Origin of the sequence: Methylobacterium sp. Leaf117 (genome assembly GCF_001422985.1) — a bacterium.
In the GTDB taxonomy this organism is placed as follows: Bacteria; Pseudomonadota; Alphaproteobacteria; order Rhizobiales; family Beijerinckiaceae; genus Methylobacterium.
In genome coordinates this window covers 115344-163319 of the sequence record NZ_LMNL01000037.1, presented here as the reverse complement: position 1 = coordinate 163319, position 47976 = coordinate 115344, and the positions used below count along the sequence as shown (strand labels likewise).

Annotated in this window: 51 protein-coding genes and 1 riboswitch (1 of these 52 cut by a window edge); of the genes, 26 read left to right on the top strand and 25 right to left on the bottom strand. The window is 69.7% G+C overall.

Going from position 1 to position 47976, the window contains the following annotated elements; genetic code table 11:
* The 6 genes from ASF57_RS27085 to ASF57_RS21015 form a co-directional block, all read left to right on the top strand.
* A partial coding sequence (locus ASF57_RS27085; RefSeq protein ID WP_280138770.1) for a DNA translocase FtsK occupies nucleotides 1-543 on the top strand: 543 nt, incomplete at its 5' end.
* Between the two features lie 360 nt (nucleotides 544-903).
* Nucleotides 904-1854 carry an outer-membrane lipoprotein carrier protein LolA gene (locus tag ASF57_RS21035; protein WP_056487019.1) on the top strand — a complete coding sequence of 317 codons (951 nt, stop codon included), beginning with the start codon at nucleotides 904-906 and terminating at the stop codon, nucleotides 1852-1854.
* A gap of 221 nt (nucleotides 1855-2075) precedes the next feature.
* A complete protein-coding gene (gene serS / locus ASF57_RS21030; protein ID WP_056487016.1) occupies nucleotides 2076-3359 on the top strand; it encodes a serine--tRNA ligase in 1284 nt (427 codons plus the stop codon).
* Nucleotides 3359-4138: a 5'/3'-nucleotidase SurE gene (surE, locus tag ASF57_RS21025; protein WP_056185331.1), complete on the top strand. Its 780-nt coding sequence runs from the start codon at nucleotides 3359-3361 to the stop codon at nucleotides 4136-4138. Before serS ends, surE begins: the two co-directional genes overlap by 1 nt.
* Before the next feature lie 33 nt (nucleotides 4139-4171).
* On the top strand, nucleotides 4172-4828 hold the full coding sequence (locus ASF57_RS21020; RefSeq protein WP_056487013.1) for a protein-L-isoaspartate O-methyltransferase: 657 nt from the start codon (nucleotides 4172-4174) through the stop codon (nucleotides 4826-4828).
* Between the two features lie 119 nt (nucleotides 4829-4947).
* Nucleotides 4948-6363, top strand: coding sequence for a M23 family metallopeptidase (locus tag ASF57_RS21015; protein WP_056487010.1), 1416 nt, complete (start codon nucleotides 4948-4950; stop codon nucleotides 6361-6363).
* A 71-nt stretch (nucleotides 6364-6434) separates the two neighbouring features.
* Here ASF57_RS21015 and ASF57_RS21010 read toward each other — a convergent pair whose 3' ends face one another.
* The gene (locus ASF57_RS21010; protein WP_056185321.1) at nucleotides 6435-7592 is read right to left on the bottom strand and encodes a polyamine ABC transporter substrate-binding protein; all 1158 of its coding nucleotides are present in this window, start codon (nucleotides 7590-7592) and stop codon (nucleotides 6435-6437) included.
* On the bottom strand, nucleotides 7589-7963 hold the full coding sequence (locus tag ASF57_RS21005; protein ID WP_056487008.1) for a RidA family protein: 375 nt from the start codon (nucleotides 7961-7963) through the stop codon (nucleotides 7589-7591). Before ASF57_RS21005 ends, ASF57_RS21010 begins: the two co-directional genes overlap by 4 nt.
* Before the next feature lie 270 nt (nucleotides 7964-8233).
* On the opposite strand from ASF57_RS21005, the gene ASF57_RS21000 reads away from it, so the two are divergent.
* The gene (locus tag ASF57_RS21000; RefSeq protein WP_056185315.1) at nucleotides 8234-8500 is read left to right on the top strand and encodes a GlsB/YeaQ/YmgE family stress response membrane protein; all 267 of its coding nucleotides are present in this window, start codon (nucleotides 8234-8236) and stop codon (nucleotides 8498-8500) included.
* Between the two features lie 124 nt (nucleotides 8501-8624).
* Here the strand turns inward: ASF57_RS21000 and ASF57_RS20995 are convergent, their stop codons facing one another.
* Both ASF57_RS20995 and ASF57_RS20990 read right to left on the bottom strand, forming a co-directional pair.
* A complete protein-coding gene (locus ASF57_RS20995; protein ID WP_056487005.1) occupies nucleotides 8625-8843 on the bottom strand; it encodes a DUF2892 domain-containing protein in 219 nt (72 codons plus the stop codon).
* A gap of 117 nt (nucleotides 8844-8960) precedes the next feature.
* Nucleotides 8961-9911: a DUF3108 domain-containing protein gene (locus ASF57_RS20990; RefSeq protein WP_244477052.1), complete on the bottom strand. Its 951-nt coding sequence runs from the start codon at nucleotides 9909-9911 to the stop codon at nucleotides 8961-8963.
* 65 nt (nucleotides 9912-9976) lie between these two features.
* Here ASF57_RS20990 and ASF57_RS20985 point away from each other — a divergent pair, with 65 nt between their 5' ends.
* From ASF57_RS20985 to phnE (ASF57_RS20960), 6 genes are all read left to right on the top strand, one after another.
* On the top strand, nucleotides 9977-10651 hold the full coding sequence (locus ASF57_RS20985; RefSeq protein WP_056487002.1) for a DUF1045 domain-containing protein: 675 nt from the start codon (nucleotides 9977-9979) through the stop codon (nucleotides 10649-10651).
* Between the two features lie 11 nt (nucleotides 10652-10662).
* Nucleotides 10663-11295 carry a DapH/DapD/GlmU-related protein gene (locus ASF57_RS20980; protein ID WP_056486999.1) on the top strand — a complete coding sequence of 211 codons (633 nt, stop codon included), beginning with the start codon at nucleotides 10663-10665 and terminating at the stop codon, nucleotides 11293-11295.
* Between the two features lie 89 nt (nucleotides 11296-11384).
* Nucleotides 11385-12185 (top strand): phosphonate ABC transporter ATP-binding protein, encoded by an 801-nt coding sequence (gene phnC, locus ASF57_RS20975; RefSeq protein WP_056486994.1) that lies wholly within the window; start codon nucleotides 11385-11387, stop codon nucleotides 12183-12185.
* Nucleotides 12186-12214: 29 nt separating this feature from the next.
* A complete protein-coding gene (phnD, locus tag ASF57_RS20970; RefSeq protein ID WP_056486991.1) occupies nucleotides 12215-13141 on the top strand; it encodes a phosphonate ABC transporter substrate-binding protein in 927 nt (308 codons plus the stop codon).
* Nucleotides 13142-13173: 32 nt separating this feature from the next.
* The gene (phnE, locus tag ASF57_RS20965) at nucleotides 13174-14052 is read left to right on the top strand and encodes a phosphonate ABC transporter, permease protein PhnE (protein WP_056486988.1); all 879 of its coding nucleotides are present in this window, start codon (nucleotides 13174-13176) and stop codon (nucleotides 14050-14052) included.
* On the top strand, nucleotides 14049-14900 hold the full coding sequence (phnE, locus tag ASF57_RS20960) for a phosphonate ABC transporter, permease protein PhnE (RefSeq protein WP_056486984.1): 852 nt from the start codon (nucleotides 14049-14051) through the stop codon (nucleotides 14898-14900). The genes phnE (ASF57_RS20965) and phnE (ASF57_RS20960) overlap by 4 nt, the downstream gene beginning before the upstream one ends.
* 43 nt (nucleotides 14901-14943) lie before the next feature.
* On the opposite strand, the gene ASF57_RS20955 is transcribed toward phnE (ASF57_RS20960), so the two are convergent.
* A complete protein-coding gene (locus ASF57_RS20955) occupies nucleotides 14944-15852 on the bottom strand; it encodes a LysR family transcriptional regulator (RefSeq protein WP_056486981.1) in 909 nt (302 codons plus the stop codon).
* 89 nt (nucleotides 15853-15941) lie between these two features.
* Here ASF57_RS20955 and ASF57_RS20950 point away from each other — a divergent pair, with 89 nt between their 5' ends.
* Entirely contained in the window at nucleotides 15942-16385 is a 444-nt protein-coding gene (locus ASF57_RS20950; protein WP_056486977.1) for a PACE efflux transporter, read from the top strand.
* Here ASF57_RS20950 and ASF57_RS20945 read toward each other — a convergent pair.
* A complete protein-coding gene (locus tag ASF57_RS20945; protein WP_244477051.1) occupies nucleotides 16325-17368 on the bottom strand; it encodes a hypothetical protein in 1044 nt (347 codons plus the stop codon). The two genes, ASF57_RS20950 and ASF57_RS20945, sit on opposite strands and share 61 nt — an antisense overlap.
* Before the next feature lie 390 nt (nucleotides 17369-17758).
* Nucleotides 17759-18505, bottom strand: coding sequence for a phosphonate metabolism transcriptional regulator PhnF (phnF, locus tag ASF57_RS20940; protein WP_056486974.1), 747 nt, complete (start codon nucleotides 18503-18505; stop codon nucleotides 17759-17761).
* Between the two features lie 133 nt (nucleotides 18506-18638).
* Between phnF and phnG the strand changes: the two genes are divergently transcribed.
* Genes phnG through phnN form a run of 8 tightly spaced genes read left to right on the top strand, consistent with a single transcriptional unit; the run spans nucleotide 18639 to nucleotide 24958 of the window.
* Nucleotides 18639-19082: a phosphonate C-P lyase system protein PhnG gene (phnG, locus tag ASF57_RS20935; RefSeq protein ID WP_082504250.1), complete on the top strand. Its 444-nt coding sequence runs from the start codon at nucleotides 18639-18641 to the stop codon at nucleotides 19080-19082.
* Nucleotides 19082-19750, top strand: a complete 669-nt coding sequence (phnH, locus tag ASF57_RS20930) for a phosphonate C-P lyase system protein PhnH (RefSeq protein WP_082504248.1) — start codon at nucleotides 19082-19084, stop codon at nucleotides 19748-19750. Before phnG ends, phnH begins: the two co-directional genes overlap by 1 nt.
* Nucleotides 19741-20862, top strand: coding sequence for a carbon-phosphorus lyase complex subunit PhnI (locus tag ASF57_RS20925; protein WP_056185280.1), 1122 nt, complete (start codon nucleotides 19741-19743; stop codon nucleotides 20860-20862). Before phnH ends, ASF57_RS20925 begins: the two co-directional genes overlap by 10 nt.
* Nucleotides 20859-21776: an alpha-D-ribose 1-methylphosphonate 5-phosphate C-P-lyase PhnJ gene (locus tag ASF57_RS20920; protein WP_056486967.1), complete on the top strand. Its 918-nt coding sequence runs from the start codon at nucleotides 20859-20861 to the stop codon at nucleotides 21774-21776. Before ASF57_RS20925 ends, ASF57_RS20920 begins: the two co-directional genes overlap by 4 nt.
* Nucleotides 21776-22546, top strand: coding sequence for a phosphonate C-P lyase system protein PhnK (gene phnK / locus ASF57_RS20915; protein ID WP_056185275.1), 771 nt, complete (start codon nucleotides 21776-21778; stop codon nucleotides 22544-22546). Before ASF57_RS20920 ends, phnK begins: the two co-directional genes overlap by 1 nt.
* The gene (gene phnL / locus ASF57_RS20910) at nucleotides 22543-23262 is read left to right on the top strand and encodes a phosphonate C-P lyase system protein PhnL (protein ID WP_056486963.1); all 720 of its coding nucleotides are present in this window, start codon (nucleotides 22543-22545) and stop codon (nucleotides 23260-23262) included. Before phnK ends, phnL begins: the two co-directional genes overlap by 4 nt.
* 17 nt (nucleotides 23263-23279) lie before the next feature.
* Nucleotides 23280-24422, top strand: coding sequence for an alpha-D-ribose 1-methylphosphonate 5-triphosphate diphosphatase (locus ASF57_RS20905; protein ID WP_056185348.1), 1143 nt, complete (start codon nucleotides 23280-23282; stop codon nucleotides 24420-24422).
* The gene (gene phnN / locus ASF57_RS20900; RefSeq protein ID WP_200935907.1) at nucleotides 24422-24958 is read left to right on the top strand and encodes a phosphonate metabolism protein/1,5-bisphosphokinase (PRPP-forming) PhnN; all 537 of its coding nucleotides are present in this window, start codon (nucleotides 24422-24424) and stop codon (nucleotides 24956-24958) included. The genes ASF57_RS20905 and phnN overlap by 1 nt, the downstream gene beginning before the upstream one ends.
* A gap of 124 nt (nucleotides 24959-25082) precedes the next feature.
* Here the strand turns inward: phnN and pnp are convergent, their stop codons facing one another.
* The 3 genes from pnp to ASF57_RS20885 all read right to left on the bottom strand — a co-directional run bounded on the left by pnp (nucleotide 25083) and on the right by ASF57_RS20885 (nucleotide 29019).
* Entirely contained in the window at nucleotides 25083-27254 is a 2172-nt protein-coding gene (gene pnp / locus ASF57_RS20895; RefSeq protein WP_056185267.1) for a polyribonucleotide nucleotidyltransferase, read from the bottom strand.
* Between the two features lie 206 nt (nucleotides 27255-27460).
* Complete coding sequence (gene rpsO, locus ASF57_RS20890) at nucleotides 27461-27730, bottom strand: 30S ribosomal protein S15 (RefSeq protein ID WP_055950756.1); 270 nt, start codon at nucleotides 27728-27730, stop codon at nucleotides 27461-27463.
* A gap of 218 nt (nucleotides 27731-27948) precedes the next feature.
* On the bottom strand, nucleotides 27949-29019 hold the full coding sequence (locus ASF57_RS20885; protein ID WP_056486960.1) for a low specificity L-threonine aldolase: 1071 nt from the start codon (nucleotides 29017-29019) through the stop codon (nucleotides 27949-27951).
* A gap of 64 nt (nucleotides 29020-29083) precedes the next feature.
* Nucleotides 29084-29196, bottom strand: a riboswitch (SAM-I-IV-variant riboswitch).
* A 114-nt stretch (nucleotides 29197-29310) separates the two neighbouring features.
* On the opposite strand from ASF57_RS20885, the gene ASF57_RS20880 reads away from it, so the two are divergent.
* Nucleotides 29311-30786 carry an amino acid permease gene (locus ASF57_RS20880; protein WP_056486958.1) on the top strand — a complete coding sequence of 492 codons (1476 nt, stop codon included), beginning with the start codon at nucleotides 29311-29313 and terminating at the stop codon, nucleotides 30784-30786.
* A gap of 191 nt (nucleotides 30787-30977) precedes the next feature.
* Here the strand turns inward: ASF57_RS20880 and ASF57_RS20875 are convergent, their stop codons facing one another.
* From ASF57_RS20875 to ASF57_RS20865, 3 genes are all read right to left on the bottom strand, one after another.
* On the bottom strand, nucleotides 30978-31685 hold the full coding sequence (locus ASF57_RS20875) for a class I SAM-dependent methyltransferase (RefSeq protein ID WP_056486955.1): 708 nt from the start codon (nucleotides 31683-31685) through the stop codon (nucleotides 30978-30980).
* Complete coding sequence (locus tag ASF57_RS20870) at nucleotides 31682-32929, bottom strand: DUF3419 family protein (RefSeq protein ID WP_056486953.1); 1248 nt, start codon at nucleotides 32927-32929, stop codon at nucleotides 31682-31684. Before ASF57_RS20870 ends, ASF57_RS20875 begins: the two co-directional genes overlap by 4 nt.
* 190 nt (nucleotides 32930-33119) lie before the next feature.
* A complete protein-coding gene (locus tag ASF57_RS20865; RefSeq protein ID WP_056486950.1) occupies nucleotides 33120-33929 on the bottom strand; it encodes an exodeoxyribonuclease III in 810 nt (269 codons plus the stop codon).
* Between the two features lie 164 nt (nucleotides 33930-34093).
* On the opposite strand from ASF57_RS20865, the gene ASF57_RS20860 reads away from it, so the two are divergent.
* A complete protein-coding gene (locus tag ASF57_RS20860; RefSeq protein WP_056185252.1) occupies nucleotides 34094-34846 on the top strand; it encodes a lysophospholipid acyltransferase family protein in 753 nt (250 codons plus the stop codon).
* 16 nt (nucleotides 34847-34862) lie between these two features.
* On the opposite strand, the gene tatC is transcribed toward ASF57_RS20860, so the two are convergent.
* The 6 genes from tatC to argS form a co-directional block, all read right to left on the bottom strand.
* Entirely contained in the window at nucleotides 34863-35663 is an 801-nt protein-coding gene (gene tatC, locus ASF57_RS20855) for a twin-arginine translocase subunit TatC (protein WP_056185248.1), read from the bottom strand.
* The gene (tatB, locus tag ASF57_RS20850) at nucleotides 35660-36250 is read right to left on the bottom strand and encodes a Sec-independent protein translocase protein TatB (RefSeq protein ID WP_056486947.1); all 591 of its coding nucleotides are present in this window, start codon (nucleotides 36248-36250) and stop codon (nucleotides 35660-35662) included. Before tatB ends, tatC begins: the two co-directional genes overlap by 4 nt.
* A gap of 115 nt (nucleotides 36251-36365) precedes the next feature.
* Nucleotides 36366-36623, bottom strand: a complete 258-nt coding sequence (locus tag ASF57_RS20845; RefSeq protein ID WP_056185242.1) for a twin-arginine translocase TatA/TatE family subunit — start codon at nucleotides 36621-36623, stop codon at nucleotides 36366-36368.
* A 196-nt stretch (nucleotides 36624-36819) separates the two neighbouring features.
* The gene (gene nagZ, locus ASF57_RS20840; protein ID WP_056486944.1) at nucleotides 36820-37827 is read right to left on the bottom strand and encodes a beta-N-acetylhexosaminidase; all 1008 of its coding nucleotides are present in this window, start codon (nucleotides 37825-37827) and stop codon (nucleotides 36820-36822) included.
* Nucleotides 37828-38061: 234 nt separating this feature from the next.
* Nucleotides 38062-39594 (bottom strand): SPOR domain-containing protein, encoded by a 1533-nt coding sequence (locus ASF57_RS20835; RefSeq protein WP_056486940.1) that lies wholly within the window; start codon nucleotides 39592-39594, stop codon nucleotides 38062-38064.
* 30 nt (nucleotides 39595-39624) lie between these two features.
* A complete protein-coding gene (gene argS, locus ASF57_RS20830; RefSeq protein ID WP_056486937.1) occupies nucleotides 39625-41373 on the bottom strand; it encodes an arginine--tRNA ligase in 1749 nt (582 codons plus the stop codon).
* Between the two features lie 355 nt (nucleotides 41374-41728).
* Here argS and ASF57_RS20825 point away from each other — a divergent pair, with 355 nt between their 5' ends.
* Both ASF57_RS20825 and ASF57_RS20820 read left to right on the top strand, forming a co-directional pair.
* The gene (locus ASF57_RS20825; protein ID WP_056486934.1) at nucleotides 41729-42355 is read left to right on the top strand and encodes a transglutaminase-like cysteine peptidase; all 627 of its coding nucleotides are present in this window, start codon (nucleotides 41729-41731) and stop codon (nucleotides 42353-42355) included.
* A gap of 252 nt (nucleotides 42356-42607) precedes the next feature.
* Nucleotides 42608-43294, top strand: coding sequence for a transglutaminase-like cysteine peptidase (locus ASF57_RS20820; protein WP_056185228.1), 687 nt, complete (start codon nucleotides 42608-42610; stop codon nucleotides 43292-43294).
* 127 nt (nucleotides 43295-43421) lie between these two features.
* Here the strand turns inward: ASF57_RS20820 and ASF57_RS20815 are convergent, their stop codons facing one another.
* The 6 genes from ASF57_RS20815 to ASF57_RS20790 all read right to left on the bottom strand — a co-directional run.
* Nucleotides 43422-43751: a hypothetical protein gene (locus tag ASF57_RS20815; protein ID WP_056185226.1), complete on the bottom strand. Its 330-nt coding sequence runs from the start codon at nucleotides 43749-43751 to the stop codon at nucleotides 43422-43424.
* 144 nt (nucleotides 43752-43895) lie between these two features.
* Nucleotides 43896-44108: a DUF3126 family protein gene (locus tag ASF57_RS20810; protein WP_055950709.1), complete on the bottom strand. Its 213-nt coding sequence runs from the start codon at nucleotides 44106-44108 to the stop codon at nucleotides 43896-43898.
* Nucleotides 44109-44268: 160 nt separating this feature from the next.
* Nucleotides 44269-45126, bottom strand: coding sequence for a serine O-acetyltransferase (gene cysE / locus ASF57_RS20805; protein WP_056487482.1), 858 nt, complete (start codon nucleotides 45124-45126; stop codon nucleotides 44269-44271).
* Between the two features lie 239 nt (nucleotides 45127-45365).
* Nucleotides 45366-46256 carry a helix-turn-helix transcriptional regulator gene (locus ASF57_RS20800; RefSeq protein ID WP_056486931.1) on the bottom strand — a complete coding sequence of 297 codons (891 nt, stop codon included), beginning with the start codon at nucleotides 46254-46256 and terminating at the stop codon, nucleotides 45366-45368.
* A gap of 457 nt (nucleotides 46257-46713) precedes the next feature.
* Nucleotides 46714-47616 (bottom strand): lytic transglycosylase domain-containing protein, encoded by a 903-nt coding sequence (locus ASF57_RS20795; protein WP_056486928.1) that lies wholly within the window; start codon nucleotides 47614-47616, stop codon nucleotides 46714-46716.
* 213 nt (nucleotides 47617-47829) lie between these two features.
* Nucleotides 47830-47976: the 3' portion of a Cof-type HAD-IIB family hydrolase gene (locus ASF57_RS20790; protein WP_056486925.1), read on the bottom strand. 699 nt of this gene lie beyond the right edge of the window; 147 of the gene's 846 nt are visible here — the last part of the coding sequence; its start codon lies beyond the right edge, outside the window; its stop codon occupies nucleotides 47830-47832.

The window sequence follows — 47976 nt, the reverse complement described above, 5'->3', positions numbered from 1 at the left end:
GAGATGGGCGCCGAGCAGCTGCTGGGCCAGGGCGACATGCTGTTCATGGCCGGCGGCGGGCGCACGACGCGCGTGCACGGTCCGTTCTGCTCGGATTCCGAAGTCGAGAGCGTGGTCGCCCACCTCAAGCGCCAGGGCCGGCCGTCCTACCTCGAGGCCGTCACCGCCGACGACGGCAGCGGCGACGAGAAGCCGACCAAGGGCGCGAAGGCGGACAAGGCCGACCGGGCCGAGAAGGCCCCGTCGAACGAGATCGAGGACACCGACGCCCCGATCTTCGACGCCGGCGCCTATGCGAGCAGCGGCGGCATCGATCCCGGCGCCGAACTCTACGACCAGGCGGTGCAGGTGGTGATGCGCGACCGCAAGGCCTCGACCAGCTACATCCAGCGCCGCCTCCAGATCGGCTACAACCGCGCCGCCTCGATCATGGAGCGGATGGAGATCGAGGGCATCGTCGGCCCGGCCAACCATGCCGGCAAGCGCGAGATCCTGATGGAGGGCGGCCACGCCGCTTCCGGCATGATGGATTACGACGATTGAGCCACAGACCTCGCGTACCGGACCCTGTCCGGCACGATCCGTCATCCCGGGGCCGCGTCGCGGAGCCCGGGATCCGGACACATGGGGTGCGCAAAATTTGACGCTGTCGGCGGTTCCGGATCGCGCGCCGCTGGCGCGCCCCTTCGGGGCCGGGCTCGCCTGCGGCGCCCCGGAATGACGGTGGGGCGCCATCGGCATCGCGCTTCCTGGACTGCGTGGGGGGCGTCGCTGGCTTCGGGATCGTCCGGTGTCCTGCCTTCGGTCGATGCCCGATCCCACCCGTCGCATATTCGCCACAGGGCCGGCTTCTAAGCGGGCGTCGCCCGCACAATCCGTGAATCGCCTCAAGGGAGCGTCCCGATGATCGGCCGCCGTCACCGCCTCGCCGCCGGTCCGCTGCTCGTCCTGGCGGCGGGTCTCGCCCTGCCGCAGCCGGCCTCCGCCCAGGTCTCCTCGTTCCTCGACGGCCTGTTCGGCCGCAAGGAGCAGCCGGCCCCCGCGCCGGAACCGGAGCCCGAGCCCGCCCCGGCGGCTCCCGCCGCCCCGCCGAAGAAGCCCGTGGCCCAGGCGCCGAAGGCCGCCAAGCCGTCGGACAAGGTGGCCGCCGACAAGGCCGCTGCGGCCAAGGCCAAGGCGGAGTCCAAGTCCGCTGATTCGAAGTCCACCGATCCGAAGGCCGGCGATCCGAAGGCTGGTGCCAAGGTCGCGGCCGTGGGCGCGCCCGCCGCCGCCATCGCGCCGGAGGCGGACGACGCCACCGTGATCGCGCAGGCCAACGCCTACTTCAACGGCATGACCACGCTCACCGGCAACTTCATTCAGATCGGCCCGGACGGGCGCCGCATCGGCGGCAAGCTGACCCTGGCCAAACCCGGCCGCCTGCGCTTCGACTACGACCAGCCCTCCCCCCTGGAGATCGTGGCCGACGGGACCTCGGTGGCGGTCAAGGACCGCAAGCTCGGGACCCAGGACCTCTACTTCATCTCGCAGACGCCCCTGAAATTCCTGCTGCGCGAAAAGATCGACCTCGCCCGCGACCTCTCCGTGATCGACGTGGCCAACGATCCGGGCGGCCTGCGCCTTTCCCTGGAGGACCGCTCCACGCTGGGCGGCACCTCGAAGATCCAGCTGTTCTTCGATGCCGAGGTGAAGACCCTGAGCCAGTGGCGGATCACCGATCCGCAGGGCTACCAGACCACGGTGCAGCTCTCGAACCTGCAGAAGGGGCGCGCCGTGGAGGGCAATCTGTTCTTCATCAATTACGGCCGCGCCGAGGACAAGGCGGCCGAGCGCCAGATCCGGGCGCAGTAGCGCGTCGGGATCCAAACCTCCCGTGGTGTCCCGGCCCGAATTCCAAGACGCCGGTTTTGCCGCCCGCGTCGTCTTTCCGGGCCCTGCTTCGCAGTCCCGGAAAGACGACGCCGTTCGTCTGAGATTCGGTCCCATGAGCGGGGCCGGCATGGCCCACCCGACCTTGTCGGGCCGGGGCCGATGCGGCTAAGCGTCGGGCTCGCATCGTACGAGCCGAGCCCATGCACGACATCCGCGCCATCCGCGAGAACCCGGACGCCTTCGATGACGCCCTGCGCCGGCGCGGGCTGGCGCCGCTCGCCGTCGAACTCATCGACCTGGACGACCAGCGCAAATCCGCGATCTCGGCCGCGCAGGCCAACCAGGAGCGCCGCAACGCCCTGGCCAAGGAGATCGGCGGCGCCAAGAAGGCCCGGGACGAGGCCCGGGCGCAGGACCTCATGGCCGAGGTCGCCCGCCTGAAGGACGCGGCACCGGCCCTGGAGACGGCCCAAGCGGAGGCCGCCAGGACGCTCGACGACCGCCTCGCCGCGATCCCGAATCGCCCGAACCCGGAGGTGCCCGAGGGCGCCGACGAGCACGGCAACGTCGAGTACCGCCGCTTCACGGCCCACCGGCCGCAGCTTGCCACCGGAAAGCAGCATTTCGAACTCGGCGAAGCCTCCGGCCTGATGGATTTCGAGGCCGCCGCGCGGATGTCCGGCGCCCGCTTCGTGGTGCTGAAAGGCCAGCTCGCCCGCCTGGAGCGGGCGCTGGGGCAGTTCATGCTCGACCTGCACACGGGCGAGCACGGCTACACCGAGGTGGCGCCGCCGATCCTGGTGCGCGACGAGGCGATGTTCGGCACGGCGCAGTTGCCGAAGTTCCGGGACGACCAGTTCCAGGCGGGCGAGCACTGGCTCATCCCCACGGCGGAAGTCCCCCTCACCAACCTCGTCCGCGAAAGCATTCTGCACGAGGAGGAGCTTCCCCTGCGCTTCACCGCCCTGACCCCGTGCTTCCGGGCCGAGGCCGGGTCGGCGGGGCGCGACACCCGCGGCATGCTGCGCCAGCACCAGTTCAACAAGGTCGAGCTGGTTTCGATCACCAATCCGGAGCAGTCGGCCGCGGAGCACGAACGCATGCTCGGCTCGGCCGAGGCGGTGCTGAAGAAGCTCGACCTGCCCTACCGGATCATGACCCTCTGCACCGGCGACATGGGCTTCGCCTCCCAGAAGACCTACGACATCGAGGTCTGGATGCCGGGCCAGGAGACCTTCCGGGAGATCTCGTCCTGCTCGGTCTGCGGCGACTTCCAGGCGCGACGGATGAACGCGCGCGTCCGTGCCCGGGACGGCAAGGCGGTCCAGTTCGTCCATACCCTCAACGGGTCCGGCGTCGCGGTCGGCCGGGCGCTCATCGCCGTGATGGAAAACTACCAGAACCCGGATGGCAGCGTCACGGTGCCGTCGGTGCTGAAGGCCTATATGGGCGGGATCGACCGGATCGAGGGGTTCAAGAGCTGATGCGCATTCTCGTCACCAACGACGACGGCATTCACGCGCCGGGGCTCGAGACCCTGGAGGGGATCGCCCGCGCCATCTCGGACGACGTCTGGGTGGTCGCACCCGAGACCGACCAGTCCGGCGTGTCGCACTCGCTGTCGCTGAACGACCCCCTGCGCCTGCGCCAGGTCGCCGAGAAGCGCTTCGCCGTGAAGGGTACGCCGTCCGACTGCGTGATCATGGGCGTGCGCCACATCCTCAAGGACCACGGGCCGGACCTCGTGCTCTCGGGCGTCAACCGCGGCCAGAACGTCGCCGAGGACGTGACCTATTCGGGCACCATCGCGGCGGCGATGGAGGGGACGATCCTCAACGTGCGCTCCATCGCGCTGAGCCAGGCCTACGGGGCCGGCGGGCGCGGCGCCATCAAGTGGCACTGCGCGGCCGAGCACGGCCCCGGGGTCGTCCGCAAGATCCTCGACATCGGGATCGAGCCCGGCATCGTCGTCAACGTGAACTTCCCGGATTGCGAGCCGGAGGAGGTCGTGGGCACGGCCGTGACCGCGCAGGGGTTCCGCAACCAGGCCCTGCTCCAGATCGATGCCCGCCAGGACGGGCGCGGCAATCCCTATTTCTGGCTCGCCTTCGCCAAGGCCACCTTCCAGCCCGGCCACGGCACCGACCTCAAGGCCATCGCGGAGAAGCGCATCTCGGTCACGCCGCTGCGCCTCGACCTCACCGATGAGCCGAGCCTGACGCGCTTCGCGCAAGGGTTCTCGGCGCAGGGCTTCGCCGCGTAGGGCGACGGGCGCGGAACCGGTCGAGAGCCAGCCATGATGCACGAGGGCTCGATCGAGGACGCGGCCTTCGTCATGGCCCTGCGCGGCCGTGGCGTGCGCGACACCGACACCCTGCGGGCGATGGAGCGGGTGCCGCGCGAGCGCTTCGCCCCCGCCCATTACCGCGACCTCGCCCGGCGCGACCTCGCCCTTCCGCTGCCCTGCGGCCAGACCATGACGGCGCCGACCACGGTGGCGGCGATGCTGAAGGCGCTGGCCCTGCGCCCGGGCGCCCGGATCCTCGAGATCGGCACCGGCTCGGGCTACGTCACCGCCCTGCTGCTGCGGCTGGGCGCCGCCCATGTCCACAGCCTCGAGCGCTACGCCACCCTGGCGGACGACGCCCGCGACAACCTGGTGCCAGAGGACCGGGTGCTCGCCGACATCATCCTCGGGGACGGCCTGCATCCGGCGACCCTGCGGGGGGCGGAGCCTTTCGACCGCATCCTGCTCAACGGAACCGTCCCGGCGATTCCCGACCACTTCGCCGGCCTGCTCGCACCCGGCGGACGCCTCGTCGCCCCGGTCGGGCGGCCGGAGGCGGCCGGCCTCGTCACCTGGACCCGGATGGCGGACGGCAGCCTCGAAAATCGCCCCGGCGCGGCCCTGCGGCTCGCTCCGCTCACCCCCGGCCGCGCTTGCGTCCTGTAGGCCGAAAGGTTTCCGCGCCGGTCCGATCATCGCGCAAACGTGGTGAATCGGAACGGTTGCTTAACCTGAATCCGGTTTGAATGACGTCATCAAGTTGCGTCAGGCAAACAGGTGCGTCGATGCGGGTTCGCGGGACTGGTCGGGGATTGAGGACGCTGTCGCGTTTCGCTCTCATCGGTGTGATTGGAGGCGGTGCGGCCGCCTGTTCTTCGGATGCGTCCCGTTTGGGCGATCCTTTCGGCAACCCCTTCGCCTCGAACCTGTCGAGCGAGCCCGCCGCGACGGGCAGCCTGCCGGAGGGCGAGATCGCCCCGGCACCGGTGGTGCGGACCAGCCGCATCCAGTCCCAGGCCCTCGGGGCTCCGGGCGCGGGCATGTCGCCCCGCCCGATGGCGGCGGCTCCGGTCGCGGCCCGCCCCCAGACCACCCGCCTCGCCTCCACCGAGCCGGTTTCGGGGGGCATGAGTTCCGGCGGCGGCATGACGGCGTCGGCGGTGTCGGGCATGAACCCCGATGCGGCCCGGATGAGCACCCGCGCCGCCCCCGCCGCACCGGCCCCGAAGATGATCGACCGCGCCGCCGAGAAGCGCGCCGCCGAAGCCCGCCGCGAAGCCGAAGCCGCCGAGGCCAAGCGCGAGGCCGAGGCCGCCAAGCTCACCGAGGCCCGCAGGCTCGTGGAAGCCGCCAAGGCCGCCGAGGCCCGCAAGAGTGCGGAGAAGACCGCCGAGAAGGCCGCGGGCGCCGCCAAGCTCGCCGAGGCGCGCCGGACCGCGGACAAGGCCGCCGAGGCTGCCAAGCTGGCCGAGGCCCGCAAGGGCCATGTCCGACCCGGACAGGTCGCCAAGGCCGACGACAAGCCGGTCCGCAAGATCGAGATCAAGGACGCCAAGGCCGAAGTGAAGGCCGATACGGCCAAGGCCGATGCCGCCAAGGAGGCCGCGAAGGAGGCGTCCAAGAAGGCGAAGGCCGCCGAGGCCGAGGCCAAGCTCGCCGAAGCCAAGCTCGCCAAGGCGGAAGCCGCCAAGGACGCGGCCCGCAAGGTCGCCGAGGCGAAGGCCGCCGAGACCGCTGCCAAGGACAAGGAAGCCACGAAGGCGCCCGTGAAGGTCGCCGCAGTGGAGCAGCCCAAGGCCGAGCCGGCCAGCACCGGGTCGGTCGCCGCTCCCGAGCAGTCGTTCCGCTGGCCCGCCAAGGGCCGGGTGATCTCCGGCTACGGCACCTCCGGCAACGAGGGCATCAACATCTCGGTGCCCGAGGGCACGGCGGTGAAGGCGGCCGAGGACGGCACCGTGGCGTATGCGGGCTCCGACGTGAAGGGCTACGGCAAGCTCGTCCTGGTGCGGCACTCCAACGGCTACGTCTCGGCCTACGCCCACAACGGCGAGCTCGACGTGCGTCCGGGCGAGAAGGTGAAGCGCGGCCAGACCATCGCCAAGTCCGGTGCCTCCGGCAACGTGACCTCGCCCCAGCTCCACTTCGAGATCCGCAAGGGCGCGACCCCGGTCGACCCGATGCCGCACCTCGCCAGCAACTGAACGTCGCCATCCCGGTTCGGACAGGAGAACGGCGGCCCCGCGGGGCCGCCGTTGCGCGTTTCAGCCGGGCCTCAGCGCCCGGTGCGCACCCGGGTCCAGCTCCGGGTGACGAAGCGCTGGGTGCGGTCGTCCCAGGCGGTGTTGGTGGACAGGCGCTGCATCGTCGCCTCGTCCGGGTAGATTCCGGTATTGGCCAGGATCTCGGGCTTGACGAATGCCTTGGCCGCGCCGTTGCCGCTGGCATAGGAGACGAAGTTGGTGTTGGCCGCCGCCACCTCGGGTCGCATCATGTAGTCGAGGAAGCTGTGGGCCTCGGCCGGATGGGGCGCGTCCTTCGGGATCGCGAAGGCGTCGAACCACATCAGCGCGCCCTCGCGCGGAATAAAGTAGCCGATCTCGACGCCGTTCTTGGCCTCCTCGGCGCGCTTGCGGGCCTGCATCATGTCGCCGGAATAGCCGACCGCGAGGCAGAGGTCGCCGTTGGCCAGCCCGTTGATGTATTCCGACGAGTGGAACTTGCGCACCGAGCCCCGCACCTTGAACAGCGCGTCGGTGACCTGGGAGATGTCGTCCCAGCGCTTGGAATCCGGCTTGAGGCCGTAGAACGGCAGCAGGCTCGGGATCAGGTCCTCGGGCGAATCGAGCAGCATCACGCCGCAATCCTTGAGCTTGGCCATCAGGCCCGGGTTGAGGACGAGGCTCCAGGTGTTGAGGGGCTGGTTCGCCCCCAGGCGCTCACGCACCAGGGCGAGGTTCACGCCGAGGCCGGTGGTGCCCCACATGTAGTCGACCGCGTAGGTGTTGCCGGGGTCGTAGGTGGCGAGCCGCGCGGCGATCTCGGGCCAGGCATGGACGAGGTTGGGGATCTTCGCCTTGTCGAGGGGCTGGAACACGCCCGCCCGGATCAGCCGCTGCAGGAACGGCCCGGAGGGCGCCACCACGTCGTAGCCCGAGCGCCCGGCCAGCAGCTTGGTCTCGAGGATCTCGTTGTTGTCGTAGGTGTCGTAGACGACCTTGATGCCGGTCTCCCGGGTGAAGGCCTCCAGCACCTTCGGGTCGATGTAGTCCGACCAGTTGTAGATGTTGACGACGCGCTCGCCCTTCGGCGCGGCCGTCTCGGCGCGGGCCCCGGGCAGGCCGAGCGCCAGGGCGGCGAGCGCCCCGGCGATCAGCCCTGCGGCGGAGATCCCCCCGGAGAGGAGCGCGCGGCGGGTGCCGGCTCGGATCATGCCTGTCCTTTCGCGGCGACCACCACGATCTCGACCAGGTATTCGGGGGCGGCGAGCTTGGCCTCCACGGTGGCGCGGGCGGGCGGGTTGTCCTGGGGCACCCAGGCATCCCAGGCGGCGTTCATCTCCGCGAAGGTGGCGATGTCGGCCAGATAGATCGTGGTGGTGAGGATGCGGCTCTTGTCGGTGCCGGCGGCCGCCAGCAGGCGGTCAATCTCGCCCAGGATCTCCTGGGTCTGCGCGGTGACGCCGGCGCCCACCACGGTCCCGGCGACCTGGCCGGCGAGGAACACCATGTCGCCGTAGGTGACGGCCTGGCTCATGCGGGGACCGGATTCGAAGCGCTGGATCGGCGTGGCCTGGATCGTCATGGCGGGAATACGTGCCTTTCACATGCCGGACCGGCGCCCCGTGGCGCCGGGACGTCCGGCCCAGCGTTGTGCCGCGCCGGGTGCCCGAGCGTAAAGAGGCCCGGCGCGCGATCCCTTGGACGCAACACGACAAAGTCGCGTGCCGCAGCGCAACTCATCCCACGGGTGCGGCGTTCTCACCCCAGGCAGAGGCCAAGGCGACACAGCCAGCCGTCACGGCCAGGGAAGTCCGACCCAGAGGGTTCGGCCAAAAAGTTCGAGGATCAGCTCATGGGTATCATCTGGACCATCATCATCGGTTTCCTGGCCGGTGTTATCGCCAAGTTCATCATGCCGGGCAGCAATGAGCCGGGCGGCTTCATCCTGACCACGATCCTCGGCATCGTCGGCGCCTTCGTCGCCACCTTCCTGGGCCAGGCGCTCGGCTGGTACGGGCCCAACCAGGGCGCGGGCCTCATCGGCGCCGTCGTCGGTGCCATCGTGGTCCTGGCGATCTACGGCTTCATTCAGGGCCGTCGCTCGACCACCACGCTCTGATCCCACCCGGATCCGAAAGGTCGAACGAGACGGGGCGCCTCACCGAGGCGCCCCTTTTTCGTGTCCGACGGGATTTCTGTCCGGTCGAGAGGGCGCAGAGGCCGGCCTCTGCGCCCGGTCGTTCTCAGGCCTCGGTCACGGCCTTGACGGCGCAGTGGCCGGTAGCGCCCCGGATGGCGAGGCCGGCGCCGACCACGAGGGCCGCAAGGCTGAGCCACTTGTTCGGGCGCGGCTGCGCGGCGGCGGCCGCGATGCCGAGGCCGAGGACCACCGAGACGGCGCGTTCCGTGGTGGTCAGGTTCGGGGTGCCGCTGAAGATGTCGTGGACCATCGCATTGGCCATGTCAGGCGTCTCCTGTGCTGCGTCGCGGGGCGAACGCGGCGGAGGGAGCGCCGTTCCACCACGGGGCGTGCGGCGCGGCACGACGACGTCGCGCAGGCCCGGGTTCCGGCCACGTTCCTAGCGGGCGTTCGGCAGCCGCACCGTGACGCCGGGCCGGCCGGCCTGCGCCCCACCCTGCGCCTGCGCTTCGGCGGGCGCATCGGCCGAGGCCGACGGCGGGCCGCCCCAGCGCGTCGCCTCGATGTGCACCGTGCCCCAGCCGGTGGCGACCGTGATCGACACCGGCAGCAGCAGCGTCCCGTCGAGGATCGGCGCGAAACGCACCCGGATCTCGTCGTTGTCGGCCATGCGCCGGACATTGCTGCCGCCCGAGCGGTGCCCGGAGATCGGCACCCAGCGCACCCGGCACGCGAGAGCGGGGCCCTGGTAGGCGCCCTCGGTCACCGCCACGAGAGTGCCGCGGGACAGCACCAGGTCGGCACGCGTCGCCCCGTCGAAGACGGCGATGCGCCGGTCGCACAGGCCTGGCTCCAGGGGAGCAGGGCCGAGCGGAATCGTCAGCATGGTCAGGGGATCGACCACGCCGACCCGGTCCTCCGGCGCCACCGGGACGCGGTCCGTGCGCGGGGCCGGAGGCGGCTCGACGCTGGCGCTGCGCACGCGGCCGCCGGCGAGATCCAGCGCGACCGCGACCGGCTTGCCGCCGTAGCGGCTGTCGACCCGGAAGGTGGCGGTCACCGCGCCGGTGCGGGTCGTCGATCCGGCGACCACGGCCCTGCCGGCACCGTCGAAGAAGACGCCCGCGAGCCCGTGCAGAGCCGCGTCGAGTTCGAGGGCGTAGCGGTCTCCGGCCCGCTCGACGACCAGGGTGGCTTCGCCGGCCTGCAGGTTGAGGACGCTCAACCCATAGACGACGCTGAAGCGGCGCGTGGGCGCATCGCCCGCGGCCTGCGCGCAGGTCGCGCCGGCGCCGAGCGCCAGCCCCGCCAGGACCGGGGCGTATCTGTGCCTGCGACCGGACACCGGCGTCATGCCCCAGCGCGCCAAGGGCGGCGCAACGATTGTCATATCAACGTCCGGCCCAGGTAGTATGCGCGCTTCGGCACCTCTCGCGCCGTCCGGGACACCCCTCGTTGGACCGATACGCTCTCTACTTCACGCCCGCTCCGGGCTCGGCTCTGGCCGCTTTCGGGGACGCGATCCTCGGTCCCGGTCTAGGGCTAGGTTCCGTGCCCGTGCCCGTGCCCGGGGCGCTCGCGGATCTCGTCGCCGCCCACACCGCCGCGCCGCGCGTCTACGGCTTCCACGCCACCTTGAAGGCGCCGATGCGGCTCCGTCCGGGCATGACCGAAGCCGATGTCTTCGCGGCCGCCGAGGCCCTGGCGGCGCACCGGGCGCCCCTGCCCGCCGGTCCCCTGCGGGTGGCCGCCCTCGGCGATTTCCTCGCTCTGGTGCCGGCAGCAGCGCCCCCCGCCCTCAGCCTTCTCGCCGCCGAGTGCGTCGCCGCCCTTGATCCCCTGCGCGCGCCCCTGACCGACGCCGAGCGGGCCCGCCGCCGTCCCGAACGCCTCGACCCGCGCGGCCGGGCGCTGCTGGAGCGCTGGGGCTACCCGCACGTGTTCGAGGCCTTCCGCTTCCACATGACGCTGACGGAGCGGCTGAATCCGGAGGCGCGGGCGGCCGCCCTGCCCGTTCTGGCCGAGGCCGCCGCCGGTCTTCCGGACCTCGTGATCGATGGGGTCAGCGTGGTCGGACAGGCCGGCGCCGCGCCGTTCCACCTGTTGCGCCGCCTCCCCTTCCGCCCCTGAAGGAACACCCGATGGTCTCCGACCGCCTCGGCCTCGAACCGGCCGTCCACCCCACGGCTCAGCTCTGGGATTGCCGCCTCGGCCGCTACACCGAGGTCGGCGCGCGCACCCGCCTCAGCGAGACGCATCTCGACGATTATTCCTACATCGCCGAGGACGGGCAGGCGAACTATGCCACTGTCGGCAGGTTCTGCTCGATCGCCTCGCACGTGCGGATCAACCCCGGCAACCACCCGATGGAGCGGGCCTCGCAATCCCACTTCACCTATCGGGCCAGCGCCTACTGGCCGGGGGAAGCGCAGGACGAACCGGCCTTCTTCGCCCGGCGCCGCGCCCTGCCGGTCACCATCGGCCACGATGTCTGGATCGGCCACGGGGCCGTGATCCTGGCCGGGCGCACCGTCGGCACCGGGGCGGTGGTGGGCGCCGGCACGATCCTGACCCGGGATGTCGCACCCTACACCATCGTGGTCGGCAATCCGGGCCGCGTCGTGCGCCGCCGCTTTCCGGAAGCGATCGCCGAGCGTCTGCAAGCTTTGGCCTGGTGGGACTGGGACCACGCGCGCCTGGGCCGTGCCATGCCAGACTTCCGGTCCCTTGGTATCGAAGCTTTCCTCGAGCGCTACGAAGGCGAAGACACCTGACTCCGTCTTTCGTTTAGCCGAACAACTGTCATGAACCTGTCGCGCGGGACGGGTTTACCGACGTTCATCGTGAATAGCCGGATACCCGCATGCTGATCCTCGAAGATCTGACGCGCCGCTACGGCGACCGCCGCGCCGTGGACGGCGTCTCGCTCGCCATTCCCCGGGGCCGCTTCGTCGGTGTGATCGGGCGCTCCGGGGCCGGCAAGTCGACCCTGCTGCGGATGATCAACCGCCTGGCGGAGCCGACCGGCGGCCGCATCCTGTTCGACGGCCTCGACGTCACCGGCCTCAAGGGCCGCGACCTGCGGCGCTGGCGCACCCGCTGCGCCATGATCTTCCAGCAGTTTCACCTCGTCGGCCGCCTCGACGTGCTCAGCAACGTCCTGATGGGCCGGCTTTCCGAGGTGCCCCGGCACCGCTCGCTGCTCAAGCTCTGGTCCGAGCGTGAGCGCGCCCTGGCGCTGGCCGCCCTCGACGCCTTCGGCATGGGCGACTTCGCCGGCCACCGGGCCGACCAGCTCTCCGGCGGCCAGCAGCAGCGCGTCGCCATCGCGCGGGCGATGATGCAGGCCCCCGACCTGATCCTGGCCGACGAGCCCGTGGCCTCCCTCGACCCGCGCAACACCCGCATCGTCATGGACGCCCTCGCCGAGGCCAACCAGCGCCACGGCATCACCGTGCTGTGCAACCTGCATTCCCTCGATCTCGCCCGCACCTATTGCGACCGCCTCGTCGGCCTCGCCGATGGCCGTCTCGTGTTCGACGGCGCCCCCGCCGACCTGACCGAGGACGTCGCCCGCCAGCTCTACGGGCTGGAGGCCGGCGAGGTCATGGACGCGCCCGCGCCCGCCCGCCGCGCGCCCTACCCTGCCGCCCTCGTCGCCTGATCCTGAAGTCAACCATCCGGAAGATTGCCATGCTGACCCGTCGATCCCTCGCCGGAGCCCTCGCGCTCGCCCTCCTCGCCGCTCCCGCCGCCGCGCAGGACTGGAAGGTGGCCTATCCGGAACTGACCCTGGCGGTGATCCCCGCCGAGAACGCGTCGGGCACCACCGATCGCTACGCGCCGATGACCGCCTATCTGTCGAAGGCCCTCGGCGTGCCGGTCAAGCTGCGCATCGCCAACGACTACGCCGCCGTGATCGAGAGCCAGCGCGCCGGCAACGCCCAGCTCGCCTTCTACGGCCCCGCCTCCTTCGCCCGCGCGGTGATGACCGGCGTCAAGGTCGAGCCCATCGTCAACCAGCGCCACAACACCGGCGCCTCGGGCTACTACTCGGTGATCTACGTGCGCGCCGACAGCCCCTACAGGACGATCGAGGACCTGAAGGGCAAGAACCTTGCGCTGGTCGACCCCAATTCCACCTCCGGCAACCAGGCGCCGCGCTTCTTCCTGAGCAAGGCCGGCTACCCGGTCGACACCTTCTTCGGCAAGACCGTCTATGCCGGCAGCCACGAGAACGCGGTTCTCGCCCTGGTGCAGGGCACGGTGGACGCCGCCGCCAACCTCTACAACACCGACACCGACACCATGGTCACCCGCATGGCCGCCAAGGGCATGCTGAAGAAGCCAGCCGGCACGCCGATGAGCCAGGCCGATTTCCGCGTGGTGTTCAAGTCCGACTTCCTGCCCGAGGGCCCCTTCGCCATGCTGTCGAGCCTGCCGGACGCCTTGAAGACGACGATCCGCGATGCCCTGGTGGCCCTGCCCACGGCCGACAAGGCGGCCTTCGACCGGCTCTCGGACGGCAAGGACCAGGGCCTCACGCCCGTGACCCTGAAGGACTACCAGCCGGTCATCGAGATGCTGAAGTTCAACGACGACCAGCGCCGCAAATCGTGAGCGCACCCCGTGTGAGCCGCCGGTGACGGCCGATGCCTGAGCGGATCACGCCCTTGCCCCCGGACCGAGCCGCCCTTCTGGCGGGGGCCTATGACGGCGCCGTCGCGGCGACCCGGCGCCGGATCTGGGCCGGCCTCGCCGTGCTCGCGGTCCTCACCGCCCTCGCCGCCCAGGCGGCCGAGGTGCGCCCGCTCGTGCTCGCGGCCCATATCGGCCGGTTCACCGACTACATCGTCCAGATCCTGCCCCACCTGACCCTGGGGAACCTGCGGGGCGATCTCGCCGAATGGTACTGGGGCTGGCCGAAATGGCTGGCGCTTCTGGGCGAGACCCTGCTGATGGCCTATCTCGGAACCCTGTTGGGGGCGATCGCCGGGTTCTGCCTGTGCTTCTCCGCCGCCGCCAACGTCACGGGAAGCCGGACGACCTGCTTCCTGGTGCGGCGCGGGCTCGAATTCTGCCGCACGGTGCCGGAGATCGTGTTCGCGCTCCTGTTCGTCATCGCCTTCGGCCTCGGGCCGATGGTGGGCGTGCTGGCGCTGGCGATCCACAGCACGGGGGCGCTGGGCAAGCTGTTCTCGGAGGTCGTCGAGAACATCGACCTGAAGCCGGTGGAGAGCCTGACCGCGGCCGGGGCCGGGCGGATCGAGACCCTGCGCTTCGCCGTGCTGCCGCAGGTGCTGTCGAACTTCGTCTCGTACGGGCTGCTGCGCTTCGAGATCAACGTGCGGGGCGCCGGCGTCATGGGCTTCGTCGGGGCCGGCGGCATCGGGCAGGAACTGCTCGTGGCGATCCGCAACTTCTACTACGCCGACGTCAGCGCGATCCTGGTCCTGATCATCCTCACCGTGATGGCGATCGACCTCGGCACCGAGCGCCTGCGCCACCATCTCCTTGGAAGCCTGCGATGACCGGTCCCGACCTGAGCCCGGCCGAGATCGCCGCCCTGCGGCAGCGCTTTCCGGAGAGCTTCCGCCCGGCCTGGCGCGGCCGCCTCGTCGCGGGCCTGGCGCTCGCCGCCCTCGCGGCGCTGTCGGGCTACGCGCTGGTGCGCCTCGATTTCTCCGCCGCCCGCCTGCTCGCCGGCCTCGGCCGCCTCGGCGAATTCAGCCTGCTGATGCTGCCGCCGGAGGCCGGCGGACGGGCCTGGACCTTCCTGCAGGCTTTGGCCGAGACCCTCGGCATCGCCTTCATCGGCACGCTGACGGCGGCCCTCGTGGCCTTTCCGATCGCATTCCTGGCCGCCCGCAACGTCGTGCCGAACCCGTTCGTGCATGTCACCGTCCGGCGCGGCCTCGACGTGGTGCGCTCCGTCGACGTGCTGATCTGGGCGCTGATCTGGATCAACGTGGTCGGGCTCGGCCCCTTCGCGGGGGCGCTCGCCATCGCGTGCGCGGATGTGGGGGCGCTCGGCAAGCTGTTCTCGGAAGCCGTCGAGACCGTCGACGGCAAGGCCGGCGAGGGCGTCTCCGCCTCCGGCGGGGCCGAATTGCACCGCATCCGCTTCGGCCTGATTCCCGCGGTGCTGCCGGTACTCGGCAGCCAGGTGCTGTACTTCTTCGAATCGAACACCCGCTCGGCCACCATCATCGGCATCGTCGGCGCGGGCGGCATCGGCCAGTACCTCACCGAGCTGATCCGCGTCCTCGAACTGCGCCAGGTCGCCTTCCTGATCCTGATGATCCTCGTCACCGTGGCGATCATCGACGCCGTCTCCGGACGCCTGCGCCGGGCCCTGATCGGCGGCGCGGCGCGCTGAGGCCGAACCCCGAACCCCGAACGCCGAATCCCGGCCTCCCCCGTCAGCCCGGCAGGCTGTCCCCCGAGACGGGGCCGATCCGCTCGGCCGCGAAGCGCGCGCGCAGCCAGGCGGCGGCGGGGCCGCAGGGCCGCTGCTTGTGCCAGACCAGTTCCAGGGCGATCGGCCAGTCGCCCGCGTCGAACTGCAGGTCCGGCGTGACGAGGTACGGCGCCGTCAGCGACGAGGCGATGACGTGGTCGGTGACGAAGGCCCAGCCGATCCCGTGCTTCACCAGCTCCAGGATCACCCAGTGGCTCTCCACCCACCACACCTCGGCGGCCACCCGCAGGCGGCGCTTCTCCGGCCCGTCGCTGCGCGCGGCGACCAGGATCTGGCGGTGGCGCTTCAATTCCTCCCATTCCACCCGCGCCTTGGCGAGCGGGTGGTCGCGTCCGCACACGAGCTTGAGGGGCACCCAGCCGATGGTCTGGAAGCCAAGCTCCGTGGGCAGCACCTCCTGGCGCCACATCACCCCGAGATCGGCGGCGCCGGACTGCACCATGCGGCTGACATCCTCCATCAGGGGGAACAGCAGCTCGAGTTCGACGAAGGGAAAGTGCCGGGCGAAGTCGGCGAAGAGCGCGCCCAGGGCATGCTCCGGATACAGCTCGTCGATGGCCACCACGAGGCGGTTTTCCACCCGCTGCTCCAGGCTGCGGGCCACGCCGATCAGGTGCTCGCGCCGGTCGAGCACCACCCGCGCCTCCAGCAGGAGCCGCTCCCCCGCCGGGGTGAGCACCGGGTTGCGGCCCGCCCGGTTGAACAGCGTAACCCCGAGATCGGCCTCGAGATTCGCCACCTGGGTGCTGACGGCCGACTGCGCCTTCCGCAGCATTCGGGCGGCGCCGGAGAAGGACCCGGCCTCGGCCGCCGCCACGAAAGCCTGGAGCTGATCGAGCGAGACGGCCATCTATCTGATCCTCAGATACCTACTAACTTGTCGAACCGGTTATCGCAGATAGAAGACCCGCAACCAACGCGGCTTTTCGAGACCCCTTCATGCGCAGCACCCGTGACCGTATCCGCCACGCCCTCCTGTTCGAGCTGTTCGGGTTGTCCCTGATGATCCCGCTCGGCACCGTGCTGTTCGGCCTGCACGCCTCCGACATGGGGGTGATCGGCATCGGCAGCGCCCTGATCGCGACGGCCTGGAACTACGTCTACAATCTCGGCTTCGACCGGTCGATGCAGCGGCTGACCGGGCACACCCGCAAGAGTCTCCTGCTGCGGGTGGGGCATGCCGTGCTGTTCGAGGCGGGCCTGCTGATGATCCTGCTGCCGCCGATCGCCTGGTACCTCGGCATCGGCCTGATGGAGGCCTTCTTCATGGATCTGGCGATCGCGGCCTTCTACGTGGCCTACGCCTTCGTCTTCAATCTCGCCTACGATCGGGCCTTCCCCCTGCCGAACTGGGGCAAGGTCGCGGCCGGGCCGTCCGTCTGAGCGAGGGCCGTCATGCCCGCGTTCCTCTCCGCGTCCTCCTGCCTCGCGGGCGGCCTCTTCTGTGCCGCGGGGCCCTCCCCTTCCCCGGCAGGCAATACGGCCTCCGGTCGGTCGGCGACGAAACGCGCGGCGATTCCGGAGAATTCGGGCGTCCGGAGATAGCCGTAGGACTTGTGCGGGTTCGGCGTCCCGTCGGGGCGCCGATAGCCGTTGACGACCCGCTGGTCCGCGACGCCGACGCCGCGTTCGCTGGCAGCGTAGTCCGGACCCAGGGACCCCATGATGGCGACCACGTCATCGCCATCGGCCAGGTTCGTCCAGGCCGCGACGTTGTTCGGCACGCGGAGCGGGCCGTGCTCGCCCTCGAACTTGAGCTTCACCTTCGCCAGACCCAGGGGCGAGGCCGCCGTGACGAGGTGGTCGATGCGCAGGGCGGGGTCTTCCCGCTCCAGCATCCGCAAGACGTCGTAGGCGATGACCGATCCCATCGAGTGCGCCACCAGCAGGATGCGATGGCTGCGGAACGCCCTCAGGCGCTCGCTCAGCCGCGCCCGGACCCGGCGGGCGAAGTCCCGCTCGGCGTGGTAGTGCCAGAGGTCGTCGAAGCGATGCTCCAGGATCACGTCGTCCACGAGGGTGAGGCCGGTCGCCTCCTCGACCGCATCGATCCCGGCATAGATCGGCGCCAGCACGGCGTTGGCGGTGAGCACCGGCGCCGCGTCCCCGCCGGGCAGCGGGCCCGTCCCATCATAGGGCCGGTACGGCTCGCGGTTGCCGTCCTCGGACAGGGGCGCGTCGTAGCGGAGGTCGGCCCAGTAGACGAACTCGAACCGGAAGGCAGGCTCCGCGAGGCCCTGGTTGCGCGCGAGGCCCTCGCTGACCGCCGCCTTCCACCAGCGCGTCTTCTCGTCTGCGGGCGGCTTGTTCGCCAGGCCGTGGATGCCGATGACGACGCAGTCGCGCTCCATGGGTCCGCTCTCCATGGGTCCGCAAGGTTCCTCTCGACGACGGCGCGCCGGTCGCGCGCGACAAGCGGAACGCCGAGCCCCCCGGCAGGGATGCATCAGGCCGGCGGATACGGGGACGCAGGCCACCGCCAGCTCCCGAATCCGTCCGATCCGACATTCGGCTGATCGCCTCGGAGGGTGCCAGCCAGACCGCGCTTCCTCGCCGGGCGGACTCACACATCCACGTTTTGGGAAGCTCGACCACGTTTTAAGAAGCGCGACGCGTCGCTCTCCCCCTTGTGGAGAGAGGTCAGGAGTGGGGTGGTTGGGTGACCCGGCGGATCGCGGGAAGGCCCGAGATCCGCTCGGAGGAGGGCCGCGTCGCGTCGAGAGGCGTGACGATCGTAGGCGCCACGCAGGCGCCGATCACTCCACCACCAGTTCCACCCGGTCGGCGGCGAACAGGCTGCGGGTGGCCTGGATGCGAAGGCCCGCCCCGTCCACGTTCACGCTCGACAGGGCGATGAGGGTGCGGCCGGGGGCGATGTCGAGGCGCGACGCCTCCTCCGCCTCGGCGGGGCGGGCGCCGATCCGGGTCGAGAGCCGGGTGTAGTCGGCGACCCCGAAATCCGCATACGCCCGGGTGATCGAACCGCTGCCGGCGTAGGCCGCGTCGAATCCGGCAAAGCGCGGCAGCGGCAGACAGGTGCGGGCCGTCGAGATCGGCGCGCCGTCGGCCCGGTGCACGGTCAGCAATTCGAGGATCGGGACGCCGGGGGCGAGCGCCAGGGCCTCGGCCCAGCCCGCATCGGCCGGCACGGTCGCGGCGGCGATCAGGTCGCCCCAGGCCTCGCGGCCGGTGCGCGAGACGATCTCCGAGAATCGGGTGCGCGGGCCGATCGGATAGGGGATCGGCCCCTGCTCCACGAAGCTGCCCCTGCCCTGCGTGGTGCGGACCAGCCCGCCCTCGGCAAGCACGCCCAGCGCCCGGCGCACCGTGTGCCGGTTCACGCCGAAGCGCGCGGCGAGCGCCGATTCCGAGGGCAGTTGCCCCCCGGCGGCGAAGACCCCGCTTCGGATCTCCTCCGCCAGAGCGTCGGCGATCTGCCGCCAGGCCGCCAGGCCGGCGCCCCGCTGGAGGGCCGTCACGCCGGTGTCGCGCACCTCATTCATGGATGGCTCGCACGAATTGCCCGCATGACGTCCTCGAAAGCCCTTGCGTCCGCTCATCCGCTTGTCTAGACGTATAGACAGGTTTGGAGACCGATCGATGCCGAGCGCCAGCCAAACACCACCTGAGCCCCCGATGCCAGACCCCGCCGCCCGGCAACGCGCGATGGCTCGGGCCGGACAGGCCACCCTGGACGAACTGCACGCGGCCCTGGCGCAGGCCGGCGCGAACCCGGTGGCCGAGGATCTGCGCCGGCCGGAGACCGGACTGGTCATGGTGCGCGGCCGAATCGGCGGCGACGGCCGGCCCTTCAACGCCGGCGAGGCCACGGTGACCCGGGCGGCGGTGCGCCTGCCCGGCGGCGAGACCGGCTTCGCCTACCATCTCGGCCGCGACCGGGACCGCGCCCGCCTCGCCGCCATCGTGGATGCCCATTGGCAGCGCCCGGAGGCACGGCCCGCCCTCGATGCGGCCCTGGCCGCCATCGCCGAACGCCGGGCGGAGGCTGCGGCGCAGGCCGCCCGCAAGGTCGCGGCGACGCGGGTGAACTTCTTCACCCTGGCGCGGGGAGAGGATTGATGGCTCAGACTCACACCCAGGCCCTTGCCAAGACCCAGGCCGAGACTCTTTCCCAAACTCGGACTCTTGCCCGCGGCTTCGCCGATCCCGTCCATGAGGGGCAGGCGGTGTTCCGCGCCGCGATGGAGGCCTTGAGCCGGCCCGGCCGCCTCCGCCCCCTGGCCACCGCCCTGGTGCCCCCGGCGCCGCTCACGCCGGAACTCGCGGCGCTGGCCCTGGCGCTCATCGACGCCGACACGCCGGTCTGGCTCGATGCACCGCTCCGGGCCGAGCCGGCGGTCGCCGCCTTCCTGCGCTTCCACACCGGGGCGCCGCTCGTCGACGCGCCGGATCGGGCCGCCTTCGCGCTGATCGCCGATCCGGCCCGTTGCCCGGCCTTCACGGACTTCACGCCCGGCACCCCCGCCTACCCGGATGCCTCCGCCACGCTGATTCTCGCCGTCGAGACCCTGTCCGACGAAGGCGGCCCCGCCTTCGCGGGGCCGGGCATCCGCGGCACCGTATCGTTCGACGCGTCGCCCCTGCCCGCCGACTGGGCGTCGCGTTGGGCCGCGAACCACGCGGCCTTCCCCCTGGGCCTCGATCTCCTGTTCGTCGCCCCCGGGTCCCTTGCCGGCCTCCCGCGCTCGACCCGTCCCGTCGCCCCGGAGATGTCCCCATGTACGTAGCCGTGAAGGGCGGCGAAGCCGCCATCGACAACGCTCACCGGCTCCTGGCCGAGGCCCGGCGCGGCGACCCGGCGGTGCCCGATCTCGGCGTGGCGCAGATCCGCGAGCAGATGCGCCTCCTGGTCGACCGGGTGATGACCGAGGGCTCGCTCTACGATCCGGATCTCGCCGCCCTCGCCCTCAAGCAGGCCCGGGGCGACGTGGTCGAGGCGGTGTTCCTGGTGCGGGCCTACCGCACCACGCTGCCGCGCTTCGGCGCCACCGCGCCCGTCGACACCGGCGCGATGACGCTGACGCGGCGCATCTCCGCCACCTTCAAGGATCTGCCCGGCGGGCAGGTGCTGGGTCCGACCTTCGACTACACCCACCGCCTCGTGGATTTCGCCCTGGGCGACGGCGCCGATCCGGTGCCGGCCGCCGAGGCCGAGCCGGAGGCCGACGCCGCCGTCTGCCCACGGGTCACCGACCTCCTCGGTCAGGCCGGGCTGCTCGAGCCCTCGCCCCCGGACGCGGGCGCCCCCGTCGGCGACCTCACCCGCGAGCCGGTGGACTACCCCGCCGATCGGGCCGTCCGCCTTCAGGGGCTGGCGCGGGGCGACGAGGGCTTCATCCTGGCGCTCGGCTACTCGACGCAGCGCGGCTACGGCCGCACCCACCCCTTCGTCGGCGAGATCCGGGTCGGGGCGGTGGCGCTCGAATTCACGCCGGAAGAGCTGGGCTTCCCGGTCTGCCTCGGCGCGGTCGATCTGACCGAGTGCCAGATGATCAACCAGTTCCACGGCAGCGATGCGGTGCCGCCGCAATTCACCCGGGGCTACGGCCTCGTCTTCGGCCAGGGCGAGCGCAAGGCCATGGCGATGGCCCTGGTGGACCGCTCGCTCCGGGCCGCCGAGCTCGGCGAGCCCGTGGTGGTGCCGGCCCAGGATCAGGAATTCGTGCTGGCCCATTGCGACAGCCTGCAGGCGACGGGCTTCGTCGAGCACATGAAGCTGCCGCACTACGTCGATTTCCAGGCCGAACTCGATCTCGTCCGGCGCCTGCGCGCCGAGCATGCCGCCCGGGCGGCCGATTCGGTCCCGGACGAATCCGCCTGGCCGGAGGCCGCCGAATGAACCCGCAAGGTCCCCTCTCCGTCACGGTCTCGGCCGGCACCGGCTACAACTTCGCCTATCTCGACGAAGGGACGAAGCGGATGATCCGCCGGGCCATCCTCAAGGCCATCGCGATCCCCGGCTACCAAGTGCCCTTCGCCGCCCGCGAGATGCCGATGCCCTACGGCTGGGGCACCGGCGGCGTGCAGGTCACCGCCGCGATCCTGGGCGCCGCGGACGTCCTCAAGGTGATCGACCAGGGCGCCGACGACACCACCAACGCGGTCTCGATCCGGCGCTTCTTCACCGCCACCGCGGGCATCGCCACCACGACCCGCACGGCCGACGCCACGGTGATCCAGACCCGCCACCGCATCCCGGAGGCGCCGCTCGCCGAGGGTCAGGTCCTCGTCTACCAAGTGCCGATCCCCGAGCCCTTGCGCTTCCTCGAGCCGCGCGAGACCGAGACGCGCCAGCTCCACGCGTTGGCCGAATACGGCCTGATGCACGTCAAGCTCTACGAGGACATCGCCCGCCACGGCCACATCGCCACCACCTACGCCTACCCGGTGGAGGTGGCCGGGCGCTACGTGATGGACCCCTCCCCGACGCCGAAATTCGACAACCCCAAGATGGACGACTGCCCCGCCCTCCAGCTCTTCGGGGCGGGCCGCGAGAAGCGCATCTACGCGATCCCGCCCTACACCCGGGTGCGCAGCCTCGACTTCGAGGACCATCCGTTCCGGGTCCAGAGCTTCGACCGCCCCTGCGCCTTGTGCGGCGCCGAAGGCGTCTATCTCGACGAGGTCGTCCTCGACGATGCCGGCGGCCGGATGTTCGTCTGCTCGGACACCGATCATTGCGAGACCCGCCGTGTTGAGACCCGCCGTGACGAGACCCGCCGCGCCGACGGCCATACCGGAGAGGCCGCGTGATGGAACCGCTCCTGACCGTCGAAGGCCTGACCAAGCGCTACGGCCGGCGCCTCGCCTGCGACGGCATCGGCTTCAGCCTCGACCCCGGCGAGGTCCTGGCGGTGGTCGGCGAATCGGGCTCCGGCAAGTCGACCCTGCTGTCGCTCATCGCCGGCGAGGTCGCGGCCGATGCGGGCTCGGTGTCCTACCGCATGCGCGACGGCGAAACGCGTGACCTCGACGCGTTGAGCGTGGTCGACCGACGCGCGCTGATGCGCACGGATTGGGGCTTCGTGCGCCAGGACGCCACCCAGGGCCTGCGCATGGCGGTCTCCGCCGGCGGCAATGTCGGCGAGCGCCTGATGGGGGTGGGCGACCGCCATTACGGCCGCATCCGCGCCACCGCCCTCGACTGGCTCGCCCGCGTCGAGATCGCCCCCGACCGGGTCGACGATCCGCCGACGCGCTTCTCCGGCGGTATGCGCCAGCGCTTGCAGATCGCCCGCAACCTCGTCACCGCGCCCCGTCTCGTGCTCATGGACGAGCCGACCTCGGGCCTCGACGTCTCGGTCCAGGCCCGCCTCCTCGATATGATCCGGGGTCTGGTGGCCGAGCTCGGCCTCGCGGTGATCATCGTCACCCACGACCTCGCCGTGGCGCGCCTGCTCTCGCACCGCGTCCTCGTCATGCGCGCGGGCCGGGTGATCGAGACCGGTCTGACCGACCAGGTCCTGGACGACCCCCAGGCCGCCTACACCCAGCTCCTCGTCTCCTCGGTGCTCGCCGCATGACGCTTCACGCAACGATGCCCCTCCTGGTTTTCGACAACGTGGCCAAGAGCTTCACCCTGCATCTGCGCGGCGGCTCCGTGCTGCCGGTGATCGCCGACGCCACCCTGGCGGTCCATCCGGGCGAGTGCGTCGTGCTCGGCGGCGCCTCGGGGGCGGGCAAGTCCTCGCTCCTCAAGATGGCTTACGGCAATTACCGCTGCGCTGCCGGCGCCATCCGGGTCCGCGATCGCGACCGCATCGTCGACCTCGCCACGGCCGCACCGCGTGAGATCCTGGGCCTTCGCCGCACCACCCTGTCCTACGTCTCGCAGTTCCTTCGGGTGATTCCCCGTGTCAGCGCCCGCGCCGTGGTGGAGGCCGCCGGCCGCGAGGGCGGCCTCGGCCCCGAGGCGGCCCGCATCCGGGCGGGCGACCTCCTGGCCCGTCTCAACCTGCCTGAGCGCCTGTGGGCCCTGCCTCCCGCCACCTTCTCGGGGGGCGAGCAGCAGCGGGTGAACATCGCCCGCGGCCTCATCGCCGAGCGGCCGATCCTCCTCATGGACGAGCCGACGGCCTCCCTCGACGCGCAGAACCGTGCCGTCGTGGTGGACCTCATCGCCGAGAAGCGCGCCGCCGGCACCGCCATCCTCGGCATCTTCCACGATGCGGACGTGCGCGAGGCGGTGGCGACCCGGATCGTCGACGTCGCCGCCTTCCGCGGAGCGACGGCGGCATGAAGCGGGAACAGGCAAGCATGACGGACCGGGTCGAAATTCTCGAGAACGCGCGCCTGGTTCTGCCCGACCGGGTCGAGACCGGCTGGCTCGCGGCGGTCGACGGGCGCATCGCCGAGATCGGCACCGGGCGCGCGCCCGAGCGCGGCCTCGACTGCGCGGGCGACACCATCATCCCGGGCCTCGTCGAACTCCACACCGACCATCTGGAGAGCCACTACGCCCCGCGCCCCGGCGTGCGCTGGCATCCCCTCGGGGCGGTGCTGGCCTACGATGCCCAGATCGCGGCGTCCGGCATCACCACGGTGTTCGATTCGCTGCGGGCCGGCACCGATCCGGACGGCAGCGGCCTCGGCACCGAACTGGAGCTTCTGGCTGCCGCCCTGGCGGAAGCCCAAGGTGCGGACCTGTTCCGGTCCGAGCACCGCACCCATCTGCGCTGCGAGATTCCCTCCACCGACGTGGTCGGGACCGTGCGCGCCTTCGCCGAGCGCTATGCCATCGGCCTGCTGTCGCTGATGGACCATACGCCGGGCCAGCGTCAGTTCCGCGATGTGGCCAAGTACTACGTCTATGCCGGGCGCGGCGGTCGCTCCCTGGAGGAGATCAAGCTCAGCACCGAGCGCAAGATGCGCGACGGCCATGCCCTCAACGCCGTGAACCGGCCCGCCCTGGTGGCGCTGGCTCGCGAACGCGGCATCCCGCTTGCCAGCCACGACGACACCACGCTGGCCGACGTGGCGCTGTCGCGCGACGAGTCGGTGGCGCTCGCCGAATTCCCCACCACCCTGGAGGCGGCCGAGGCGTCGCACGCGGCCGGCATCACCGTGATGATGGGGGCACCCAATCTGATCCGGGGCGGCTCGCATTCGGGCAACGTCGCGGCTCATACCCTGGCGGAGGCCGGTATCCTCAGCATCCTGTCCTCGGACTACGTGCCGGCAAGTCTGCTGATGGCCGCTTTCGGCCTGTCCGAGCGCGTGCCCGGCATCAGCCTGCCTGACGCCATCGCCACCGTGACGGCCAATCCGGCCCGCGCCACCGGCCTGACCGATCGCGGCCGACTGGAATCGGGCCTGCGCGCCGATCTCGTCCGGGTCCGCCTCGCCCGGGGCGTGCCGGTCGTGCGCCAGGTCTGGCGCGCCGGCGAGCGGGTGGTGTGATGCCCGGCGGCTTCGCCCTCGTGGTCGGCCCGAGCGGGGCCGGCAAGGACACCCTGTTGCGGCTGGCGCGGGACGCGCTCGCCGGCGATCCCCGCTTCGTCTTCCCGCGCCGCCTCATCACCCGGGCGCCCTCGGCCCACGAGGACAACGTCGCCCTCACGGAGGAGGCCTTTTCCGCGGGCGCCGCCTCCGGTGCCTTCGCTCTGCACTGGCGGGCCCATGGCCTGGGCTACGCGATCCCCTCCGAGACCGTGGAGCAGGCCTGGGCCGGACGGGTGGTGGTCTGCAACGTCTCCCGCCGGATCGTTGACGAGGCTCGGCGGACCCTGCCGCATGTCGGCGTCGTCGCCATTACGGCCGCGTCCGACGTGCTCGCCCAGCGCCTGGCGGCCCGCGCCCGGCCCGAGGACGGTGATCTGCGCAGCCGCCTCGAGCGCGTCGTCCCGATCGAAGCCGCGTGCACGATCTGGAACGATCGCGACCCTGGCAGCGCCGCCGCGGCACTGATCGCCCACCTGCGCGAGCGGGCGGCCTGAACTTCAGTCGGTCCGGGGCCGAGGCCGTTCCTCCGAACGATAGAGAGCGCGGCCCTGGCGGGACCGCGCTCTTTCTCGTTTCGGACCATCGCCGGGCGCTCGCGCACCCGGCTCAGGCTGAAGCTTACGCCTCCTGGCGGGGTCCGCGGGCGCGGTCCTGCTCGGCGTTGCGCTCGGCCTTGAGCTTCTCGGTGAGGTCTTCGCCGGTCTCCTGGTCGACCACCTTCATGGACAGGCGGATCTTGCCGCGATCGTCCTGGCCGAGGAACTTGACCTTGACCTTCTGGCCTTCCTTGACGACGTCCGTCACCTTGGCGACCCGCTGGGCGGCGAGCTCCGAGATGTGGACGAGGCCGTCCTTGGCGCCGAAGAAGTTCACGAAGGCACCGAACTCCATCGTCTTCACGACGGTGCCGTCATAGATCATGCCAACTTCGGCTTCCGCCACGATGGAGCGGATCCAGTTGTAGGCGGCCTTGATGGCCTTGCCGTCGCTGGAAGCGATCTTCACCGTGCCGGTGTCGTCGATGTTGATCTTGGCGCCGGTCTTTTCGACGATCTCGCGGATCACCTTGCCGCCGGTGCCGATCACTTCCCGGATCTTGTCGGTGGGGATCTGCATGGTCTCGATGCGCGGTGCGTACTCGCCGAGCTCGGGACGGGCGTCGGTCAGGGCCTTGGCCATCTCGCCGAGGATGTGGACGCGGCCTTCCTGCGCCTGGTGCAGGGCGACCTTCATGATCTCTTCGGTGATGCCCGCGATCTTGATGTCCATCTGCAGCGAGGTGATGCCGGCTTCCGTGCCCGCCACCTTGAAGTCCATGTCGCCGAGGTGGTCCTCGTCGCCGAGGATGTCGGACAGCACGGCGTAGCGCTCACCCTCGAGGATGAGGCCCATAGCGATGCCCGCCACCGGACGGCGCAGGGGCACGCCGGCATCCATCAGCGACAGCGAGGCGCCGCAGACGGAGGCCATCGAGGAGGAGCCGTTGGACTCGGTGATCTCGGACACGACGCGGATCGTGTACGGGAACTCGTGGGCCGGCGGCAGCACGGGATGCACGGCGCGCCAAGCGAGCTTGCCATGGCCGATCTCGCGGCGGCCCGGGGAGCCCATGCGGCCGGTCTCGCCCACCGAGTAGGGGGGGAAGTTGTAGTGCAGCAGGAAGGTCTCCTTGTAGGTGCCTTCCAACGCGTCAATGAACTGCTCGTCCTCGCCGGTGCCGAGGGTGGCGACCACGAGGGCCTGGGTCTCGCCGCGGGTGAACAGCGACGAGCCGTGAGCGCGGGGCAGCACGCCGACCTGGGATTCGATCGGGCGCACGGTGCGCACGTCGCGGCCGTCGATGCGCGAGCCGGTGTCGAGGATGTTCCAGCGCACGACCTTGGACTGCGCTTCCTTGAACGCGGCCTTGACCTTCTCGGCCGGGAACTTCGCCTCGCCCTCGGCAGGGCAGAGGGCGGCCATCACCTTCGCCTTGACGGCGTCGACGGCGGCGTAGCGCTCCTGCTTGACGGTGTTCTTGTAGGCAGCGCGCAGATCGGACTCGCACACGTCGAGGACGGCCTGCTCCACGTCGCCGTTCTCGGGAGCCTGGAAATTGCGGGGCTCCTTGGCGGCCTTCTCGGCCAGACGGATGATCGCCTCGATGACCGGCTGGAAATGCTTGTGGCCGAACATCACGGCGCCGAGCATGATCTCCTCGTCGAGTTCCTTCGCCTCGGACTCGACCATCAGGACGGCATCCTGGGTGCCGGCGACGACGAGATCGAGGGTCGAGGCCTCGAGGTCGGCCACCAGCGGGTTGAGGCTGTACTGGCCGTTGGCATAGCCGACACGGGCGGCGCCGATCGGGCCCATGAAGGGCACGCCCGACAGGGTCAGGGCGGCGGAAGCGGCGACCATCGCGAGGATGTCGGGATCGTTCTCAAGGTCGTGGGTCAGGACGGTGACGACGACCTGGGTGTCGTTGCGCCAGCCCTCGACGAAGAGGGGGCGGATCGGGCGATCAATGAGGCGGGAGACCAGGGTCTCCTTCTCGCTGGGCCGACCCTCGCGCTTGAAGTAGCCGCCGGGGATGCGGCCGGCGGCGTAGGCGCGCTCCTGATAGTTCACCGTGAGGGGGAGGAAGTCGATGCCGGCCTTAGGCTCCTTGCCGGACACCACGGTGGCGAGCACCGAGGTCTCGCCGTAGGTCGCCATGACGGAACCGTCGGCCTGGCGGGCCACCTTGCCCGTCTCGAGGACGAGCTTGCGGTCGCCCCACATCAGCTCTTCGCGTTGGATATCAAACATATGTCTAGCCTTCCTGCGGTCGGGCGAACCCGGCGCCGTCAGGGGCAAGATGGCGGGGGGCGCCGCGCACCGTGCCCCCCGCGATCCTGTCCCCGACGCATCCGCCTTCAAGTCGCCCGGGTTTTCGAGTGGCCGAACCCATTCCGGCAACCCGAACTGTCAAAACGCGGTCCCGGGCCGGGCCCGGAACCGCGTGAGCGCCGTGTTTAGCGGCGGATGCCGAGACGCTCGATGAGGCTGCGGTAGCGGGCCTCGTCCTTGCGCTTGACGTAGTCGAGCAGCGAGCGGCGCTGCGAAACCATCTTCAGGAGGCCGCGGCGGGAATGGTTGTCCTTGCCGTGGGTCTTGAAGTGGCCGGTGAGGTTGGTGATCCGCTCGGTGAGGATCGCCACCTGGACCTCCGGAGAACCGGTGTCCTTGCCGCCGGTCGCGTATTCCTTGATCAGCGCGGTCTTGCGCTCTGCCGTGATCGACATCGCAGTGCCTTTCGGTACGGGTTTTCGGAAACGGGCGGCCCCGTCAGGAGAGCCGCGCCACGCTCGTGGAAGGCCGGTGCCGGGATGTCGTCCAGCACGGTCAGGCCCACAAGCAGCTTGTGCCCCGGCCCCGTTCACACGGGTCGGAGCGGCGCGGACCATACACGAAACCGGCTGTGACGCCAGCCCTCGGTCTGTTGGGATGAGAGATCGACCTCTCAGGCCGCCACGGCGACCGAGGTGCCCACGGCGCGGATGTCCGCCGCCAGGGTCGCGATCCGGGCGAGGTCCGAATCCCAGGCGAACATGAAGCGGGCGCCGCCGCCGATGAAGGTGTAGAAGCGCCAGCCCCGGGCGCGCAGAGCCTTGAGGTGCTCGGGCGCGGCGCGCAGGAACACCGCGTTGGCCTCCACCGGGAACATCAGGTCGAAGGCGGCCACATCCGCCACGGCCGAGGCGAGACGCTGTGCGCAGGCATTGGCGTGGCTCGCGTGGCGCAGCCAGGCGCCGTCCTCCAGGACCCCGACCCAGGGGGCGGAGAGGAAGCGCATCTTCGAGGCGAGCTGTCCCGCCTGCTTGCAGCGATAGCCGAAATCCTCCGCCAGTGCCGGGTCGAAGAACAGGATCGCTTCGCCCGCCGCCATGCCGTTCTTGGTGCCACCGAAGCAGAGAAGGTCGACGCCGGCCTTCCAGGTCATGTCGGCGGGGCTGCAGCCGAGGCTGGCACAGGCATTGGCGAAGCGCGCCCCGTCCATGTGGAGGCGCAGGCCCAGATCCCGGCAGGTGGCGGCGATCTCACGGATCTCGGCGAGGCTGTAGAGCTGCCCCGTCTCGGTGGGCTGGGTGATCGTCACCACCCGAGGCTTGGGGAAATGGATATCCGAGCGTCCCGTGGCGACGCCCCGGATCAGGGCCGGGTCGAGCTTGCCGTCGGGGCTCGCCACCACGAGGAGCTTCGAGCCGTTGGAGAAGAATTCGGGGGCCCCGCACTCGTCGGTCTCGACATGGGCCGAGGCCGAGCAGATCACGCTGTGATAGGATTGACAGAGCGAAGCGAGCGCCAGCGCGTTGGCGGCCGTGCCGTTGAAGGCGAAGAACACCTCCGTGGACTCCGTCTCGAACAGGGTCCGGAACGCGTCGGCCGCCCGCTTCGTCCACGGATCCTCGCCATAGGCCGGGACTGAGCCTTGGTTGGCTGCTGCCATCGCCGCCCAGGCCTCCGGGCAGATGCCGGCGTAGTTGTCGCTCGCAAATTGCTGCGGCTCGGGGGGACGGGTTTCCGTCAACATGGTTCGCTCTCGTCTGGCCCGGTGCGCATCAGGAGCGCGTCGACCGGCCGAGACAGCGATATGGCGAAGCCCGTTTGGTTGCCGGTCCGGCCACATCCCCGCCGTTCGCCGGAGGGTGCCACCTTGCCCGGGAGGGTAGGTTGGCGTCAGGGATCGCCCTGACTCTTGATGCTGTGTTGAAGGCTACCAGAGGCGCCCGGCTCTGACAACACGGCTAGGTTGCCGCCGACCGCGATGGCGCGAAATTTGCCGCGATGGCGCGCGTTCCACCGCCATGTGACAATCTGACCGATGACAGGCAATAGTCTCACCGCACGCAAATCCGTCTTCGACATCCTGGCCTCGTCCGACGAGGGCGGCGAGCCGTCGTCCCTGCCGCGTTCCCTGTCCGCCTGCGACCTCGTGGCCCTTGGCGTCGGGGCGACCATCGGGGCGGGCATCTTCGTCCTCACCGGCACCGCGGCAGCAAACTATGCCGGCCCCGGCCTGACCCTGTCCTTCGTGCTGGGCGGTGTCGCCTGCGGGTTCGTCGCCCTCTGCTACGCCGAACTCGCCGCGATGGTGCCGGCCTCGGGCAGTACCTACACCTACACTTCTGCAACCCTGGGCGAGGCCTGCGCCTGGATCATCGGCTGGGACTTGGTCCTCGAATACGCCATGAGCGCCGCCACCGTGGCGGTGGGCTGGTCGGGGTATGTCCGCTCGCTGCTGAGTACGGCGGGCCTCCACCTGCCCCCTGCCCTCACGGCGGCCCCCTTCAGTCCCCTCCCCGGCATTGCGACGGCGTGGTTCGACCTGCCGGCGGCCCTCCTTATTGGTCTGCTGACGCTGCTCCTGGTGCGCGGAAATCGCGGATCGACCCGGGTGAACGCCGTGATGGTGGTGATCAAGATAATCATCATCCTGGCCTTCGTGGGCATCGGCGCGGCTCACGTCGATACGGGCCTGTGGTCGCCGCTGGTACCGGAGAACACCGGCACCTTCGGGGAGTTCGGGTGGAGCGGGGTCCTGAGGGGAGCCGGCGTGGTGTTCTTCGCCTTCATCGGCTTCGAGACGATCTCGACGGCGGCGGGCGAAACGCGGCAGCCGCAGCGCGACGCGCCGATCGGTCTCCTGGGGTCGCTGGCGATCAGCACGGTACTCTACGTGGCGGTGGCGGCCGTGCTGACCGGCCTCGTGCCCTACAGAGCCCTCGACGTGCCCGATCCAATCGCCAAGGCCGTCGAGGTGATCGGGCTCGGCCCCTTCTCGGCGGCGATCAAGGTCGGGGCGATCCTGGGCCTGACGACATCGGCACTGGCCGCGCTCTACGGACAGGCCCGAATTTTCTACGCGATGGCGCGCGACGGTCTGCTGCCTCCGGCATTCGCACGTGTGCACCCGCGCTTCCGGACGCCGGCCACGAGCCAGATCACAATCGGCATCGTCACCGCCCTCGTGGCGGGGCTGGTGCCCATCGATCTTCTCGGCGAACTGGTGAGCATCGGAACGCTCTTCGCCTTCATCGTGATCTGTACGGCTGCGTTGGTTCTGCGTCGGACGGAGCCGGATCGACAGCGTCCCTTCCGGGCGCCGGGTATGCCGGTTGTGCCGGTGCTCGGCATCCTGTCCTGTCTCGGCCTGATGCTCGGTCTGCCGGGAGACACCTGGCTGCGTCTGGCCGTCTGGCTCGCCATCGGGCTGGCGATCTACTTCGGCTACGGCCGAAAGGCGGCACGGTTGCACCGCGCCGCTGGGCCGAAGCCTCGGGAGGCCTCGGCGGCCTGAACTCAGGAGTAGTGGCGTGGGCTCGGGCGGCCGGAGTACCGGCGACGCAGGTAAGAAACGAGCTTCGGGAGCAGGAAGGCGACAAGCAGCTTGCGCATGAGGAGCGATCTCCGGTTCCGGGGTGGGGCGGCCCGTAGGCCACCACGTTGCAGAACCAATGCGGCGGCCGGCTCACGCGTTCCGAAGTTGGCTCACGCAATCGGCCGATGATCCGGGATGGGCGGCCCGCCACCACCAGCCGGGACGCCGCTGCCGGTCCGGCGAACGATCACCGCCTGCACGCAATAGCCCCCGAAGCGCTGGCGCACGCACGCTTCGGCACCTGTTCTCGCCGCTGCGTCCGCGACCACCTGCGGCAGGGTCGCGCGCGGCGTCACCGAGAAGGCCGCGAGCCAGCGGTTGAGGAGCGCCCGGGCCGGCCGCGGTAGGCCGGCCTGCCCACCAAAATCCACCACGTGGAGCTGCCCTTCGGGTGCGAGATGGCCGACGGCTTCCGCCAGGACCCGCTCCCAGGGCGGGATCATCGACAGTGCGTAGGAGATGAGGATCCGATCGTAAGCGTCCTGCCCGAACAGGGCCGTGGGGTCGAAAGCCGTGGCGTCTCCGCGCGCGAGGCTGATGCGCCCGTCGAGCCCGGCTCGCGCGACGCTGCGGGCGGCGGTGTCGAGCATCGCCGCCGAGACGTCGAGGCCGTGGCAGGCAGCGCCCGGATAGGTCTGGGCGATGCGCACGAGGTTGCGTCCGGTACCGCAGCCGATCTCCAGCACGGAGCCGCCTGCCGGCACGGCAAGTTCGGCGATCGTCTGGTCACGGCCCAGAAGATAGAACTTCCGGCTGGCGTCGTAGAGGTGGCGCTGGCGCCGGTACATCCGGTCCATCGCATGCGCGGCATCGTTCATACGGCACGCAGGCGGTAGAGATGGAAGCCGCCGTAGATCGCCGAGCGGTCGCGCGTCACGGCGGCGCGGCTCTCGGCCTCGGCGTAGTCCCAGGCGTTCAGGATTGCCTCCGGCACGCGGCCGGGCAGGCAGCGCTCGTCGGCCGCCGTCCGGAAGATCACCCGCGCCCCGGGCCGCGCGGTCCGGGTGATCTCGGTCCACAAGGCGGTCAGGTCGGCATCGCTCATCCAGTCCTGCGCGTCGAGCAGCACGTAGGCATCGGCGCTCTTGTCCGGGCTCCCGGCCAGGAACGCCGTCATCGATTGCTGGCGATAGCTCACCCGACCGGCCCGTGCCCGCAAGGTCTCGAAGTGGCGTGGCTGAAGATAGGGCGGCAGTGCTGCGTCGGAGCCCGGCGCGTAGCCCCGGCCGAAGGCCTGCCAGGCGAAGTAATTCCGGTCGAGATCGAAGTCGCAGGCGAGGCGCTCCAGCCGGTGCCGCAGCACGTCGACCATGCCGCCTGGGCGGTCCTTGGCCAGCGCCGTATACTGGGCCGGCGGAATCCCGAGGCCGTAGAGGGAGGCCGGGCGCCGGATCAGCCAGCGCACGAGGCGCTTGTCGAACAGAGGGGCCACGTGTGCGGCGAACAGGGCGCGCTGTTCCTCCCGGTTGCGGGCCTTCAGGACGGCGGAGAGGTCGCAGCCATAGAGGCGAGCCAGCCGATGCCCGGTGCCGATGAAGCGCCCGAGCAGCCCGTGCCGGAAGATGTTCTCGGAGAAGGCCGCGATGCGTCGACGCCCGTCGAGGCGCCGCGTCTCCCAGTAGGCGCGAGAGGCCGCGTCGAGGTGCGGGGCGATGTGCGCGTCGTAGGCGGCCACGTTGTCCGCAGTGTCGGCGCGCCCGAAGAAGCGCAGGTAGGTCTCCGAATCGGGAAATCGGGTCAAAGCCGCGACCTTGAGGCGCCCCAGGGCGATATGCGCCCCGTTGAGGTCGACCGCACTGATGTGCGCCGGATCGGCAGTGAGGTAGGACAGCACGTTGCAACTGCCCGACGCGATGGCGACCACGTGGTCCTGTGGCGTCAGGGCCAGGGCCTCCATGTCGACTGCAGGGTCCTCCCAGATCTGCGGATAGACCAATCCGCTGAAGGCCAGAGTGAACAGCCGCTCGGCGAAGCCGGCGCGGGACAGCGCTCGGCTGCGGTGAACGGCCTGGGTCAGGCCGAGGCTGGTTTCGCGGCGGACCGCCCGTGCTGCGGAGTTCATGCGGGCTCTCGGGCTGTCCATCAGGGATGATGGACGCCGCCCCTACGCTGCGCGCATGACCGGGCGGTGACACGCAAACGGATGATCGCGATCCACGGCGAACCATTCAGGAGAATGTTATCTCGCAGAAACGCCCGATCCGAGGACTGGACGCCGGCCGGTGGATGCGCAAGTCGATGGGGCTGCCCGCTTACAGGTGCAGGGTCAGTGTCACCGGCGCATGATCGGAGGGACGCTGCCAGCCCCGGACATGGCGCGCCACCGTCAGGTCGCGGACCGTCCCGGCCAGGTCCGGGGAGACCCAGGCATGGTCGAGGCGCCGGCCCTTGTCGGCCGCCGCCCAGTCGGGGGAGCGATAGCTCCACCACGTATAGATCTTCGTCGGCTCCGGAACGAGCAGGCGGGCGGTGTCGATCCAGCCCGCTTCTCCCCGCAGGGTCTCCAGCCGCTCGGTCTCGATGGGCGTGTGGCTCACCACGTCGAGGAGCTGTCTGTGGGACCAGACATCGTGCTCCAGCGGAGCCACGTTCAGATCCCCCACCAGGATCGCCGGGCCGCTGCCCCGCCGGCCCCCCCAGGCGCGCAAGGCGTCCAGAAAATCGAGCTTGTGCGCGAATTTCGGGTTGAGGACGCGGTCCGGCACGTCGCCCCCGGCCGGCACGTAGAAATCGTGCAGCACAATCCCCGCCGCCTTCCCGGCCTCCGGCCCCAGCATGGCCGAGATGTGGCGCGCATCCTGGCGCTCGCAGAAGGCCATGACGTCACGGGCGACGAGCGGGAAGCGCGACAGGATCGCGACGCCGTTATAGCCCTTCTGACCAGCGAACACGACGTGTTCGTAGCCCGACCCGCGCAGGGCCTTCAGCGGGAACGCGTCGTCCGGGCACTTTGTCTCCTGCAGGCAGAGCACGTCCGGCTGCGCCTCCGCCAGGAAACGCAGAACCGAATCGATGCGCAGCCGCACCGAGTTGATGTTCCAGGAGGTGACGGTCAGGCGCACGGCGTTCGGCTCGCGTGAAACTGGAAAGTGTTTAAAGGATCGTCCGCGCGACGGCGGCGGGCCGGCATAGACCGGATCGCCGCCGCCGTCGCCGGGGAAATGCCGCGCCAGAGGCTCATGATCCGCGAGGGATCGCGCGTCGGGCGAGATCGAGGGATTGTCACGTGTCGCGCATCCGTTCCGCGCTTTTCAATGCCTACTGGGCCGGCTGGACCGCCCTGTTCATCCTGCCGCTGGCGGTGCTTGCCCTTCTGGGCGCACCGGCACGGCCCATCCGCGCCTTCACCCGCCTGTGGTCGCGCGGGATCCTATTCGGCCTCGCCCGCATCATCGGGCTGACCTACGTCGAGGAAGGCCGCAGCCGCATCCCGGCCGAGCCCTGCCTCATCGTGGCCAACCATCAGTCCGCCTGGGAGACCCTCGCCTTCCTCGTTCTGGTGCCGAACGTTGCCATCGTGGCCAAGCGCGAACTGGTGGCCATCCCCATCGTCGGCTGGTTCCTGCGTCGCTCGCCGATGATCATCATCGACCGGGCCAACGGCACCCAGGCCCTCCGGGTGATGATCGACGAGAGTCGCGCAGCGATCGCGCAAGGACGTTCGGTGCTGATGTTTCCCGAGGGCACCCGCGGCGGTATCGACGAGCCCGTCCAGTTCAAGCGCGGCGTCGAACTGCTCTACGCCAAGCTGGGGCTCAGTGTGCTGCCGGTGGCGGTGAATTCCGGTCTGTTCTGGCCTCACGGCGGCGCCCGCCACAGCCCTGGGACCGTGACGGTGAGCTATCTGGCTCCCCTGCCCCCCGGCCTGACAGGCGCCGAGTTCATGCGTGGCACGCAAGGGGCGATCGATGCCGAGCTGAACCGCTGGCGGACATCGGGAGCCTCGGCGATGACGATGGCGAGCGCCGAGGCTTCCTAAGGCACGGGCGAATGCCCTAGGGCTCCAGGCCCTCGGCCTTGCGCCGGGCGGTGCGACGGCGCTCGACGCGGGCCACCGAGAAGATCGACGCCTCGTAGAGCAGCAGCATGGGGATCGCCAGGGAGAGCTGCGAGATCACGTCCGGCGGCGTCAGGATGGCGGCGGCCACGAAGACGAGGACGATGGCGTAACGGCGCTTTTCGCGCAGGAACGCCGTGTCGATCACGCCGATCTGCCCGAGCAGGGTCAGGATCACCGGCAGCTGGAACGCGATGCCGAAGGCGAAGATCAGCGTCATGATGAGCGAGAGGTACTCGTCCACCTTCGGCAGGAGGGCGATCGTCGCCTCGCCCGGCTGCCCGATCTGCTGCAGCGAAACCGAGAACTGGATCAGCAGCGGCATCGCCAGGAAGAACACCACCAGTGCGCCGAGGATAAAGAATACCGGCGTCGCCACAAGGTAGGGCAGGAAGGCCTGACGCTCGTTGCGGTAGAGGCCCGGGGCCACGAAGGCGTAGACCTGGGTGGCGATCACCGGGAAGGCCAGGAAGCCGGCCCCGAAGACGCTGAGCTTGATGTTGGTGAAGACCTGCTCGAGGAAGTGCGTCGCGATGAGCTTGGCGTTCTCGACACCGACCACCGAGACGTAGGGGTAGACGAGAATGTTGTAGATGTGCCGCGAAAAGAAGAAGCACCCGAAGAACATCACCACGAAGGCGGCCAGCGACTTGATCAGCCGCGACCGCAGTTCGATGAGGTGGTCGAGGAGCGGGGCCCGCGAGGCTTCGATCTCGGCGTCGTCGGTCTCGTTGATCATCTGCCGGAATCAAGCTGCGGTTTGGCCGGCGTCTCTGGTCGAGAAGGCTCGGTGGGAGGCGGATCGGCGGGTGTGATGGAGGGCGTGGTGGAACTCAGCGGGTCGGCGGTCCAGGCATGGGTCGAGGCTGGGGCCTCCTTGGCCATCGAGGCAGGCCGCGGTGGCAGGTCCGGGAGCGATTCCACCGGACCGACCTCGTGCGGGACAGGGGCCTGGATGCTGTTCTCGCGCTCGGCCAGTTGATCCGCCACGTTGGCGAGCCCCTGCGTAGGCGAGGACGTCACCTTCGTCTCGGTCCGGCCGTCGACCGCACCCTTCAGTTCGTCGCGGATGGTCTGGACGGGGTTGAAGGTCGGCCCCATCGTGCTGGCGGACTTCTTGACGCCGTCCACCTCGCGACGGATCTCGTCGAACTCCGCCTCGCGAATCGCCTCGTTGAACTGCGACTGAAACTCTCCGGCCATGCGCCGCATCTTGCCCGTGATCTGACCGACCGTGCGCAGGGCCTTGGGCAGATCCTTCGGGCCGATGACGATGAGGGCGACGCCGCCGATCAGCATCACCTCGCCCCAACTCATGTCCAACATGGTGTCGACTGTCCCGCGGCCGTGCGCTGCCCATCAACGGCGCGCTGCCCATCGCAGGTCGTGGCGCGTTCCGCCAGACCTTTGATCGGCCGCAGCGCCCTCTTCGTGTCGGGCGTCAGACGACCTTGCGATCGGCCGCCACCGTATTGGCGGTCGCCGGCTCGCCCTGATGCGGCAGCGTACGCACCGGCTCGCCCGCGCTCGGCGGCGGAACCGCTGTGGTGGTCGGCGTCTCGTCCTCGGCCATGCCCTTCTTGAAGGCCTTGATACCCTTGGCGACGTCGCCCATCAGGTCCGAGATCTTGCCGCGGCCGAACAGCAGCATCACGATGCCGGCGACGATGATCCAGTGCCAGATACTCATGCTGCCCATGGCAACCTCCCGCGCCGCAGCCTGAACGCTGCGCGTCGCCGTCTCGTGTGTCGATTGAGGGCGAACCTAAGGATCGGGCACCCGGAGCACAAGAAGTGCGGGTGACTCTCGGTCCGTTCCGATCGCCGCATCGCGGGCATGCAAGATCTCGGCCCGCATCCGGTGCATAGACCAGACATCGGGGGAAGTCTCGTGATCAGGCCGCCAGCGCCAGGGCCGCCTCGAAGCGGGCGCGGGCCTCATGCACGTCGAACGCGTCGGTGCTGGCTGGGAGGCGGGCCAGGGCCGCATCTGCCCGGCGCAGGGCTTCGCCGGCCAGGAGCGGGGCGCCCTCGGCAACGCCGCGCATCTCGTCCGGGTCGCCGTTGCAGTGCAGCCCGACGTCGATCCCGGCGGCAAAGCACGCTTCCGTGCGGGCCCGGAAACTGCCTTGGAGCGCCTGCATCGACAGGTCGTCCGTCATCAGCAGGCCGTCGAAGCCGATGGCTCCGCGGATGATGTCGCGGATCACGATGGCGGATTGCGTCGCCGGATGGGCGGCGTCGAGGGCCGTCAGGACCACGTGGGCGCTCATCGCCATGGGCAGATCGGCGAGCGCCCGGAACGGCACGAAATCCTGCGCGCTCAAGGTGGCGAGATCCGCTTCCACCACGGGAAGGCCCTTGTGGCTGTCGCAGCCCGCGCGGCCGTGACCGGGAATGTGCTTCATCACCGGCAGGACGCCGCCCTGCATCAGGCCCTCGGCCACGGCCCGGCCGATCTCGGCCACGCGCTCGGGGGCGGTGTCGTAGGCGCGATCGCCGATCACATCGTGGGCGCCGGCCACCGGCACGTCGAGCACGGGGGCGCAATCGACATTGATGCCGACGCTGGCCAGATCGTGCGCCATGAGTCGGGCGCCGAGATGCGCGATGGTTGCGGCGGAGCCGTTGAGCCCGCCAAAGCGCCGTCCGGCCGGATAGGCCGGCCAGTGCGGCGGCCCCATGCGCTGGACCCGGCCACCTTCCTGGTCGATCAGGATCGGTGCGTCGGCGCGTCCGACCGTGGCTCGCAGGGCGTCGGTGAGCGCCCGGACCTCCGCAGGCGAGCCGATGTTGCGCTTGAACAGGATGAAACCCCAGGGCGCCACGTCCCGGAAGAAGGCGGCCTCCTGGACCGAGAGAATCTTGCCGGCGCAACCGAGGATCAGGGCACGAGAGGTCATGATCGTGGACGCATCCTCGGTGGGTGAAGCCGGCACGGCGGCAAGCGAAGTTGGCGACGAATCAGCACCGGGGCGATCGGTTCACGATGGCGCCGGACAGCATCGAACGGAACGGGGTGTGGCCCCGGCAGGATGGGCGCGTGTCGCGAGGGCTACAGGGCGGTTGCAGTTGCGAGCCGACCGGGCCGGGCGTCAGATTCTGCGCCCGGCTCTCGACCGATCCGGTGCCAGACCTCAGTTCTTGGCCACGAAGCACTGGCCGCCGGCGCCCTGAAGCTGCGTGCAAAGGGTTGTCGCCTCGGTCTTGCCGAGAGGCCCGACGCGGACGCGGTAGATCGTCTTGCCGTTGACCTCGGCTTGGCGGATCAGCGCGGGCTGACCGGAGAGCTGGCTGTACTTGCCCTGCATCTGGCGGAAGGCGGCCTGAGCCTCGCTTTCGCTGGTGCGGACGCCGAGCTGGACGGTATAGCCGCCGCCCGAGACCGGTGCCGTCGCCGCGACGGGCGGCGGGGCCGCGATGGCGGAGGTGGCTTCCGGCGTCACGGCGGCCACACGCTGCGGTGCCTTGGCGCGAGGGGCAGGCGCCGGGGCTGCGGCTTGCGCCGATGCAGGCTCGGACGGTGTAGCGGCGGGCGCCTCGGCCACCGGCGGCGGAAGTCGCGTCGCGCGCTGGCGCAGGGACGGGCTTGCAGCACCGCCGTCGCTGGTTGCACCCGGCAGGGTCATGGTCGGGATCACCGATTGCGGCGCCGGCGTTTCTGCGGCCGCTTCACGCTGCGGCGGCGGTGGAGGCGTGTCTGGCTTGACCGAGACGGTGCGTACCCGGCGAGGTTCGCCGAGAGAGTCGGAGAGGCCGCCCTGCTGCACGGGCGGTTGCACCGTCGGCGCTGCGCTGCCCGGCGTCGCCCCACCCTCGCCGGACCCCAGGGCCGAGCGGGCGGCCTGGGCCACGTCCAGGGGCTGCTCTTCCCGGTTGACGATCCGGATCTGGCCGTCCTTGGCAGTGCGCTCGTAGATCTGCTTGTTCTGATCCGGGATCTCGACGCCATCGGCCTTCTGCGGCGCGATCTTCAAGGGCGCAGTATCGGCCAGGATGGTCGGAACGCTTCCTCCATTGCCGGAGCTGCCGTGCAGGCCGCGCCAGGCCAGGGCCCCGGTGACGCAGAGGGCAAGAACGCTGAGACCGGCACCGACGGAGACGAGGCGGCTGCGCTTGCGCGGCCGCTCCAGGGGGCGGACCCGTTCGTCGGCGTCGTTGGGAGCGAATTCGGCCGCGTTTGCGTCCGGATACGACCCCTGTGGGTTCGCATAGCCGCCGTGATCGACGGAGGCGAGATACTGGTCGAAGGCGTCTGTCGGTGAGGCCTGCGCCGCGACCGAGTAGGCCGGTTGCGAAGAGTGGAGCTGTGATGAGGAGGCCTGTGATGCCCGGACCTCAGAGGCGTGCCCCTGAGAGATGTGCCCTTGAGAGATTTGGACAGGCGCAGTCTGGGGCCGCACCGGGCGCTCGACGAAGCTCGGCTCGATGCGGCCACGGGCGGCCGCAGCATCGGCCCGGGAGTCCCGGGCCTGGAGCAGAGCCCGGAACGGGTCGTCCTGGCCGACGATGCGCGCAAGTTCCGCCAGTGGATCGGGCTTGGCCGCCTGATTCTGGGCCGGCGGCTGGCCTTGCGCAGCCGCCTGCGGCTGAGCCGATACCTGAGGCTGCTGCAGATCCCGCGCAAAGGCGTCGAAATCGACCGTCGCCCGCGAAGCGTTCGTCGTCATGGCAGCATCCCTCTTCACGCCGAGATCACCTCACCGCATTTCGTCCGGCGCGGTGACGCCCAACACCGCGAGGCCGGAGGCGACAACGCCCCGCAACGCCTCAACGAGGGCCAATCGAGCCCGTGTGGAGTTTCGGTCGTCAGGATTAATAAACCGTAATTGCGGCAAGTCTTTGCCTTTGTTCCATAAACCGTGCAGCGACGAGGCGAGTTCGTAGAGGTAGAACGCCACGCGATGCGGTTCATGGGCCCCGGCCGCCGCCTCGATGACACGCGGGTATTGTGCGATCAGACGCATGATCTCGAGTTCGCCCGGATCGGTGAGGCGGGAGAGGTCGGCCTCCCCCAGCAGCCCGGCTCGTGAAAAATCTTCGCCCGGCATCGCCTGCGCGGCCTGGCGGAACACCGAGACGCAGCGCGCATGGGCGTACTGCACGTAGAAGACCGGGTTCTCCTTCGACTGCTCGACGACTTTGGCGAGGTCGAAGTCGAGGGTGGCGTCGTTCTTCCGATACAGCATCATGAAGCGCACCGGATCGCGGCCGACCTCGTCGACCACCTCCCGCAGGGTGACGAACTCGCCGGCCCGCTTCGACATCTTCACGGGCTCGCCCGCGCGCAGCAGGCGCACCAGCTGGCACAGCTTCACGTCGAGGGTGGCACGGCCGTCGCTCACCGCCTTCACGGCCGCCTGCATGCGCTTGACGTAGCCGCCGTGGTCGGCGCCGAGCACGTCGATGAGGTCGGTGGCGCCGCGGGCGATCTTGGTGCGGTGATAGGCGATGTCGGAGGCGAAGTAGGTGAAGGAGCCGTCCGACTTCAGCAGGGGCCGGTCGACGTCGTCGCCGAAATCCACCGTGCGGAACAGGGTCTGCTCGCGATCCTCCCAATCCTCAGGCAGCTGACCCTTGGGCGGCGGCAGGCGGCCCTCGTAGACGAGACCCTTGGCCCGCAGCTCCGCCAGAAGGACGGGCACCTCCTCTTTGAGGGTGGCCTCGGAGAAGAACACGTCATGGTGGATGCCGAGCCGGGCGAGGTCGGCACGGATCAGCTCCATCATCGCCGCGATGGCGAAAGCCCGCACTGTGGGCAGCCATTCGACTTCGGACTGGTCGAGGAGGGCGCGTCCGTGCGTTTCGGCGAGCTTGGCCCCCACCGGCAAGAGGTAGTCGCCCGGATAGAGTCCCTCCGGGACCGGGCCGACCGGTTCGCCCAGCGCCTCGCGGTAGCGCAGGAAGGCGGAGCGGGCGAGCACGTCCACCTGCGCCCCGGCATCGTTGATGTAATATTCGCGCGTCACGTCACGGCCGGCCGCCACCAGGAGGTTGGCCAGCGCGTCGCCGAACACCGCGCCACGTCCATGGCCGACATGCATCGGGCCGGTGGGGTTGGCTGAGACGTACTCGATGTTGACCTTGCCGCCCGGCATGGTGCCGCGCCCGTAGGCCTCGTTCTCCGTGAGGGCCGCCCGGACGACATCGTGGAAGGTGTCCGGGGCCAGCCGTAGGTTGATGAAGCCGGGGCCGGCGACGGTCGCCTCCGTGACATCAGGATCGGACCGCAGGGCGAGCGCCAGAGTTTCGCCGAGCGCCTTCGGATTGGTCTTCGCCTCCTTGGCCAGCACCAGGGCGGCGTTGGTGGCGAGGTCTCCGTGACTCGCGTCGCGCGGCGGTTCCACCACCACGCGCGACAGGTCCAGGCCCTCGGGCAGGTGCCCCGACTGGATGAGGCCCTGCACGGCCGCGCGGACGCGGACCTCGAAGGTGGCGAAGATATTCATGGCGACGTTCGGATCCGCTTCAGGGGCTCGGAGCCTGGTTCCGGCCCCGCGAGGCGCATGCATGCCCCGCCGGGGCATAAGGCCCGCTTGCTTGAGGGTCGGGGCATAGCAAGGGCATCACCGGGTGTCACGGCGCGGCTGCCCCGCAGGCTGCGCGACAGTGCTGGGTCCGGTTACGGTTACGGATTCCTTGGGGCGAACGCAGTGTTTCACGGTATCGCCGATACGGTGCGTTCGGCCTGTCACGCGAGCGCCGCGTTTGCGGCCGCGAATCGATAAAATTGCACGCATCCACTTCAGCGCCGGACAGGTCCCGGGGCGGCACCATGGCGGTGTTGGACTTGAGGGCGGCGCCATGGGCAGGACGAAGACGATCGCGCTGGCACTTCTCGCGGCTTTCGCCGCGACGACGGTGAGTGCCGCCGGTGCCCAGACCCTGGCTGCGCTCCCCGCCCCCTCCCCCTCTGCCCAGACCCTGAGCGCGGCCAAGCCCCTCGCGGCCTGGGCCGCCTTCTGCCAGCGCTACGCCTCCGAATGCGCGATCGACGCGAACGAGCCGAACCGCATCAGTCTCACTCCAGCCACCTGGGCCACCATCGCCGCGGTGAACCGCCGGGTGAACAAGTCTCTGCAGGCCGTGACCGACATGGAGCACTGGGGTGTGCAGGACCGCTGGGATCTCGCCGAGGATGGCGCGGGCGACTGTGAGGACTATCAGCTCCTCAAGCGCAAGCTCCTGGCCGAGGCAGGCCTGCCGCGCCGGGCCATGCGGATGACCGTGGTCATCGACGAGAAGGGCGAAGGGCATGCCGTGCTGGCTCTGGTCACCGATCGCGGCGATTTCATCCTCGACAACAAGACCAGCGAGATCCTGGCCTGGCATCGGACCGGCTACGTCTTCATCAAGCGCGAGTCAGCCGATGCGGTGGCATGGGTTTCGCTTGGCGGGGTGACCTCGCCCGTCACGACGGCGAACCGCTGAGATCTGGGCTTTCCGATGTGAAGCCCATGATCCAAGATCGGACCTGCGATCCAAGATCGTGGAAAGATGGCTGCATCGGCGAAGGCCCAGTGGAGGCCACCCGAGCCTGCCGATGTCATGCCGAGTCCTTGCCGGATTGTACGGAACCAACCCAGAAGCATCCGTGTTAACTCGGGTTTAACTTTTCGATTGAGGCCGGCTCGTTCCCGTGCAAACCTTGTCGCTCCACCAGGGGATGGCGGGGCGACCGGCATGCGGCACGCGATACTGCGAAGCGTCGAGGGACAGCCGCAAGAGCGCTGTGGCGTCGTGTGGCGACGCCTTGCCCGCACGGTGCAGTTCGGTCTCGTCGGCACCATCCTGCTGCTCGGTGGTGCCAGCACCGAAGCCCAGACCGTCGCGGCCCTGCCCGATGCCTCTGCCCTCGAAGAAGGCGCTCCCGCCCGACCCGTCGCGGCCTGGACCGCTCTCTGCGGTCGGATGCCCAGCGAGTGCGCCGTCGACACGACACAACCGACCACCATCACCATGACGCCGCGCATCCGCGATCTGCTCAACCGGGTCAATCGGCGGGTGAACGCCCGGATCAAGCCGATCACCGACCTCGCCCATTGGGGTGTGGTCGACCGCTGGGACTATCCCGATGACGGTTTCGGCGATTGCGAGGATTATCAGCTTCTCAAGCGGCGGATGCTGGTGGAGCGCGGGTTGCCGCGTCGGGCCCTGCGGATGACCGTGGTGATCGATGAGATCGGCGAGGGGCACGCGGTCCTCATGGTCCGGACGGATCGGGGCGACTTGATCCTCGACAACAAGACCAATGCGGTCCTGTCCGGCCCGCGCACCGGTTACACCTTCATCAAGCGCGAGGGCCAGGATGGCCTTGCCTGGGTCACCCTGAACGGCGGCGCGTCGCCCGTGGCTACCGCCAACCGCTGACGGCGCGGCCTCAGCGCTCGACGCAAAAAAGGCCGCTCGCGCGAGCGGCCTTTTTGTTGAGAAGACCTGTGTTTACTCGAAAATCCTGAGAGCTCGGATGAAGGACCGCTTCCGGGATGTCTGGCGATCAGACGCCGGCGATCAGGTGGGCGAGATCGAGGGCGATGCGGCCTGACATCAGGCTCCAGCCGCAGGCGATCATCGTGGCGATCATCACGAAGGGGATCGGCCGGCGTTCCAGACGACGGCCCCGCACGGTGTTGCGCAGAATGATGAAGGGGGCACCAAAGGCCAGCATCGGCAGGGCTGCCACGGCCGTGACGCCGCCGCGCTCGAGCAGACTGAAGCTCGCGCGGCGCTCGGTGAAGAGTTCGAACGCGCTGGCGAGCAGGCCCGACAGGGCGAGTCCGACGCAGAGGGTCTGAAGAGATTCGAGGGCTGAGGGACTCAGGGTCATGACGCGAACGCTCCACCATCGAGAGGCGATGTAGCGCGCATTGTGCCGCGTCGTTTACGAAACGTTAAGGGTTTCCTGCCGTCAGGGTTAAATCCGCTCACAGGCTGGTGCGCGCCGAAGCGCCCGCCGGCAGGAATGCAGGCCTCAATCCTCGAGGTCGATGTCGAGGATCGCCATGGCGAAATTGAACGAGCGGTCCCCGTCCTCGTCGTCCACCGAGACCACGCCCAGGAACTCCTCGCCGATATAGACCTCGGCCGAATCGTCTTTCTTCGGACGGGGAACGAGGCGGATGTTGGTGTTGGCGAAGGTCCGGCGGAGGTAATCCTGCACCTTCACAATGTCGGTCTTGTTCACGCTGGTCGCCTCTCGCAGTGAGATTTCGAGAATCCGGGCGGTGTGACGGCGCGCGGCGGCCTGCAAGACCAGCCGGTCGCGGCCTTCGGCCGGGCTGGCCCCCGCTTGCCATGCCGCCGGGGGATGGGCAAGCCGCCGCAATCGCGGGCCGGCTTTGCCGTCAGATGCCGTCCGCCATGTGGATGAACTGGTCCATGGCGACGAGCTGGTCCATGGCCCGGGAGGGTTCGGCGCAACCGGCGGTGCCGACCACGCGAGCGGGGACACCGACCACGGTGGTGTTGGCGGGCACTGCGCGAAGCACCACCGAGCCGGCGGCGATCCGGGCGCAGGCACCCACCTCGATGTTGCCCAGAATCTTGGCGCCCGCGCCGATCATCACGCCATGACGGATCTTGGGGTGACGATCGCTGCCCTGCTTGCCGGTCCCGCCGAGGGTGACGGCGTGCAGGATCGAGACGTCGTCCTCGATCACTGCCGTGGAGCCCACCACGAGGCCTGTGGCGTGGTCGAGGAAGATGCCACGGCCGATCCGGGCCTGCGGGTGGATGTCGGTCTGGAACACCTCCGAGGACCGGCTCTGGAGATAGAGCGCAAGGTCGCGCCGGCCGGCCGTCCAGTACCAGTGAGCCAGGCGATGGGCCTGGATGGCGTGGAAACCCTTGAAGTACAGAACCGGCTCGATCGCGCGGCTGGTGGCCGGGTCCCGATCCAGCACGGCTGCGATGTCGGCGCGAAAATCCTGGCCGAGGCTGGGCTCGGCGGTGATCGCCTCGAAGAAGCCGTGGGCGATGAGCTCGGCCGGCAGGGAGGCGTGCCCGAGCCGCGCCGCGACGCGGTGCGCCACCGCGCCCTCCAGCGAGGTGTGGTTGAGGACGGTCGCCACGATGAACGAAGCGAGTTGCGGCGCCTCGCGAACGATCGCCTCGGCCTCGCCGCGCAGGCGCGCCCAGATCGGATCGCAGACAGCGAGCGGCTCGGTGCCCCTCTGGGAGGTGGGTGATGGGCTGGCGGACATCGGGTCCTCCTCTGGACCGGTCTCGTCGAGGCGGATCGGAGCGCACCGCGCGCAGGCTTTCAGGAGTTGGCGCTGCATGGCCGGCAGACCGTGCTCCCGTTCCAGGCGCTCCGGGAACGTTTTTGCAGTCATCCGTGGGGCCGGCAGACGAAACCGGCCTCTGACAAGCTCATCCTAGCTTGGGGTGCCCGGCACAGCCGATCAAGTCCACCCGCTTTCTCATAGCAGGAGGCGACTCGTCAGGCGCTGCGCCGGTGATCCAGATTACCGAACCGGGCCTCGATCGCTTCGGCTAGGCGATCCACCATCACGTCGACGGGCACATCGGAGGTGTCCACCACGGATGAAGCGCGGGCATAGAGGGGCTCGCGACTGGCCAGCACGGCGCGCAGTTCCTGCATCGCCGAAGGGTGATCGCCGGTGGTGGTGAGTTCGCCCTGGTCGCGCACCCGCTGCATGTGCTCCTCCGGGCGCGCCCTCAGCCAGATGGTGAAGAAGGCCTGGAGCAGCAGATCGTAGGTCAGAGGTTCGGCGACGATGCCGCCGCTGGTCGCGAGGACGAGGGGGCCGGGGTGCTCGGTGAGCCTGCGCAAGGCGGCCTGCTCGAGGCGGCGATAGCCCTCCTGCCCGTAGATCGCGAAGATCTCCTTCACCGAGAGCGCGTTCTCGCGCTCGATCTCGGCATTGAGTTCGACGAAGGTCCATCCCAGTCGATCGGCGACCCGGCGGCCAAGGGTCGACTTGCCCGCCCCCCGGAGACCGATCACGGCGACGCGTGGCTGCGGCGCGTCGCCGCTGGACGAAGATTGGCCCGACAGGATGCCCTTGGCGAGAGCGATCTGCTCGGGCGAAGCATTGCCCAGAAGGTCGCGGATCACGTGCCAGTCCGGCAGCGTCTCCTGCCCGGCGATCAGGTCGTCGAGGCGCACGCCCATCGCGTTGGCGACCCGGCGCAGCAGAATGATCGAGACGTTGCCCTGGCCGCTCTCCAACTGAGCGATGTAGCGCTCCGACAGCCCGGAGGTCTGAGAGAGAAGCTTGCGCGACAGGCCACGCACCGTCCGGGCATGACGAACCCGCCGGCCCAGGTCGGCCAGGAAGGTCGATTCTTGTTCTACCGCCCCGGCCATGCCGTCGTCCGCTTCCTCGATTCACGCTTCGGACCTTCATCCGAGCGCAGATTGCCACAACACGATGTTGATTTCGAAACGCTTATCCGCGGATCAGGAACGATCACGCGCCAAACGGGCGCTTTGAAGACATCAACCCCAACAACCGGATGCGTGTCTCCCGTGGAGCGATCTGTCTCCCGTGGAGCGATCCTGGGATGCCGATCGGATCCGACCAAGCTAACCGACCCGCGCCACTTTGCATTGCACCATGTGAGGCGAGCCGTGCTCCGGCGCAAGCGGTCAGCGGTCAAGGAGCCGTTGGAAACGTCGATAATCCGCCCGGGAACCACTCAGCGGAAGCGCACCCTGTCCAGATGGGCGCAAGGCCGGGACGGGAAGGGATCGGCCAGTCTCGCAGAGACCGAGACGCGGACCGAACCAAAAAAGGCCCGACAGGGAGGCCCGGCGGGACGACTTACTGTGCGGCGACTGGCAGCGCCGAGGCCTCGAGCACCGTTCCGGCCACGGGTACCTTCTTGGCCACCACGACTGTCCGGCCGACCGAGGCCAGGGCGAGCGCCGAGGGGCGACGAGGCGGCAGCGGCACCTCGATGGCCTCGCTGAAGGCGGCCTCCACCTGTGCTCCGGCCTGGGTCATCCCCGGCGTGATGCCGGGATGAGGGCTGATGGCAGCGGCGGGGCTTGCGGAGGAGATGGACGGGGCGGCTTCGGCTGGTGCGAGGGCGGCGACATCGAGCCCGGCGAGCGAGGCCGGACGGCGCGGCGGCAGCGGCACCTCGACGAGGTCGGTCGGAATCCCGTTCGCGATCGGGCTCGGCGCATAGGCCAATGCGGTGTTGGCAGCGATGATGGCCGGTTTGTCGGCGCGCGCGAAGGCGTTTCCGAAGGCCTCGCCGGATTTCGGCGCCTCGACCTCGTCGGGAACGTTGGTCTCGATCCCGAGGCGCTTAGCGGCGTAATAGTACCCGCGATTGTAGAAGCCGTAGGCGCGGGCGATATCGCCCTTGGCGGCGCGGTAGGCGCCGGCCAGGTAGGCGATGCCATAGCGCAGGTTCACCCGGGGGTCGAACAGGCCGGCCGCGTCGCCCTGGTATCCGAGCCCGCGCGCGGTGGCATGCTTGATCTGCATGAGGCCAAGAGCGCTGCCGCCCTTGGCGTTCGGGTTGTAGTTGCTCTCGCGCTTCACGACCTGATGGACGAAGCTGGATGGGAGCCCCTGGGCCTTGGCCTGCTCCTCGATCAGCGCATCGATGTTGTCGCGGGCGACCGACCCCTGCGCAGCCGCCTCGCCGGGCGCGAAGAGCCGGCACGGCATGGCGACCGCGGCGACGGCGAGGATCAGGAAGCGCTGGTTCATACGGAGACCCGGATGTCCTTGTTCTTGGACGGTCAGGGTCCGGGCCAATTGAGGCCGGAAAGCGGCCTCCAAGGGGTGAGCGTAGCCGTTTCCCCATGTGCTGTGGCGCACACGACACAGGCTCACGCTCGGTTGGCTGAGTGTGTCCGAAGTGATTCTCCAATGTTGCCAACGATCTCGCGGATCTGTTCGGTCGTTGGCTTGCGTTTGAGATCAGCACGGCAAAATAAAATCGGCGATCGCCTTTGCGAAGCCGTCGGCGTCGTTGGTGGCCGTCACGGCACTGGCCGCAGCTTGGACCGAAGGCGATGCGTTGCCCATTGCCACCGAAAATCCGCTGCGCCTGAACATCGGCACATC

Excerpts from the sequence above, each read along its gene's own strand:
- ASF57_RS21035 (WP_056487019.1), top strand. The coding sequence starts at position 904 with ATGATCGGCCGCCGTCACCGCCTCGCCGCCGGTCCGCTGCTCGTCCTG.
- serS (WP_056487016.1), top strand. The coding sequence starts at position 2,076 with ATGCACGACATCCGCGCCATCCGCGAGAACCCGGACGCCTTCGATGAC.
- surE (WP_056185331.1), top strand. The coding sequence starts at position 3,359 with ATGCGCATTCTCGTCACCAACGACGACGGCATTCACGCGCCGGGGCTC.
- ASF57_RS21020 (WP_056487013.1), top strand. The coding sequence starts at position 4,172 with ATGATGCACGAGGGCTCGATCGAGGACGCGGCCTTCGTCATGGCCCTG.
- ASF57_RS21015 (WP_056487010.1), top strand. The coding sequence starts at position 4,948 with ATGCGGGTTCGCGGGACTGGTCGGGGATTGAGGACGCTGTCGCGTTTC.
- ASF57_RS21010 (WP_056185321.1), bottom strand. The coding sequence starts at position 7,592 with ATGATCCGAGCCGGCACCCGCCGCGCGCTCCTCTCCGGGGGGATCTCC.
- ASF57_RS21005 (WP_056487008.1), bottom strand. The coding sequence starts at position 7,963 with ATGACGATCCAGGCCACGCCGATCCAGCGCTTCGAATCCGGTCCCCGC.
- ASF57_RS21000 (WP_056185315.1), top strand. The coding sequence starts at position 8,234 with ATGGGTATCATCTGGACCATCATCATCGGTTTCCTGGCCGGTGTTATC.
- ASF57_RS20995 (WP_056487005.1), bottom strand. The coding sequence starts at position 8,843 with ATGGCCAATGCGATGGTCCACGACATCTTCAGCGGCACCCCGAACCTG.
- ASF57_RS20990 (WP_244477052.1), bottom strand. The coding sequence starts at position 9,911 with ATGACAATCGTTGCGCCGCCCTTGGCGCGCTGGGGCATGACGCCGGTG.
- ASF57_RS20980 (WP_056486999.1), top strand. The coding sequence starts at position 10,663 with ATGGTCTCCGACCGCCTCGGCCTCGAACCGGCCGTCCACCCCACGGCT.
- phnC (WP_056486994.1), top strand. The coding sequence starts at position 11,385 with ATGCTGATCCTCGAAGATCTGACGCGCCGCTACGGCGACCGCCGCGCC.
- phnD (WP_056486991.1), top strand. The coding sequence starts at position 12,215 with ATGCTGACCCGTCGATCCCTCGCCGGAGCCCTCGCGCTCGCCCTCCTC.
- phnE (WP_056486988.1), top strand. The coding sequence starts at position 13,174 with ATGCCTGAGCGGATCACGCCCTTGCCCCCGGACCGAGCCGCCCTTCTG.
- phnE (WP_056486984.1), top strand. The coding sequence starts at position 14,049 with ATGACCGGTCCCGACCTGAGCCCGGCCGAGATCGCCGCCCTGCGGCAG.
- ASF57_RS20955 (WP_056486981.1), bottom strand. The coding sequence starts at position 15,852 with ATGGCCGTCTCGCTCGATCAGCTCCAGGCTTTCGTGGCGGCGGCCGAG.
- ASF57_RS20950 (WP_056486977.1), top strand. The coding sequence starts at position 15,942 with ATGCGCAGCACCCGTGACCGTATCCGCCACGCCCTCCTGTTCGAGCTG.
- ASF57_RS20945 (WP_244477051.1), bottom strand. The coding sequence starts at position 17,368 with ATGGAGAGCGGACCCATGGAGCGCGACTGCGTCGTCATCGGCATCCAC.
- phnF (WP_056486974.1), bottom strand. The coding sequence starts at position 18,505 with ATGAATGAGGTGCGCGACACCGGCGTGACGGCCCTCCAGCGGGGCGCC.
- phnG (WP_082504250.1), top strand. The coding sequence starts at position 18,639 with ATGCCAGACCCCGCCGCCCGGCAACGCGCGATGGCTCGGGCCGGACAG.
- phnH (WP_082504248.1), top strand. The coding sequence starts at position 19,082 with ATGGCTCAGACTCACACCCAGGCCCTTGCCAAGACCCAGGCCGAGACT.
- ASF57_RS20925 (WP_056185280.1), top strand. The coding sequence starts at position 19,741 with ATGTACGTAGCCGTGAAGGGCGGCGAAGCCGCCATCGACAACGCTCAC.
- ASF57_RS20920 (WP_056486967.1), top strand. The coding sequence starts at position 20,859 with ATGAACCCGCAAGGTCCCCTCTCCGTCACGGTCTCGGCCGGCACCGGC.
- phnK (WP_056185275.1), top strand. The coding sequence starts at position 21,776 with ATGGAACCGCTCCTGACCGTCGAAGGCCTGACCAAGCGCTACGGCCGG.
- phnL (WP_056486963.1), top strand. The coding sequence starts at position 22,543 with ATGACGCTTCACGCAACGATGCCCCTCCTGGTTTTCGACAACGTGGCC.
- ASF57_RS20905 (WP_056185348.1), top strand. The coding sequence starts at position 23,280 with ATGACGGACCGGGTCGAAATTCTCGAGAACGCGCGCCTGGTTCTGCCC.
- phnN (WP_200935907.1), top strand. The coding sequence starts at position 24,422 with ATGCCCGGCGGCTTCGCCCTCGTGGTCGGCCCGAGCGGGGCCGGCAAG.
- pnp (WP_056185267.1), bottom strand. The coding sequence starts at position 27,254 with ATGTTTGATATCCAACGCGAAGAGCTGATGTGGGGCGACCGCAAGCTC.
- rpsO (WP_055950756.1), bottom strand. The coding sequence starts at position 27,730 with ATGTCGATCACGGCAGAGCGCAAGACCGCGCTGATCAAGGAATACGCG.
- ASF57_RS20885 (WP_056486960.1), bottom strand. The coding sequence starts at position 29,019 with ATGTTGACGGAAACCCGTCCCCCCGAGCCGCAGCAATTTGCGAGCGAC.
- ASF57_RS20880 (WP_056486958.1), top strand. The coding sequence starts at position 29,311 with ATGACAGGCAATAGTCTCACCGCACGCAAATCCGTCTTCGACATCCTG.
- ASF57_RS20875 (WP_056486955.1), bottom strand. The coding sequence starts at position 31,685 with ATGAACGATGCCGCGCATGCGATGGACCGGATGTACCGGCGCCAGCGC.
- ASF57_RS20870 (WP_056486953.1), bottom strand. The coding sequence starts at position 32,929 with ATGAACTCCGCAGCACGGGCGGTCCGCCGCGAAACCAGCCTCGGCCTG.
- tatC (WP_056185248.1), bottom strand. The coding sequence starts at position 35,663 with ATGATCAACGAGACCGACGACGCCGAGATCGAAGCCTCGCGGGCCCCG.
- tatB (WP_056486947.1), bottom strand. The coding sequence starts at position 36,250 with ATGTTGGACATGAGTTGGGGCGAGGTGATGCTGATCGGCGGCGTCGCC.
- ASF57_RS20845 (WP_056185242.1), bottom strand. The coding sequence starts at position 36,623 with ATGGGCAGCATGAGTATCTGGCACTGGATCATCGTCGCCGGCATCGTG.
- nagZ (WP_056486944.1), bottom strand. The coding sequence starts at position 37,827 with ATGACCTCTCGTGCCCTGATCCTCGGTTGCGCCGGCAAGATTCTCTCG.
- ASF57_RS20835 (WP_056486940.1), bottom strand. The coding sequence starts at position 39,594 with ATGACGACGAACGCTTCGCGGGCGACGGTCGATTTCGACGCCTTTGCG.
- argS (WP_056486937.1), bottom strand. The coding sequence starts at position 41,373 with ATGAATATCTTCGCCACCTTCGAGGTCCGCGTCCGCGCGGCCGTGCAG.
- ASF57_RS20825 (WP_056486934.1), top strand. The coding sequence starts at position 41,729 with ATGGGCAGGACGAAGACGATCGCGCTGGCACTTCTCGCGGCTTTCGCC.
- ASF57_RS20820 (WP_056185228.1), top strand. The coding sequence starts at position 42,608 with ATGCGGCACGCGATACTGCGAAGCGTCGAGGGACAGCCGCAAGAGCGC.
- ASF57_RS20815 (WP_056185226.1), bottom strand. The coding sequence starts at position 43,751 with ATGACCCTGAGTCCCTCAGCCCTCGAATCTCTTCAGACCCTCTGCGTC.
- cysE (WP_056487482.1), bottom strand. The coding sequence starts at position 45,126 with ATGTCCGCCAGCCCATCACCCACCTCCCAGAGGGGCACCGAGCCGCTC.
- ASF57_RS20800 (WP_056486931.1), bottom strand. The coding sequence starts at position 46,256 with ATGGCCGGGGCGGTAGAACAAGAATCGACCTTCCTGGCCGACCTGGGC.
- ASF57_RS20795 (WP_056486928.1), bottom strand. The coding sequence starts at position 47,616 with ATGAACCAGCGCTTCCTGATCCTCGCCGTCGCCGCGGTCGCCATGCCG.